This is a genomic window from Arthrobacter sp. C152, assembly GCF_054890965.1.
This window is the reverse complement of sequence record NZ_JBTZSU010000004.1, coordinates 115,343-169,891: the sequence shown is the minus strand read 5'-3', so window position 1 is coordinate 169,891 and position 54,549 is coordinate 115,343. Positions and strand designations below refer to the sequence as shown.

The following is a 54,549-nucleotide window of genomic DNA, read 5'->3' as shown; positions in this document are numbered from 1 at the left end:
GCCATGAAGCGGGCCGACAAATCACCATCCACCACGCGGTGGTCGAACGATCCGCCGAGGGTGGTGATCCAGCGCGGAATGACTTCCCCGTCAAGGACCCAGGGCTTCTGCTTGATGGTTCCGAACGCCACGATGGCCACCTCGCCCGGGTTGATGATGGGCGTCCCCGTGTCGATGCCCAGGGCACCGATGTTGGTGATGGTGAGCGTTCCGTCCTGCATCTCGGCGGGCTGGGTCTTCCCGGCCCTTGCCGTGGTGGCGAGGTTGTTCAGGGCCAGGGCGAGCTCTTTCAGGGACAGGTCCTGGGCGTTCTTGATGTTGGGGACCATCAGGCCGCGCGGTGTCGCCGCCGCGATGCCGAGGTTCATGAAGTGCTTGACGTGGATTTCCGCGGTCCCGGACTCCGTGTCGTCCACCCAGGCGGCGTTGACGCTGGGATTGCGGGCGGCGGCCCAGATGACGGCCTTGGCAAGGATGAGCAGTGGGGAGACCCTGATGCCTTCAAAATCGCGGGAGGCCTTGAGCCGCTTGACGAACTCCATGGTGCGGCTGGCGTCGACATCCACGAAGATGCTGACGTGCGGGGCCGAGAAAGCCGATTCCACCATCGCCTTCGCCGTGGCTTTGCGGACGCCCTTGACCGGGATCCGCTCCACCCTCTGGTCCTGGGGCTTCCCTGCCTTGCCCCAGAAGCCGTCCGCCTTGTCCAGTTCCGCGTCGCGTTGGGCCTGGTAGCTGACCAGGTCCTCCCGCGTCACCTCGCCGCGCGACCCGGTGGCCACCACATCGGCAAGGTCGATGCCAAGATCCCGCGCGATCTTGCGGACCGGCGGCTTGGCCAGGACGCGGTTGACCAGGCCGGTGATGGTGCCGCCCAGGGTGGGCCGGTTGTCGACGACGGCGGATGCCGGTGGGGCGGCCGCTGCGGCCTGGGCGGGGGCCTGGGTGACTTCGGCCGGCGAATGGGGCTGCACCGGTTCCACTTCGGGGGCGTTCACGGACACGGCGGCGGCCGGCGCGGCCTTCCGCGGGCGCCGTTTGACGGCGTCGGCCTTGGGGCCGGAACCCACCAGCGGACCGCCGGCCGGGGCACTGCCGCGCGCGTCGTCGCCGGGCAGCTTGCCATACAGCGGCTGGACGGGCTGCGCCTGCTCAACGACGGCCTCGGGGGCGCGCACGTCGGCCGGCGTGGGGTCGCCGGAGACGTCGTCGCTGACGCTGATGATGGCGGTGCCGACGTCGATGGTCACCCCTTCCTGCACCAGCAGTTCGCTGACGGTCCCGGCGAAGGGGGACGGCAGTTCCACGATCGACTTGGCGGTTTCGATCTCGCAGAGGACGTCGTTGATGGCGACGGCGTCACCCGGCTTGACCTTCCAGGAGACGATTTCCGCCTCCGTGAGGCCTTCGCCGACGTCGGGCAGGTTGAACTTGTTCAGGGTCATGGTGTCCTCAGTAGGAGAGGGCGCGGTCCAGCGCCTCCAGGATGCGGTCGATGTCCGGAAGGTAGTCTTCCTCCACCTTGGCAACGGGATAGGGCATGTGGAACCCGCCCACGCGGATCACCGGCGATTCGAGCGAGTGGAAGGCGCGTTCGCTGATGCGCGCCGCGATCTCGCCGCCGATTCCGCCGAACGTGGGGGCCTCGTGCGCCACGATGAGCCGGCCGGTCTTCTGCACCGACGCCGTGACCGTGTCAAAGTCCAGGGGTGAGATCGAGCGCAGGTCGATGACCTCAACGCTCCTCCCGTCCTCCTCCGCGGCGTTCGCAGCCGCGAGGGCCACCGGGACCAGCGGGCCATAGGCCACGATGGTCGCGTCGGTACCTTCGCGCAGGACGTGGGCCTTGAAGGGATCGGCCGAGGGGCCCGGTCCGTCGACGTCGACCTCGCCCTTGAGCCAGTACCGCCGTTTGGGTTCGAAGACGATGACCGGATCCTGGCATTCCACGGCCTGCTGGATCATCCAGTAGGCGTCGTGCGGGTTGGACGGCGTGATGATGCGCAGGCCCGCTGTGTGGGCGAACAGCGCCTCAGGTGACTCGGAGTGGTGCTCCACGGAGCCGATGCCGCCGCCGTAGGGGATGCGGATGACGACGGGAACGGTCAGGTTGCCGTTGCTGCGCGCATGCATCTTGGCCAGCTGGGTAGTGATCTGGTTGAAGCCGGGGAAGACGAAACCGTCGAACTGGATCTCGCAGACCGGGCTGTACCCGCGCAGGGCCAGGCCGATGGCGGTGCCGACAATGCCGGATTCGGCAAGCGGGGTGTCCACCACGCGGTCCGGTCCGAATTCGCCGATCAGCCCGTCGGTGACGCGGTAGACACCGCCCAGGGGGCCGATGTCCTCGCCCATGAGGAGCGTCTTGGGGTTCGCGGCCAGGGTGGCGCGCAGGCCCTCGTTGATGGCCTTCGCAATGGTCATCGTCGTCATCAGTGGCCTGCCTTTGCTGCTGCGTCGTGCTGCGCGGCCGGCTCTTCGGCGCCGGCAAATCCCGCGGTGTACTCCTCGAACCATGCCAGTTCCTCGGCCACGAGCGGGTGGGCTTCGGCGTAGACGTTGGCGAAGGCGGACCGGATGTCCGGGTTTTCCAGGTCATGGGCAGTGCGCCGGACGTACGCGGCGAGCTCGTCGCCGTCGGCCTTGACCTTGGCGAAGTAGGCGTCGTCCGCCAGGCCCTCCGCGCGCAGGTACTTCTCAAGCCGCGAGAGCGGATCCTTGGCCCGCCAGGCGTCCTCCTCGTCGGCGTGCCGGTACTTGGTGGGATCATCGGCGGTGGTGTGGGCGCCCACCCGGTAGGTGAACGCCTCGATCAGCACGGGGCCCTTGCCCTGGCGGGCGTGCTCGAGCGCCCATTCGGTGACCGCGTGCACGGCGATGACGTCGTTGCCGTCCACGCGGATGCCCGGGAAGCCGTAGCCCTTGGCGCGGTTGGACAGCGGAACGCGGGTCTGAACGTTGGTGGGGACCGAGATGGCCCAGTGGTTGTTCTGGCAAAAGAAGACCACGGGCGCGTTGTAGGAGGAGGCGAAGACCATGGATTCGTGGACGTCCCCTTCCGAGCTGGCGCCGTCGCCGAAATATGCGATGACGGCCGCGTCGGGTCCCTTGCCCGCCGCAGTGGCCGCGGCCAGCTTCTGGTCACGCTGGATTCCCATGGCGTAGCCGACGGCGTGCAGCGTCTGGGCGGCCAGGACCAGTGTGTAGAGGTGGAAGTTCGTTTCCTTCGGGTTCCACCCGCCGTTGGACACGCCGCGGAACTGGCGGAGCAGTTCCGCCAGGTCCACGTTGCGCGTCAGGGCCACGCCGTGCTCGCGGTAGGTGGGGAAGATGTAGTCCTGGGGTTGGCTGGCCCGGCCGGAGCCGATCTGCGCGGCTTCCTGGCCGGTCAGGGGCACCCAGAGTGCCAGCTGGCCCTGCCGCTGGAGGGCGGTGGCTTCAATGTCGAAGCGCCGGATGGCGGCCATGTCGGCGTAGAGGCCCCGCAGGTCCTCGGGGGTGAGTTTGTCCGCATACCCGCTGAAGACGGGGTCGGTGCCGAGTGTTCCGTCAGGCCCGAGCAGCTGCACCATCTGGGCCGAGGGATCACCCATCACGGCTTCAGCATCAGCTTCCCGCTGGTCGTCTACCGCTGTTCCGTCGAACTCGGTGGAAGGCAGATGAGTGCCCATACCGTCTCCTTGCTTGCCGCATCCGGATGCAATGCAATGTCGCTGGGATATATGCCTTAGAGGGAATACATTCCCGGCAGGGCATATACAATGGCTTACTGATCCTAACTTTATCTTCGGTAGGTAGCGGAAGGGCTACTTGTTAAGCGCTAGGAAGTGGCCGGAGCCTTTGTATAGTCGGCACACAACCGAAGGAAGCGGCTGTTGGCCTCCGGCTCGCCGATGCTCACCCTGACACCCTCCCCCGGGAAAGCCCGCACGGAGAGGGCGCGCTCCCCCGCCAGCTCTGCAAACCTTGCACTTTCAGCCCCCAGGGCGAGCCAGACGAAGTTGCCCTGGGCCTCCGGAACATCCCATCGCAGCGACCGCAGGCCGGCGGTGACGCGCTCCCGCTCATCGACGAGTTTTTGTACCCTCTCCACAACCTGGGCGTAGTTCTGCAACGACACGACCGCAGCTTTTTCTGCGATTTGGGACACGGCGAACGGCGTCGCGGCCACCCGGAGGTATTGGGTCAGGTCCGGATGGGAGACGCTGTAGCCCACGCGCAGTCCTGCCAGGCCGTGCGCCTTGGAGAAGGTCCGGAGCACAATCACGTTCGGGTAATTGCGGTAGAGCGCAATCCCGTCCACGGCGTCGCTGTCCCGGACAAACTCCTGGTAAGCCTCGTCAAGCACCACCACCACGTCGGAGGGGACGGACCTGATGAAGGCCTCGGTCTCTGCCGCCTTCAGGGCCGGCCCGGTGGGGTTGTTGGGAGTGCACAGGAGAATCACCTTGGTGCGGGCACCGACAGCCGCCGCCATGGCGTCGAGGTCGTGCCGTCCGTCAGCCGTCACCGGGATCCTGACGCTTTCCGCCCCGGCGAGGCCCACACTGATGGGGTAGGCCTCGAATGAGCGCCACGCGTAAATGACCTCGTCCGCCTTGCCGTCCCCGTTCTGTCCGGCGAACGCGGCGAGGATCTGGTTGAGGGCGCCCAGGCTTCCCGCGCCGGTGACGATGTCCTCCGCCGGAACGTCGAGGAATTCGGCGAGCGCGGCACGCAGCTTGCTGCTGAGCGGGTCCGGGTAGCGGTTGAAGTCCGTTTGCCGGGCGATGGCCTCCACTACGGCAGGAATCGGCGGCAAAGGGTTCTCATTGGAGGACAGCTTGTAGCTGGCCAGCCCCTCGACGGCGGCGGGCGGCTTTCCTGCAGCGTAGCGGGGCAGCCGGTCCAGCACCGGGCGCGGCGCAATTCCGCCCGCCCTGGTCTCAGATGGGGTCATGGCCACTAGCCTAGTGCCATGGGTTCGTTTATCCTCCGGGTCATCATCAACGCCGCGGCCCTTTGGGTGGCCAGCTGGATTCTGCCGGGAATGGACATTTCCAGCACCGCAACATCCGATGCTGTGGCCAGGTCCGGCATCTCGCAGGATGCGGACACCATCGGCATCGTCCTCGCCTACCTCTTCATCGGGCTGATCTTCGGGGTGGTCAATGCGTTTGTCCGGCCTCTGGTCAGGCTCCTTGCACTGCCGATCACCATACTGACGCTGGGGCTGTTCGCCATAGTGATCAACGCGGCCATGCTGTACCTGACCGCGTGGCTCAGCAGCTACACGCCCGTCCACCTCACCATTGACTCCTTCTTCTGGACCGCGGTGTTGGCGGCGATCATCATCTCGCTGGTCTCGCTGGTGGCCGGCATCCTTCCCGGCGGACGCCGCTAGGACAGCACCCGGGTTCCGGCCGGCCCAAGTAGCAGGGTACGAAGAAACAGGTACAGCGCAGCCGCGGCTGCCCGGCCAACCGCCGAAATTGCAGTACCGACCACCCATGACCCCCCACGGCCGCGTTTCCTAGTCTGCCCATGGGCCGCCGAAAGGCCCGCTGATGGCAGTGACGGAAGCTGGGGGTCCACCAATGAAACCGCTAACAATCCTGGCCGCCGCCTGCCTGCTGCTGGCAGGCCAGGCGAGCCCGGCGCACGCCGGCGCCGCAAGAGCGGCCGCTCCCGAGGATGCAGTCCTGGGCAACGACATCTCCTGGCCGCAGTGCGGCACCGACCTGCCTGCACCGCCGGCCTTCGCGATCGTGGGAGTCAACGGCGGGCGGCCCGGCACGGTCAACCCATGCCTGGCCGGCCAGTTGGCGTGGGCGAACCTCACCCCGGCAGCGGCGGGGGGAACGCCGGCGGCCGTGTATGTGAACACCGCGGCGACGGGGCCTCTGGAGTCCCTGTGGTGGCCTGCCTCCAACGCCTACCAGGGTCGCGACATCAGCAACCCCTATGGAACGTGCGACGGGAGCGCGTCCCCGGCCTGCACGTACATTCACGGATACGCGACGGCCTACGAAGACGTCACGATGCTGCAGGAAGCGGGCGGCAGCGAAATACGCCGCACGTGGTGGCTGGACGTTGAAACGGGCAACAGCTGGCTGCCCGACACGGCCGCCAATGCTGCGGAACTGGAGGGTATGACCGCGTACCTGGTGGGCGCCGGCGCGGAGGTGGGCATCTATTCCACCGGCTACCAGTTCGGCGAAATCGCCGGGCGTATCGGTCCTGGCAGCAACCTTTACAGGCTGAAGAACTGGCTGGCGGGCGCGGAGTCCACATCCTCGGCGCAGGAGTACTGCGCGGCCGATCCCCTGACGCCGGAGGCGACCGTCACCACCACCCAGTTCACCGACGGGATCCTTGACTACAACTACCCCCTGCCCCGCCGCAGCAGCACCGGAGCCGGCTCCGCAGGCCGCCCCGCAACCCGCACCGCAACCGGAACAGAGCCGTTCCGATGCGTACGCCGAGATGCACGCGGCCCAGATCTCGTGAGCCCGGCCTGCCCGGACGCACACAGGCTCACTTGGCACCTGGCTGCGGCCGGCCGGAGAACGGGTCCCGCCGGTCCATGGGAGGAGGTGGCGGTGGCGTCTTCGACAAGGAGAAGCGCGTGGCGGTGGCCGCGCCCCCGGCACCCAGCACGGCGCCCAGCACAGCCGTGGACTGCACCAATGAGGGGTCGTTACTCAGTGCCACAAGCCGGCCGGCCTCCTCGTATCCGTCGAGCCGGTGCCCTGGGCCGAGCCCGGCGTCCTCCCCTCCCCGAACATAGAGGTCGTTGGTCATGGTGACCGTGACCTGGTTCCTGGTGTCCGGGTTCGGCATGCCGTCGCTGCCCGGCACCCAGTCGGTGCGGTGCTCCAGGTGCAGGGTATTGACCCCGGGCGGAGGCGTAATGCGTGAAATTGGCGACCCGGCGGTCAGCACGTACTTCATGCCGTAGTCATCTTGGACGCGTTGGTCGGCAGCGAGATTCATGGCGTGGATTCCGCCCTGGCTGTAGCCGACGGCGACCACGTCTGCGCCGCGCTCCGCGCCGGCATCCCGGAGCGCGGAGAGGACAGCGGCGTTGACCTGCTCCGAATTGCTGCCCAGCCCGTCCACTATGCCACCGAGGTCGAACGGATTCGTGCCGCCGTCGGCATCATTGAGCTGCGTTCCGGGGATGAGGACGATGTAGGCCTTCCTTCCGTCGTGATGGACCTCGATCACCTCGATGAAGCCGCTGCCACGTTCCTCGAGGAGCCTGACCCGTTCCAGCAGCCCTGCCGGAGACGCGTCGAGGTCGATGGCGAGGCTTTCTTCCTGTTTGACCGCGACCGGACCGGTGCGGAGTTCCGGGTCGAGGGCTTCCAGCAGTGGCCGGACTACGGGAAGATTGGCGACGGCATCCCCCGCCAATGCTTCTGCGGCCTTGCCGTTGAGGAATCCCGTGCGCCAGAAATCGATGTGTTTTTGGAGTTCCACAAGCGGAGGCGACATCCCGTGGGTCCGCTGCAGGTGGCGGATTCCTTCTTCGGCGACCTCATACTCGAACCGGCAGCTGCGGACCTGGCTGCTGATCCGTTGCAGCTCCAGCCTGACACGCTGGACCGCGTCCCGGGCCTCGCCCACGGCGGTAACCGCGGCGGTCCTGGTGCTCCGCGGGCCCTGGTGGTGGGCGCCCAGCTCCTGCCACGCCGTGAAGACCTCGTTCTCCACGGAAATTAGCCTTTCGGCGAGGTGGTCCAGCTTCGCCGCGCCAATGTCCAGCTCGTCCAGTTGGGCGGTAATTCCACCCACGCCTCCCATGATCAACAGGTTGCCGTCCGGCGCCGGCGGTGAAACGTGGACCGGGCCGCCCGAGCCTGACGGGGTTGCGTCCGCCATCAGGACCGGCCGCGATAGGAGCAATCGGAGGTCAGCACCGCATTGGCATGGGCGGCAACTGCCGCGGAGGCCTCGTGCAGCCGGTCCAGTGCGCGGCGGACCGCAACTGCCTGCAGGCTGACCGAATCCCGGTAGGCCCGTCCTGCGGGTGACTGCCATTCAAGTATCTGGATGCCATGGAAACCGGCAAGGACTTCCTCCGTACTGTCCGCGCAACGCGCCACCCTGGCCGCCAGCTCCCGCACTTCGAGGCTGGCGCGCAGCCCTGCGCCCCAGATGCCGTCCCCCAGATCGTCCGCCATGCCGGCCTCCCGCCCGCAGCCCGGGCTGCTGCTCCCTGCGGTTGAAACCCGCGCCTCAACCCTCGTGGATTCCACGCTAGGCAGGGCAAGGTCCCCAGGTAAGCGCCGCCGTCGGCTATGTGGACAAGTAACGTGCAACCCGCCGCTTAAGGCCGTGCGGGACTTCGTGAAAGAATCAGCACATGCCTGAAACTGCCGCCACAGCTGACACCCGTACGCCCTCAGGACGCCTGGCCCTCGCCGCGTCGCCTGAAAAAATCGCCCTGGGGCCGCTGGATGGCCGGTACCAGGCCGACGTCGCGCCGCTCGTCGACTACCTGTCCGAAGCCGCGCTGAACCGCGACCGCGTGGCCGTCGAAGTGGAATGGCTGATCCACCTGACCAGCAACAGCGTCCTTCCCGGCGCCGGTCCCCTGACCGGTGAACAGCAGGACCAGCTGCGCGCCATCGTCACCGGGTTCGACGCCGCCTCCGTGGCCGAGCTTGCCGAGATCGAGGCCGTCACCGTCCACGACGTGAAGGCCGTGGAGTACTACATTGGCCGCCGCCTGCCCGCCATCGGCATCGAAAACCTGACCGCCATGGTCCACTTCGGCTGCACGTCCGAGGACATCAACAACCTCTCCTACGCCCTGGGCATCAAGGGCGCCGTGGAGGACGTCTGGCTTCCCGCGGCGCGCTCCCTCGTGGCCCAGATCAGCAGGATGGCCGAGGAGAACCGCGCGGTTCCCATGCTGTCCCGCACCCACGGCCAGCCCGCTACCCCCACCACCCTGGGCAAGGAACTGGCCGTCATCGCGCACCGCCTGACCCGCCAGCTGGACCGGATCGCCAAAACGGAATACCTGGGCAAGATCAACGGTGCCACCGGCACCTACGCCGCCCACGTGGCCTCCGTCCCGGGTGCCGACTGGCAGCAGGTGTCCAGGTCGTTCGTCGAAGGACTCGGCCTCACCTGGAACCCCCTGACCACCCAGATCGAAAGCCACGACTGGCAGGCCGAGCTGTACGCCGACGTGGCCCGCTTCAACCGCATCCTGCACAACGTCTGCACGGATATCTGGAGCTACATCTCCATCGGCTACTTCGCACAGATCCCCGTCGCCGGAGCCACCGGGTCCTCGACCATGCCGCACAAGGTCAACCCGATCCGCTTCGAAAACGCCGAAGCCAACCTGGAAATCTCCTCCGGCCTGCTGGACGTCCTGGGCTCCACCCTGGTCACCTCCCGCTGGCAGCGCGACCTCACCGACTCCTCCAGCCAGCGCAACATCGGCGTGGCATTCGGCCACTCCCTCCTGGCCATCTCCAACGTCGCCAAGGGGCTGGAACGCCTCGACGTTGCCGAGGACGTGCTCGCCGGGGACCTGGACACCAACTGGGAGGTCCTGGGCGAGGCAATCCAGATGGTCATGCGCGCCGAGGCGATTGCCGGCGTCGAGGGCATGGAGAACCCGTATGAGCGGCTGAAGGACCTGACCCGCGGCCAGCGCGTGGACGCCGCGCGCATGCAGGAATTCGTGCAGAGCCTGGGCCTGTCCACGGAAGCCGAGGCCCGCCTGCTGGCCCTGACCCCGGGCAAGTACACAGGCATCGCCGACCAGTTGGTGGACCACCTGAAGTAGGGCCTGCAGCCCTGGAGGACAGTACGACGGCGGCGCCGGGCTCTTCGGGGTCCGGCGCCGTTTCCGTTGGGGCCGGCAGGAGCGGCGGCCCCAACGTCATTGCCCTCCAGCCAAAGGTGGGAAACTGGGAGCATGAAGTTGCTGCTCATCCGCCACGGCGAAACCCCCGGAAATGTGCTGGGCCAACTGGACACCGCCCACCCCGGCCCTGGCCTGACCGAACTGGGCGGGCGCCAGGCCGAGGCCATGGCACGCTCACTGGCGAACGAGCCCATCGGCGCGCTCTACGCCTCCACACTGATCAGGACGCAGATCACCGCCGAACCGCTGGCCCGCCTGCACACCCTAGATGTCACCGTCCTGGACGGCCTCCACGAAATCGAAGCAGGCTCGCTGGAGAAGCTGACGGACCACGAAGCCCACAAGCGCTACATGGGCACCGTCATCGCCTGGGCCGCCGGTGACCTGGACCGGCGCATGCCCGCCGGACCGGACGGCCACACCTTCTTCGAACGCTTCGATGCGGCCATTGCCCACGTGGCAGAGCAGGCCGCCCGCCACCGCCACGGTACAGCCGCCGTCGTCAGCCATGGCGCGGCGATCCGCACCTGGGCCGGGCTGCGGGCCGATGGCGCGGACCATGACTTTGCCGCGCGCCATGTCCTGGCCAACACGGGAATTGTGGCGTTGGAAGGCAGCCCGGATGGGGGCTGGACCCTGATCCACTGGGACGGGAGCCCGGTGGGCGGTCTCGCCCTGGCCGACCCCACCGCCGAGGATCCCACCGGCCGGGCAATGACCGGCCCCTAAACCCGCTGCCGGCGCCCCTGGAACACAGGCATGCTCCGGCAGGCCCGCGGCTCCGGTATGTCCGGCACCGGAGGCATCAGCCGCGCCGCCATGGCTGCGGCTTCCGCCGCCGTCGGCCGCTGGCTGCCATCCATGGCGGTGAGCGCACGCAGGAATCCGCTCCAGTCCCCCAGCTTGTCCGGCACGTCCGGGGACCGCAGGGTCCGGGCCACCAGGGATTCGATGGCGGTGCCCGGAAACGCCCTGGAGCCGGTAAGGAGTTCCAGCAGGACCAGGCCCGTGGCATACACATCCCACGAAGGCTCCGCCACGCCGCCGGAAGCCTGCTCGGGGCTCATGTAGTGCACGGTTCCGGACGAGATGCCCGGCTCGGGCTTGGTGCCCACCGCCGCGGCGATGCCAAAGTCGATGATCCGGACCGGGCTCCGGCGCAGGCCGCTGAGCATGAGGTTGGCCGGCTTGACGTCCCGGTGCACCAGCCCCATGGAATGCAGGTGCGCAAGCCCGGCAAACAAGGCCCGGGCCCAGCCCGCCACCTCGCCCGGACCGGGCCTGCGCAGGCGCGCTGTTTCAGCAAGGCTTGCCCCCAGGGCCAGCTCCTGCACCAGGAACGGCCGCTCCGGCAACGCCCCGGAACCGGGCATGCTGCCGGCGGCGATGAACCGCACAATGGACGGATGGGCGAGCCCACCCAGGACAGCGGCCTCATTCCGGATCCTTGCATGCCGGTTACGCCCCTCCGCTGACACCTTGACAGCGGCGTCAGGTCCTCCGGCCAGGTCCACGGCGCGGAAGACCTCGGCCGCGGATCCCCAGCCCAGGCGTTCCCGCAGCTCGTACCGCCCTGCCACGACTGTATGGCCTGCGCGGCCCTCGTGCGCCGCCAGCGCCGCGGTGCTCATGCGTGCACGTTCTCCGTTATCCCCTGCGGCGCAGTGGTGCCGTCCAGGGCGGAAGAACTCACGGGCACGGTCCCGCGGGCGCGGCAGACATGGGCGTGGTGGCGGCCACGTGGCAAAACTTCACTGAAGGTAACCAAGGCACTCACGATTCCGTCGGACTGCTTTTCGGGATAATCGTAAGCTTACATATAAGTAGACAAACTAGCTAGCTGGACTAGTTACTTTCTTTTCCTCATGCTCAGCGACTTCCAGCGCACGGGTCATCCTTTGCAGGAACTCCACCACAGTCCTGGCTTCCTCGGCGCTCAGCGACTCCGCGACGGACATCATGCGCCGGTGCATGGCCCCCAGTGTCTCGCGCACCTCATTGTCCGACTCGACGGTGGGGATCACTACCACGGAGCGGCGGTCGGACGGGTGCGCCTCCCGGCGGACATGGCCGCTGGCGACGAGCCTGTCGATCAGGGACGTGGTGGAGGCGCTGGTGATGTTGAGGAAGCTGCTGAGATCCTTGGGCACCACCTGCCTGCCGGACGCCTGGGCGCGCAAAAGGTAGCGCAGCGCCAGGATGTCCGTCTCGCCCATGCCCATCGAATCGCGGGTGGAGCGCCGGATCGCCGTTTCGGCACTCCGGTAGTCGCGCAGCGCCTTCAGGACCGCGGCGCTGTAGTCCAACTGCCCGTCGGGTCCATACCAGTAACCGGAACCCTCGTTGCCTGTGAAAACCATGCAATCATTCTAGTCCACCTTATAACTAGACCGGCGAGCAACTTGAACTTGGCGCTCCGCCTACCCGTCGCCGAGTGCTTACCCGAAGGAAACACCCGCGTAACCGCGTGCTTCTAGCCTTGGATGGCATATCCCTCCGGAGAATCGAGGCAGGCATGCAGACCAACCCGCGGCTCAACATCAGGCAGGTCCCCTGGTCCAACCCTGTGGGCGCCGACCTCCGCCGCGCGCAGCAGGCCGAACTTGATGCCCGCTTTGGCGGCCCGGACCACGAGCCCGGGCCGCCGCCGTCGGGCGCCGACTGCGCCGTCTTCCTGGTTGCTTACGACAAGGGCTCCGGGCAGCCGGTGGGCTGCGGAGGCCTGCGTCTGCTGGACGCGACAACCGCGGAAATCAAGCGCCTGTACGTCCTGCCGTACACCCGCGGGTCAGGGGTCGCCAGCTCCATCCTGGCAGCCCTGGAGGCGGAGGCCTTCAGGCAGGGCATCACCCGCATCAAGGCGGAGGCGGGGTCCGCCCAGCCGGACGGACGGAACTTTTACGGGAACTCGGGCTTCGAAGCGATCCCCAACTTCGGGCCGTACGTCGGCCTGGAGCACTCCTACTGCTACGCGAAAAGCATCAATGCCCGCAGCGCGGCCCATACCGCCATGGCATGACGGGACAGCCGCAGGCCCGTCACACTGGGAGGGGCTGCGGCGCCTTCGGCTAACCTCAGCCTATGGAAACAGCAGACATCACCTTCCGGACCCGAAAGTGGGTCCGGCCCGAAGACCTCAATGCCAACGGGACCCTCTTCGGCGGAAGCCTGCTGAAGTGGATTGACGAAGAAGCCGCGATCTACGCCATCCTGCAGCTGGGCAATGGACGTGCGGTCACCAAGTACATCTCGGAAATCAACTTCGTCAGCTCCGCCGTCCAGGGCGACCTCGTGGAAATGGGCCTGACGGCCACGCGCTTCGGCCGGACCTCGCTGACTATGCGCGCCGAGGTCCGCAACATGATCACGCGGCAGAGCATCCTCACCATCGAGGAGATCGTGTTCGTCAACCTGAATGCCGAGGGAAAGCCGGAGCCGCACGGCTACACGGAGATCACCTACGACCGGGACCGGATCCCCACGCACCACCTCACGGAGACCGCCGTCAAGGACTGAACGGCCGAGCCGCGGAGGCAGGACGACGGCGGAAGCCGGCTGCCGCCGTCGTCCCGCCGATTGCCGGCCACCAGGATTTACCTGGCGTTTACGCGCAGGGCGCCGCCCATTTCCGCCGCTGGGCCAGAGTGGACAGCCGGGCTGTTTATCGAATCGATAGCTATAACAGCCCGTTTTTTGCCATGCCCAGCTATAGGCTGTGCGGACATGCTCCGGTTCCAGTCCAGAAATGAGTCCTGATCGTGCGTAGATTGCAGAATGTGGCCGCCGCCGTTGCCGCCGTCGTCCTCCTTGCCGGCTGCGGCAGCGGCCCGGTATCCCCCGCTCAGTCCAGCGGCGCCCCCTCGGCGGCAGGCGGCTCCGGCGAAACCCTGGTGGTGTACACGAACTCCAACGGTGAAGGCCGCGGGGACTGGCTGACCGCCAAGGCGGCCGAGGCCGGATTCAAGATCGAGATCGTGGGGGCGGGCGGCGCCGATGCCACCAACAAACTGATCGCCGAGAAGAACAACCCCATCGCGGACGTCGCGTTTGGGTTGAACAACATGTACTTCTCGCAAATCAAGAACGAGGGCGCTCTGGAGGCATACAAGCCCTCGTGGGCCGGCGACGTGGACCAGGACCTCGGTGACGGGGAAACCTACTGGCCGCTGGTGAAACAGGCCATCCTGCTCGGCTACAACTCGGACAAGATCTCCAAGGATGCCGCCCCCAAGGACTGGACCGACCTGTGGACCAGGGATGAGTTCAAGAGCCGCTACGAACGCGTCACCGGCCTGGGCACCGCCACTGCGCAGCTGGTCTTCGCCGGGATCCTTACCCGCTACCGTGACGACGCCGGCGACCTGGGCATTTCCGATGAGGGCTGGAAGCAGGTGGAGCAGTACTTCCAGAACGGCAGCCCCGCGGTGGCCAAGACCGACCTCTTCGCGCGCATCGCATCCGGCGAGGTGGACATGGGCCAGATGCCGTCCTCGATCATCGCCGACCGGGAAAAGTCCTTCAAGGTGAACGTCGACACCGTGATCCCGTCCGTTGGCGTCCCCCTCGCCGTCGAGCAGGTGGCCCTGGTGAAGGGCTCCAAGAAGAAGGACCAGGCCCGGAAATTCATCGACTGGTTCGGCAGCGCCGAGACCCAGGGCCAGTTCGCCAAGCAGTTCAACTCCATGCCAGTCAACAAGGGCGCCCAGGCCCAGGCCAACCCCGAGGTGGTGGACTTCTTCGCAGACCTGAAGCAGCAGGACATCGACTGGGATTTCGTGCAGGAGAACATGGGCGCATGGGTGGAGAAGATCGAGCTCGAATACATGACGTAACCCGGCCCCGGCCAGACTCCTACCGCGAAGACAGGTAAGGCATGATCCGCTTGGACAACATCGAAGTCACCTTCGGCGACTTCACTGCGATCCCGCAGCTGGACCTCCACGTCCGGCCCGGCGAGTTCTTCACGCTGCTGGGGCCTTCCGGCTGCGGAAAGACGACGGCGTTGCGCACCCTGGCGGGCTTCATCCAGCCTGCCAAGGGCACCGTCCAGGTGGACGGCAAGGACGTCACCCGGCTCCCCAGCGACAAGAGGCAGGTGGGCATGGTGTTCCAGAACTATGCCCTCTTTCCCAGCATGAGCGTCTGGGAGAACATCGCGTTCGGGCTGCGGGTACGGAAGGAAAAACCCGCGGACAGCGACCGCCTGGTCAGGGATATCGCCCGGCGGGTGGAACTGAGCGACGAACAGCTGTCCAAGAACGTGGCAGAACTCTCCGGCGGCCAGCAGCAGCGCGTGGCCGTTGCCCGGGCCCTCGTGCTGCGGCCCAAGATCCTGCTGCTGGACGAGCCGCTGTCCAACCTCGATGCGAAGCTGCGCCACCAGCTCCGGCAGCAGCTCAAGGACCTGCAAAGCGAGTTCGGGATCACTACCGTGTACGTCACCCATGACCAGGACGAGGCGCTTGCCATGAGTGACCGCGTTGCCGTCTTCAACAAGGGTGTCGTGGAGCAGGTGGGGACGCCGCAGGAGATCTACGACCATGCGGCCACGGAGTTCGTCTGCAATTTCATCGGGGACAGCTCCACCCTCACCCCCGACTTCGTCGCAGAAGTAAACAGGCTTTCCGGTGCCCGGCTGGGCACGGGCGCCAACTCCTACCTCCGGGTGGAAAAGGCGTCACTGGCCGCGCCTCCGGAAGGCGGCTCCGCCGTCGGACTGGCCGGGACGGTAGTGTCCCGAACCTACCACGGCCTGCACAGCCGCTACGTTGTGCGCAGCCATGGCGCGGACGTCCGCCTCCTGGTCAGGGAGGACGGCGGCGCCCACCCGGAACCGGGCACGGAAACCACCGTCTACGTGCGGCCCGAACACGTGCTGCAGTACCATCCGCAGACAGGCGCCGCCCTTCGGAACGGGGACCCGGCGGTGGCCCTGCCATGAGCGGGTCTCCGGTCCGCGCGATGGTCCGCTCCCCGTTTGTCCTGGTGGTGGGAGCGGTCCTCACCTGGTTCATTGCCGCCTTCCTGGTCTGGCCCAACATCAACGTCCTCATCGCCACGTTCTTCCCGGACGGCAGCTTCTCGGGGCGGGCGGCGGAAAAGCTGTTCTCCTCGCAGCGCGCCATGAAGGCGCTGGGGAACAGCTTCCTGCTGGCGGTGGCGCTGTCCGTCACGGTCAACCTGGTGGGAATCTTCATCGTCCTGGTGACGCACTACTTCCGGATCCGCGGTTCAAGGATCCTGTTCCTGGGCTACGCCTCCACCTTCATCTACGGCGGCATCGTGCTGGCGGCGGGGTACAAGTTCATTTACGGGGACAAGGGAATCGTCACCTCGCTGCTGGCCAGGGCGTTTCCCGGAATGGACCCGGGCTGGTTTTCCGGGTTCTTCGCCGTCCTGGCCGTCATGACGTTTGCCACCACCACCAACCACATGCTGTTCGTGGCCAACGCCTTGAAGGGCATCGACTACCAGACCATCGAGGCGGCCCGGAACCTCGGCGCCTCCACGTGGACCATCCTGCGGCGCATCGTCCTGCCCATGCTCAAACCGACGCTGTTCGCCGTCACCATCCTGTCCTTCCTCACCGGGCTGGGAGCCCTGAGCGCCCCGCAGGTGCTGGGCGGCCGCGATTTCCAGACCATCACCCCCATGATCCTGACCTTCACCAACAGCCCCACGTCCCGCGACCTCGCGGCGCTGCTGGCCGTGATCCTGGGCCTGGCCACCATGATGATGCTGGCCGTGATGTCCCGGCTGGAGAAGGGGGGCACCTACTTCTCGGTATCCAAGGTGTCCTCTGAACTGCAGAAGCAGCAGATCACCAACCCCGTGGCCAACGCTGTGGTCCACGCCGTGGCGTACCTGCTGTTTGCCGTGTACACGTTGCCGGTGGTGCTCATCGTCCTGTATTCGTTCGCGGACGGGGCCGCCATCCAGACGGGCCAGCTTGCCCCGGGCAGCCTGACCTTCGACAACTACGTCCGCGTCCTCACCCAGCAGTCCGGGCTGCGCCCCTTCATTGTCAGCGTGGTGTACAGTGCGCTGGCAGCGCTGATCGCCGTCGGCGGCCTGCTCTTCGTGGCCCGCCTGCTGCAGAAATACCGCAACTGGGTGGCTTCACTCTTCGAGTATTTGCTGCACATCCCGTGGATCCTGCCCTCGGCCCTGCTGGCTCTGGGCCTGATCATCAGCTACGACCATCCGAATCCGCTGGTGGGCGGCGCGGTCCTGACGGGCACCACGGTGATCCTGCTGATCGCCTTCGTCACCGTGAAGATCCCCTTTACGCTGCGCATGCTCAAGGCGTCTTTTGCCTCCCTGAATTCCTCCCTCGAGGAGGCGGCCGCCATCATGGGCGCGCGGACGCTGTATGTCTTCCGGCGGATCCTGCTGCCGCTGGTACTGCCGGCGGCAGCAGCCATCACGGCCCTGAACTTCAACAGCCTGCTCGACGACTACGACACCGCCATCTTCCTGGCCCATCCCCTGGTCCAGCCGCTGGGCCTGGTGATCAAGGCCAACACGGACGGCGCGGAAGGCACCGAGGGGATCGCCAACACGTTCGTGTACACGGTCCTGCTCATGGTCATTACCGGCCTGACCATGTATATCGTTTACGGCAGGTCCGGGCGCCGTTCGGGCAGGAAACGCCTGCCCGGGCCGTCCGTGCCGCAGTCCCCCGGCCAGGCGCTTCCGGGCAGCCCGGCTCCCGGGGAGGATGACGCCGCCCGGCCGGCCGCCGCCGTGCGGTGAGTGCCGCCATGGTCAGTGCCGCTAAGGCCAGGGCGCGGTTCAGGAGCTGGAACTGCGGGCGACGGCGGCGCCCGGCTTCCGCCCCCGGGCAAGGCTGAGCAGCCGGTCGCGGAAGGGTTGGGCGCGTTCCGCGAGCGCGATGCGCCCCATCGCCGTCGACGCCACGCTCAGGGCCTGCGTCCTCAGCCGCCGCTGCCGGTCGTAGGCACGGAGGGCCTCGGCTTCCGGCAATGTGTTGAGGAGATCCCCGAGGGTGACAGCGTCCACGAGGGATTCGCAGGCGCCGCGGCCCAGCGTAGGCATCATGGCGTGCGCGGCGTCCCCAATGAGCACGGTCCGTCCATGGATGTAGGAGCCCAGGCGCGGGACAGTCCACAGCCGCTGGACCAGGCATTCGTCAGCCGTGGCTGCGGCCAGCGTGCGGCGTATGGCTGGCGCGTGGCCGGCATACCGTGCCCGGGCCTGCTGCAGGACCGCCGCCGGATCAATCCCGTAGGGGCCGCCTCCGGACCGGTAGCTGGCGTACCAGAACGAGCCGCCGCGGGCCGCCGCCATGCCGAAGAGGTCACCGCGGCCCCAGTATTCGCCCACCTCGTCCGGACCGACCGGGGTGGAAAGGGTGCCCCGGAGCGCAAGGTACGGCGTGAGCCGTGCAGCGGTGCCCGGGCCCCAGACCTCTCGGCGGACCACGCTGTGGACGCCGTCGGCACCCACCACCAGGCTGCCGTCGGCGGGCAGGGCCTGCACGTTCATGGTGGTGCGAAGGACGGTTCCGGGCACCGCACCGTCGAGCAGCCGCAGCAGGTCCACTCGGGAGATGCCGAACATGTCCCCTGCGTTGACCGTGATCCAGGGCGCGCCCTGGGCGTCCCGGACCGATCCGCTGCCAAGCACCGGGCTGACGGCCCCCGCCTCGTCGAGTATCCCCAGCCGGTCCAGTGCACGCTGGGCGTTGGGCCACATGCCCAGCGCGTTGCCGACGTCCGGAAGCTCCGGCCGTTTCTCATATACCGTGACGTGGAACCTGTCCGGGTCCAGGCACGCCGCCAGTGCCAGCCCTGCGATTCCGCCGCCGATGATCGAAATCCCGTTCATGGTGCAAAGCTACTACTTTTGTAGTAATTCGGGAAGGGGTGACGGCCCCCTGTCATTAGACTGGGGCCATGCCTGACCGCCGGACCCACCTCCTTGATGCCGCACTGAAGGTAGTGGCGGACAGGGGACTGAAGGGCCTCACCCACCGGGCAGTGGATGCTGCGGCCGGCCTGGCCGAAGGGACCACGTCGAACTACTACCGCAACCGCACGGCCCTGGTGGAAGCGGTGCTGGAGCGCCTGCTCGAGTTGGACGGGGCACTCCTGCAGGACACCGGGCCGGCCGGTCCGCCGCGCAGCGTCTCGGAACTGGCGGACCAGCTGGCCGGCTTGGTGCTGGCGCTGGCCGGACAGCACGCGGGCCTCACCCGGGCGCGGCTGGCTTTTTCGCTGGACCACCCCGAGGCCGTGACCGCCGGCCATCTGCTGCTGGTGCGCAACCTGGAGCAGGCGCTCACCAACCTGGGGGTGGCGGACGCAGCAGCCCGGGCCCGCGATGTGGCGGATTATGGCGACGGCCTGCTGCTGCACCTGCTCACCGTCCGGCGGGATGACAGGCCGGATCCCGCCGCCATCGCCGCGGCCGTCCGGCGGCTGCTCGCGCCCTGAAGCGGAAGCAGCCGCCCGCCGTCGTCATGTCCCTCAGGACGCGCCCGGCCAGCCGGTGTAGGCCTCTGCAAGGTAGGCCATGCCGTGCCGGGATGAGACCACGGAGTTCAGTTCGCCCAGCTGGCGGGCGCGGGAAAAGTCGTCAGCGTCCGCCGGGGTGTGCAGCATGGTGGTCATCCAATAGGAGAACTGCTGCGCCTTCCAGACTCTGGCCAGGGCGCGGTCGCTGTAGCCCTCGAGGAGCGCGCCGGAACCGGAGTTGTAGTGGCTGTCCAGGCCCTCGAAAAGGACCTTGACGTCGTTGATGGCCAGGTTCAGGCCCTTGGCCCCGGTGGGAGGCACCGTGTGCGCGGCGTCGCCGGCCAGGAACAGGTTGCCGTAGCGCATGGGAGCGTGGACGAAGCTGCGGAAGGGCAGCACCATCTTTTCCAGGACCGGGCCTTCCTTGAGCTCGAAGCCGTTGCCGTTGACGCGGCTGCGGAATTCGGCCCAGATCCGGTCATCGTCCCATTTGGCAACGTTCTCTTTGGGGTCGCACTGGAAGTACATCCGCTGCACGGTTTCGGTGCGCTGGCTGATCAGGGCGAAGCCGTTGGCGGAGTTGGCGTAGATCAGTTCGTCGGAGCTGCGCGGGGCCTCGGCCAGGATGCCGAACCAGGCGAAGGGGTACTCGTGGAAGTACCACTTGCGGTGGGCCTCGGGGATCTGGAACCGGCAGTGGCTGCGGGAACCGTCCGCGCCCACCAGGAAGTCGGCCTGGATCTCGAATTCGGTTCCGTCCGCGTCCGTGAACCAGACCTTCGGCTTACCCTCGAGGTCGTGGACGGAGGTTTCCGTGACGCTGTAGCGGACGTCCCCGCCGTCGTCCTTCCTGCGTGCGGCAAGGTCCAGGAACACGTCGGTCTGGGGGTAGAGCCACACCGACTCCCCCACCAGGTCCTTGAAGTCGACACGGTGGCTTTCGCCGTTGAACCGCAGTTCGATGCCGTCGTGCCGGTCGCCGTCGCGCAGCACCCGGTCCGAGACGCCGCTGTCCACCAGCAGGTTGACGGTCCCGTGTTCCAGGATGCCGGCGCGCACGGTGTGGGCAATCTCTTCATGGCTGCGGATTTCAATGACCGTGGAGTCGATGCCGGCCTTGGCCAGAAGATGGGAGAGCATCAGCCCGGCGGGGCCGCCGCCCATGATGGCCACCTGCGTGGAAATGGTCTTGCGTGCCATGGTTCTTCTCGCTTCGTTGCGTGGCCCCGGGTGGGGCGGAGATTGGGTGCTTCTGGCATCCAGTGTGCGCGGGGAGCCGTGACTGCTGTTACACCAATTCCGTTGAACGGATCAGGAATCTGCCATGTTCCGGGCGATTCCCCGGGCGGCCGTCTGCAGGGCGGGCACCAGTGCCTGCAGCCGCATCTCGCGCAGCGGAACCACGACGCCGAGCGAGGCCACGGCGCGCTTCCTGCGGTCCAGGACGGGGACGGCGATGCCCCAAGTGTCGGGGTCCACCACGCCCTTGAGCTGGGCAAAGCCCTGGCGCGCCGCGTCGCCCAGGAGCGCGCGGAGGGCGTCCGCAGTGAGCTTTCCCCCGGGATCGGCGAACTGGCCCAGGTAGTCGTTCTGGACCGCCTTGTCCTGGTGTGCCATCAGGGCCAGTCCCGCGGACGAAACGTGGATCGGCATCCGGCCGGCCACCTGCGCACGGTTGGCCACCGAGCCGCGCCGCGACAGCCGCTCGACGAAGAGCACTTCCCAGCCGTCCAGTACGGCCAGGTTCACATTCTGGTTCAGGACCTGCTGGATGTCCTCCATGAACGGCATGGCAGCCTGGCGAAGGGCGAGCGTGGGGGACGTGCGGTTCACCAGTTCCCACAGCCTCAGCCCGGGCCGCACCATGCCGCCGGGGGACGCCTCGAGCAGCCCGTGCGCGGCAAGCTGGCCCACCAGCCGGTGGGTGGTGGTGAGCGGCAGGTCCGCCCGCCGGGCCAGTTCGCTGAGCTGCAGGGCGGTGACGTCCTGGGGGAAGGCGGAGATCAGCCGGACGATCCGGTCCACCACCGAGTCGCCGGATGGGGAATTTGCCACTGCCGCACTCCCTTCCGGCCCGCGCGCCTTCCATTCAACGGGAAGTCCAGCGTACCGCGGGCCTGGCGCAGGGGCACCACTGGCGGTCAGGCCGTCGTCGCCGGTTGTTTCCTGCGGCGCTGTACCCGGCGCCAGACGCCGGGTGCCAGCACCACGGCGATGCCGACGGCGGCACCAATGACCGTTTCGATGATCCGGTCACGGAGCAGGACGGCGGGGGACGCCGGAACCACCAGGAGGGTGGAGACCAGGGCGAGCGGCGTCACGAAGACCTGGGCCAGCAGGTACTGGCGGATGATGAACATTTCAGCGCCGAACTGGCAAAGTGCCATGACCAGCACCGTCTGCCAGGGCTGCAGGCCCACCAGCAGCACCGCCGCCAGGACCAGCAGGCCCAGGACGGTGCCGATGATCCTTTGGAGTCCGCGGCGCACCCGGTGCCGCGTGCTGTGCCCGACGAGCGGCACCACGGCCGCCACCATGGCCCAGTAATTATGGCCAAAGCCCAGGGTTTCCCCGGCCCAGGTGGCCAGGGAGCCGGCAAGTCCTGCGGCCACCAGGTAACCGAAGCCCTCGAGCCACGCTGCCCGCTTCTCGGCGGCGGTCCGGCGGATGCGCGGCGGCCTGGTCCAGGGCGTCCGGTGGCTGGGCAGGATCCGGGAGGAGAAACCGACCAGCAGGCAGAACGCTGTGGTGAGGACGGACACCAGCATGCCCTGCCAGAGGGGCGGCTGGTTGGGGATGGACGCGATGGCCGCGAACGCGAAGATATGGAACAGTGATCCGGCAGGACGCAGGCGCAGCCAGGAAATAGCCACCGAGCAGCCGCCGGCCACGAGGGTGGTGGCCAGGACCAGCAGCCAGGTGTTCGCGCCGGCGTCCAGGTTCCAGGCCGGGCCCATCCTGGCCGCGAGCGCCGCCAGCAGGATGACCAGCAGCATCAGCAGCCCTGCCCGCAGCTGCAGCACGAACCGCGCGCCGTGCGGCTCCCCGCGGCCGTAGATACCGGCGAAAGCGCCAAACGACGCGAAGATCGCAAGGTCCAGCCGGCCCAGGAGCAGCAGGGTGATCAGCGGGACGAACACACCCACTGCGCACCTCAGCGCCGGATGATGGTCCTTGTTGCCGGGGGCAATGCTGAACATCTCGGCCATGATCTTCAAGGGGTAACAGCGCCTTCCTGCAGGGTGGATTCCGGTGGGCGGCCGCGCTGACGTTCCTGCCCTAAATCCTACGGGGCGGGCGGCCCATGCCGGGCCCGGCGTTCCCATGAATGGAATGCGGAAGCAACGCGGCCGAAACAGCAGGGGCCGATGCTTGGATCATGAAGCCCCGCCCCTGGAACAGCCCGGCAGCGGACCTGCGCTGCGAAGTCTGCGGCCTGATGCCCGAGCCCCCAAGGACGCGCCAGACCATGGCCAGCATCGCAGCGATGCTTCCGGTCGAGCTGCTGGTCCACGCTCTGGTGGTGGAGGCGCACCTTCCCTACCTGGCCAAGGTCATGGTGCTGACCCTTACCGCGACGGCACTGGCCATCTGGGTGGCAGAACCTTCTGCCGCACGGCTGCTGCGCGGCTGGCTCCACGCACCGGCGCTGCGGCACCGCAACCGGCTGGCTGCGGCGCCTGCCCTGTGGCGGGCGCGGACCGTGCTCGGCGACAATCCCGGCGCGCTGCAGCGCATCACCAAGGCAATTGCCCGGCTGGATACCAACATTTTGGGCATCCACGTCCACCCGGTATCCGGGGGAGTGCTGGACGAATTCGTTCTCTCGGCCCCCGGCTGGGTGGGCGAGCGGGAACTGCTGCTGGCATTGCACGACGGCGGGGGAACCAGCGCGCAGGTATGGCCAACCACCGCCCTGGCCATGGCAGACGGGCAGACCCGGGCGCTGAGCCTCGCGGCGCGGATCGCTGCCGCCCCGGACGAACTGCCCCTGGCGGTGGCCGAGCTGTTGCACGCAAGGATCGTGCCGCCGTCGGACGAGGGCAGCAAAGGGCCCGACGACGGGACGCGCCTTAAGATCCCGACGGCATGGGAGGGACCCATCACCTTTTCCCGGCCGGGCGAGCCGTTCACTCCGGCGGAGTCGGCCCGGGCCCACCGGTTGGCTGAGCTGGCTGAAACTATGGCTTATCGGCCGGCCGGGTCCCCAGCAGCACGTTGAGACCCCATCCCACTACGGTGATCAGGATGATGGCCCCGGCCATGGAGGCGAGCTGGACCGGCGTGGACAGGATCCCGAGGCTGATGATCAGCGTGGTGGCACCGGCGGGTGGGTGGGGCAATCCGAGCCAGGTCAGGACGAGGGTTGTCAGGCCCACCGACAGGACCCCGCTGAGGACATGCAGCGCAGTCAGTCCGCCCACCGGAGCGGAGGGCTGGTCCTGCAGGCCGAAAGCGTAGAGGCAGAGCGCCCCCGCCACGAGCCCCACGCCGTGGCCCACCACCGTGTTGACCGGCCTTGACGCCTTCTGTTCAGGGGATTCGAAAAACAGCATCACCGTTGGGCCGAGGCTTGGGAAGAGCCAGGGGAGGTGAAGGAGGAGCCCCACCAACCCACTCGCAGCAAGCACCACAACGCTGAGGACGGCCGCATAGAACCCGCTCCCCGGCTTGCCCCAGCGGTCCTTTGCGCGTTGCAGCAGTGGCGTCTCCATGGCGGTTCCTCCTTGCAGTCGGCGTGCCGGTCCCTGAGTTTTGGGGGACCTTTCACCGGCTACGTACCCCGGGCCGCCAGTCACAATCCGTTTCTTCGCAAGCCCTGCGCCATCTGAAGGCAAACCCCTTGACAGTAACGTGGCTCACTCCTACCTTTGTTTTGGGATCCCAAATTGGGATCCCAAAACTGAAGCCCCGCCCGACGCTCCGGATCATCCCGGCGACTTCCCAGCCAAGGGCGGACCTGCCCCGCGCACCGCCTTCCACATTGCCATTCGCAACCATTCCCCGTAACTTCCCCGTGAAGGAGAAGCTGTGTCCATCCCAAACACTGAAACAACGGCCACGCCCGACGAAGCCACCGCCGGAACACCCGGAAAGGACGGCACGCAACGGCGCAGCGCCGTCCGCTGGCGCCTGTTCCTGCTGCTCCTGGTCCTCGTGTCCGTCAACTACATCGACCGCGGATCCATCTCGGTCGCACTGCCCATCATCCAGAAGGAATTCAACCTCCCCCCAGAACTCGTGGGCCTCCTGCTGTCCGCCTTCTTCTGGACCTACGCCCTGATGCAGGTTCCGGTGGGATGGCTGATCGACAAGTTCGGCCCACGCAAGGTGATGACCGCGTCCTGCATCGGCTGGGGTGCCGCCACCGCGGCGTCCGGCATGGCCGGCGGCTTCCTGAGCATGTTCATCGCCCGGCTCGGCATCGGCGTCACCGAGGCAGGGGTGATGCCCGCCGGCGGCAAGCTCAATGCCATCTGGATGCACAGGTCCGAACGCGGCCGCGGCGCCACCATCCTGGACGCTGGAGCACCCCTGGGCGCCGGGCTGGGCGGCATCATCATCGCCGGGCTCATCGCCTCCACCGGCAGCTGGCGCTGGGCCTTCGTCATCGCCGGCGCCGCCACCGTCCTGATGGGCATCGCCGTCTGGTGGTACGTGCGGGACAACCCCCGCGAACACCGCGGGGTCAACGACGCTGAAGCCTCCTACATTGAAGCCTCGCACGCCGCCGAGGATGCCGAGGCGGCGCGGGACGGCAGCAAGGGCAAACGCGCACTGCTCCCCTACCTCAAGTTCCGCTCCTTCTGGGCCATGTGCCTGGGCTGGCTCGGCTTCAACGGAGTCTTCTACGGCCTGCTGACCTGGGGACCCCTGTACCTGGCCCAGGCCAAGGGCTTCGACCTGAAGACCATCGGCTGGTCCACCCTGGTGATCTTCGGCGCAGGCTTCGTGGGGGAAATCATCGGCGGCACCATCGCCGACAAATGGCGGGCCTCCGGCGCCTCGGCCAACCTGGTCATGCGGACCCTGCTGGGCATCTCCAGCGCCATCGTGGTGGGCGGCCTGGTGGGCGTGACCGTGGTACCGGACGCCACCACCGCCGTGGTCCTGCTCTCGCTGGTCCTGTTCTTCCTCCGCTGGGTGGGCCTGTTCTGGAGCATCCCGTCCATCCTCGGCGGACGCACCAACGCCGGCGTCCTGGGCGGTGCCATGAACCTCAGCGGCAACATCTCCGGCTTCGTCACCCCCATCGTCGTCGGCCTGATCGTGGGGGCCACGGGCTCCTACACCTGGGCGCTGCTGTACTTCGTCGGCTCCGCCATCATCATGGGCGCATCGGTGCTGACCCTGAACTACAACAAGCGGCTTCCTGTCTAAGCTAGCCCTCGCAGGCAACCCGCAAACAACGCCCCCGCCGCCGGGAGCAGTGCACTACAAGAATCCGAAATGGAGCGTCATGCTGACCGCAGAAGAGACCCAGGACAAGGACCGCCCCCTCCGCGAGACCGTCCGGGACACCCTCCGCACCCGGATATTCGAAGGACACTACGCTCCCGGCACGCGGCTCGTGGAACGCGACCTCGCCGCCGAATTCTCCGTGTCCCGGCTGCCCGTCCGCGAGGCCCTGCGCATGCTGCGCCAGGAGGGGCTCATCAGCGACCGCGGCGCACGCGGGGCGGAAGTGAGCAGCCTCAGCGCCAAGGACGTGGAGGACCTCTTCGACGTCCGGCAGTCCCTGGAGGTCCTGGCCTGCCGGCTCGCCGCCCGGCGGGCCACAAAGGATGACCTTGCCTACCTCAAGGGGCTGCTGGACGACGCGGAAGGCTACCTGGCCAAAGGCGCCGTGATGGAGGCACACCGCTCCAACAGCGAATTCCACGACGCCATCACCGGCATCGCGGACAACAACTTCCTCAAGTCCGCCCTCGAACCCCTCCAGGGCCGCATGCACTGGCTGTTCCGCCACGTCAGCGACCTGCCCGAACTCATCAGCGAACACCGCGAACTCTACGCCGCCATCGCCAGCGGCGACCCGGACCGGGCAGCCGCCCAGTCCGCATCCCACATCGGCAAGTACCGGGAGCAATTCCCCGAGGACTTCCAGAAGACCGAACCAGATTTCCACCGGAAGAGAAAATGAAACTCCTGGTCATCAACCCCAACATCAGCGACGATGTCACCGCCCTGATCGAAGCCGAGGCGCTCCGGTCCGCCGGCCCCGGCACGGACCTGGTGCTCCGGACCGCCGGCCACGGCGTGGAGTACATCGAAACCCGCTTCGAGTCCCTCATCGCCGCGGGAGCAGTGGCCGAGATCATCGCCGAACAAACCCGCCCCGGAGCGGATCCGGTGGACGCCATCGTGGTGGCAGCCTTCGGCGATCCCGGCATGCCGGCCCTGAAGGAACTGGCAGAGGTGCCCGTCATCGGCATCACCGAGGCCGCGCTGTGCGCAGCGGCGCTGCAGGGGCACCGGTTCTCCATCATCGCGATCTCCGACCGGATCAAACCCTGGTATCGCGAATGCGTGGAGGGATTCGGCCTCGCCGGCCGGCTCGCCTCCATCCGCTCCATCAACGAGTCCCTCAACGGCATCGGCGCCGTCCAGCAGGACTTCAAGGAAACCCTGCTGGCACTGAGCCTGCAGGCCGTCACGGAGGACGGCGCCGACGTCGTCATCCTGGCGGGCGCCCCGCTCGCCGGGCTGGCCCGGGACCTCCGCGGCCGCATCCCCGTCCCCGTGGTGGATGGAATCTCCGCCGGCATCCGCATGGCGGAGGCCGTGGCCGGCCTGCAGTCCGGCCCGCACCGCGCCGGGGCCTTCGCCCCTCCCCCCGCCAAGGACCGCAAGGGCCTGTCCGCGAACCTGGACGCGGCCTTGTCCGCCCGCCAGGAAACCGCCGGCACGCCCCAGCCCGCGGCCTAACCAGACTTCAGACACCCAAGGAGGACACCGATGTCCAACCAGCCAGACCTTGTCATCGCCCACGCCACGGTGGTCAACAGCTTCGGCCGCCAGGCAGCCCACATCGTCGTGCAGGACGGGCGCGTCGCCGCCCTCCTGGACGCCTCGCAGCCCGTTCCCCCGGCGGACCGCACGATCGATGCCACGGGCAAGCTGGCCATCCCCGGCGGCGTGGACGGGCACTGCCACGTGGCCCAGGTGACCGGGCGCTTCCGCACCCTGGACGACTACCGCACCACGTCCACGGCCGCGCTCTGGGGCGGCACCACCACCATCATCGACTTCGGCATCCCCCGGGACGCCCAGGAGACCCCGCTGGCCGCCGTCCTGCACAAGAAGGAACTGGCAACCCAGTCGCGCTGCGACGTCGCCCTCCACGGCGCAGTGATCAGCTGGGACGAAACAGTTCCGTGGCAGCTTGAGCAGCTTGCCGCCGAGGGCGTGCGCTCCGTGAAGATGTACACCACCAACCGCGGCACCACCATGGCCGACGGCGACACCATCCTGAAGGTCATGCGCGAAATGGCACGCCTGGACGGCCTCACCTACATCCACGCCGAACACGACCCCATCATCGCGGACTGCACCGAACAGCACGCCCAGGACGGCCGGATCGGGATCGAACACCTGCACCGGACGCGGCCCGAGCTGGCCGAGGAAACCTCGGTCAAGGAAACCCTCGCCCTGGCCGAATACACGGGTGCACCCGTCTACTTCGTCCACCAGTCCACGCCCGGCGCCGTGGACCTGGTGACCGGGGCCCGGGCACGTGGCCTTGAGGCCTTCTCCGAAACCTGCCCGCACTACGTGACCCTGGACGACTCCGTTTACTCCTCCGCGTTTCCGGAGTGGTTCGCCTGCTGCCCGCCCATGCGCAACCCGGACACGGTGGCCGCGCTCAAGGAGCGGCTGGCGGCCGGCGCCATCCACATCATGTCCTCGGACCACTCCTGCTACGACCTTTCGCAGAAGCGCGAGCGCACCGACGACGTGCGCTTCATGCCGCACGGGCTGCCCGGCGTGGAAACCCGGATGCCCGTCACCTTCACGGCCATGATGTCCGCCGGCGCCACGGTGGAGCAGTTCGTCAGCGCCTTCGCCGCCGAACCTGCGCGGATCAACGCGCTGCCGGGGAAGGGCCGCATCGCCGAAGGGTTCGACGCCGACCTGGTGGTCTTCGACCCGGCCGAGGAACGCCGCGTTGACGGTGCTGCGCTGCACATGGGAACCGACTTCTCACCGTTCGACGGGAAGGCGCTCACGGGCTGGCCCGCCGTCGTGGTTTCCAACGGACGCGTGGTCCTGGACTCGGAGGGCTTCCACGATCCCGGCGCCGCCGGCCGCTTCATCCACCGCAACGGTTTCCGGCAACACCAGTCCGCACCAGACGCCGCCCAGCTGTCCGCCGCCATCTCTTAGGAGCCCCGATGCCCGCAACAACCCGCCCCCGCCGGATCGGCATGATCGTGCCGTCCTCCAACACCTGCCTGGAACCGCAGACGTACCGCATCCTGGGCGCCCGCACCGACGTCACCGTCCATTTCACCCGGATCCCGGTCACCCGGATCGCCCTGGATGACTCCTCCAACCGCCAGTTCGACCCCGCCGTCATGCGGGAGGCGGCACAGCTGCTGGCGACGGCGGACGTGGACGTGATTGCCTGGAACGGCACGTCAGGCTCGTGGCTGGGTTCGGCGCACGACCAGGAACTGGCCGCGGAGATCACCGGCGCCACCGGCATCCCGGCCACCACCTCCACACTGGCCTACCTTGAAGCGTTCCGGACGTTCGGCACGGAGCGGATCGGCCTGTTCACGCCCTACACGGAGGACGTGAACCGCCAGGTCATCGCCTCGTATGAACGTGAGGGCATCAAGACCGTGGACCACCGGGCGCTCGGCCTGAGCGACAACGAGTCCTTCGCCCGGGTCTCCGATGACGAGATGCGCCCCGGCTCCCTGGAACTCGCGGCCGCCGCCCCCGATGCCCTGGTGTACCTGTGCACCAACCTCTACGGCGCCAACATCACCGCGGAGATCGAGGAACGCACCGGGGTGCCCGTCCTGGATTCCGTGGCCGTCACGCTCTGGCACGCCCTGAAGCTGGCGGGCGCGCCGCTGCTGGACCCCCGCTGGGGCCGGTTGCTGGGCTGACGGCCCCGCGCCTCAAGAGTCCCTACATCCGCAGGGTCAGGGCACCGGGCTCCATGGTCATGAGCACGTGCTTGCCCTGGCCCTCGTGGTCGCCGTCCAGCTGGTAGTCGTCGTTGTGCTCCAGGGTGATCTCCACCGTCTTGCCCTGGAAGTACTCCACCGCGGTGTCCCTGGTCCGCCCCTTGCCGATGATGCCGGCCAGCACTGACAGCCAGCCCAGCTTGCCGTGGTGGGGGGCCAGCACGGCGATGTCCAGCAGACCGTCGTCCACCTTGGCGTCCGGGAAAATCTCCAGGCCGCCCTGGACTTTCCCGCAGTTGCCCACCATCACGCTGCGGACGCCGCGGTGCACCACGGTCTTTCCGTCAATCTCCACCGTGGCCTTCACGGGCTTGCCGGGCAGGTTCCGGATCCCGGCGTCCACGTACGCCAGCCAGCCAACCTTGTCCTTCAGGTCCTCGTTGGTGTCGGCCATGATGGTGGCGTCGTAGCCCACGCCGGCCATCACCAGGAACAGCTGGTCCTTGTCGGGGTCGTTGCGCCGCGCACGGACGACGTCGATCTTCCGTTCGGTCCCGATCAGGGCCCCGGCCATGGCACCGTCGTAGTCGGTGACGTCCATGCCCAGGTTGCGGGCCAGCAGGTTCCCGGTGCCCAGCGGCAGCAGGCCCATGGGGGTGTCACCGCCGGAGAGCACCTCGGCGACGCAGCGCACGGTGCCGTCCCCGCCGGCGGCGATGACGATGTCCGCGCCCTGCGCCAGGGCCTCCTTCGCCTGGCCCACGCCGGGATCCTCCTTGGTGGTCTCCAGCCAGATGGCCTCGCCCCACCCGTTCTCCACGCAGTGCTTGGCCACCAGTCCGCGCACGTCAATGTCCACCGGCTTGGCGGGGTTGACGATGATGGCGGCGCGTTTGGGGGAGGTGGAGCTGTTGGCAGTCATGGCGTCCTTCGGTGGCGGATGGAAAGCAAGCTTCTGGAAGAAGGGTAACCCGCCGCAGCGGCGGTTCCGCGCTACAGCGCCTTGACTGCCCCCAGCACCTGGGCCAGCGAGTCCTTGGCGTCCCCGAACAGTAGCGAGGTCTGCGGTTCGTACAGCAGGTCGTTCTCGATGCCGGCGAAGCCAGGGCGCATGGAGCGTTTGAGGAACACCACCTGCCGGGCCTGCGCCACCTCCAGGATGGGCATCCCGTAGATGGGCGAGCCGGCGGACGTCTTGGCGGCAGGGTTCACCACGTCGTTGGCCCCCACCACCAGGGCCACGTCCGTCGTCTTGAACTCCGGATTGATGTCACCCATCTCCTTGAGCGACTCGTAGGGCACGTTGGCCTCGGCCAGCAGCACGTTCATGTGCCCCGGCATGCGTCCGGCCACGGGATGGATGGCAAAATCCACGTCGATCCCGCGGGCCTGCAGGGCTTGGGCCAGTTCCGCGGCGGTGTGCTGGCCCTGGGCCACGGCCAGCCCGTAGCCGGGTACGATGATCACCCGCTGGGCGTACCCGAGCAGGACCGCCACGTCCTCAGGCGAGGACGAACGGACCGGACGTTCGCTCACGGCGGTGGAGCCCGCCGTCGACCCTCCCCGGAACGCGCCGAACAGGATGCCCGCGACGCTCCGGCCCATGGCGGCGGCCATGGCCCGGGTGAGGATGGTACCGGACGCGCCCACCAGCGTGCCGGCCACCACCAGGAGCACGTTGCCCAGCACCACGCCGGACGCCGCGACGGCGAGGCCCGTGAAGGCGTTCAGCAGCGAAATGACGATCGGCACGTCGGCGCCGCCCACCGGCAGCACCAGCAGGGCACCGGCCACCAGGCCCAGGCCCAGCAGCAGGCCCGCGAGCGCCGGCGAACCGGCCAGCACCACGGCAACGCCGCAGGCCACAGCGGCGAGCAGCACCGCGCCCATCACCACCGGCAGCCCCGGGAACACCACAGGGCGGGTGGTCATCAGTTCCTGCAGCTTGGCGAACGTCACCGCGGAGCCGGCGAAGGACACGGCGCCGACGAGCAGCGTGAACACGATGGCAAGCCGGACCCAGGGGTTGTCCGTATGGCCCAGTTCCAGCAGTGCCACCAGGGCCGCGGCGCCGCCGCCCACGCCGTTGAACAGTGCCACCAGCTGCGGCATCTGGGTCATCTTGACGCGCCGGGCCACGGGTGCGGCAACGGCGCTGCCCACGGCGATGGCACCCAGGATCCACGGAATGTTGTCCAGCCGGGCCGACAGGAAGACCGCGACGACGGCGATCAGGGCGCCGAGGGCCCCCACCAGGTTTCCGCGGCGGGCAGTCCGGGGGGAGCTGAGCCCGCGCAGCGCCAGGATGAAGCAGACCGCCGCGGCCAGGTACAGGAGGGAGGTCCAGACGGGATCGAGAAGGCTCATTTGCCCTCCGCCTTCTGTGCGGTGCCGGACTGTGCGGCACCCGTTCGGGCGGTGTCCTTCCTGGCGTGGAACATGTGCAGCATCCGGTCCGTCACCACGAAGCCGCCCACGAGGTTGGCGGTGGCAAGGACGACGGCGAGCAGCGCCACGGCCAGGACCAGCGGCTCAGTTGCCTGGCCGGCCACGATGATGGCCCCCACCAGGATGATGCCGTGGATGGCGTTGGCACCTGACATCAGCGGCGTATGCAGCGTGCTGGAGACCTTGGACACCACCTCGAAGCCGACGAACACCGCCAGCACCGTCACCGTCAGCAGGGCCATGCCGTCCATCAGAGCGCTCCTTCCCGTGCAGCGGGCGCGGCACGTTCGGCCAGCAGGGCCGCCGTGGGCTGGTGCCGCACGGCCCCGTCATGGGTCAGGCAGGCACCGGCCACCACTTCGTCGTCGAAGTCCAGGGCGGATGCGCCGTCCCGGACCAGCAGGGCCAGCAGGTTGGCCACATTCTTGGCGTAGAGGCGGGAGGCATCCGACGCCATCGCCGAGGCCGGGTCCTTCAGGCCCACCAGGGTGACAACGCCGGTGCCTTCGGCCGTGGGGATGGGAATGTCCTGGCCGGGCACCGATCCCTCCACGTTGCCGCCGGACTCCGCGGCGAGGTCGACGACGACCGATCCCGTGCGCATCCCCTGCACCATCTCGCGGGTCACCAGGAGGGGCGCGGGACGGCCGGGGACTGCCGCCGTCGTAATCAGCACGTCCGCCTGGGCCACGTGCGGGGCCAGCAGCTGCCGCTGGCGGGTGCCGGCATCGGAACTCAACTGCCGGGCGTAGCCGCCGGCCGCCTCCGCCGTCTCCACGTCCAGCCGGATGAAGGTGCCGCCCATCGACGCCACCTCATCGGCCGAGGCGGGCCGGATGTCGTTGGCGAAGACCCTGGCACCCAGCCGCTTGGCGGTGCCGATGGCCTGCAGCCCCGCCACGCCCGCCCCGAGGACCAGCACCCGGGCCGGCGGAACAGTGCCGGCCGCCGTCATGAACAGCGGAAAGAACCGGGGCAGCCGGATGGCCGCCTCAAGGACGCAGCGGTAGCCGGCCACCAGCGCCTGGGAACTCAGCGCGTCCATGGACTGGGCGCGGGAGATGCGGGGCACCAGCTCCATCGCGAAGGACGTGATGCCGGCATCGGCGAGCGCCTGAACAGTGGGCAGCTCGGACGACGGCGACGCCAGGCCCACCGTGACGGCGCCCCGGGGCAGGGCCGCGGCGGTGTTCGGGTCCAGCGGCCGGACGTGGGCCAGGACGTTAAGGCTGCCGTAGTCCAGCCGGGGAACGATGGCCGCGCCGGCCTGCCGGTAGTCCTGGTCGGGGTACCCGGCGGCCTCCCCGGCGCCGGCTTCCACCAGCACGTCCAGGCCCAGGCCTCTTAGCTGCTTCACAGTGTCCGGGGTGGCGGCAACGCGCCGTTCGCCCTCCCGCAGTTCCCGCGGAACGCCCAGTTTCACCCGCCGACTCCCCTTCCTGACGAGCGCGGCGGCGGCTCTGCTGCACGCGCTGCCCTGAGTCTAGATCGCCGCGGTCTGCTGCGGGAGTAGGGTGGCGGGCTTGGTGGCAAACAGTTATCTGCTGCCCCTGTACGGAACTGCGCACCGAGACCCGGCGTGGGTGCGCAGGGGCAGTCCGTGCGCAGTGAAAGCCCCAGGCAGGGCGCAGCCCGGGCCGGCGTAGAGGGTCAGCCGCCGGCGGTGTGGACCGGGCCGCCGTAATCGAGGGCGATCCGGCGGGCTGCTTCCAACAGATAGGGAAGCACTGAGGCTTCGATGTCCTGGGCCGCGGCGCGGTGGGTCTGCAGCGAAACGTTGGCCGCGGCCACCACTTCGTTCCCGCGCCGCACCGGAACGGCGACGCCGCGCAGGCCTTCCTCGAGCTCCTGGGAAACCATGGACCATCCCCTGGTCCGGGCCGCCTCCACCTCGGCGCGCAGGTCCTCAACGCTGCCGACGGAGCGGTCGGTGAAGCGGTGCAGCTGGACCGTCCGGAGATACTCCTCGAACTGCGCCGGGGGCAGCCCGGCCAGGAGCACCCGGCCCATGGATGTGGCCCAGGCGGGGAACCGGGTGCCGACCGTGATGGAAACGCTCAGCAGCCGCGGGGACGGCACGCAGGCCACATAAACCACGTCGCCGCCGTCGAGGATGCACAGGGCGGTGGTTTCGTTCAGGTCCTCCGCGAGTTGCCTCAGGTGCGGCTCCGCCACGCCGGGCAGGGTGAGGCCGGCCAGGTAGGAGCGGCCAACATCCAGGGAACGGGCCGTCAGCTCGAAGGCCTGGCCGCCGGCGCGGAGGTAGCCAAGGTCAGCCAGGGTCAGCAGGAACCGGCGCGCGGACGCCCGGGTCATGTCGGTCCGGGCGGCAACCTGGGACACGGTGAGCCGCGGCTGGTCCGGGGTGAAGGCGAGCAGCACGTCGAAGGCCTTCTCAACCGACTTCACAAAGTAGGCGGCCTGCTCCTCCACGTTGCGGTTCCTCTCCCGACGGCTTGGCGCACCCGCACAGGTCCGCCGGGCTTCAGCGCCTGTCCGATCATATCGGGGACGGGCAGGCGGCTGCGCGGATGACGGCTGCCCGTCAGGACGCTGCCCGGAGCCCCTCCAGCGTTTGCTGCAGGAGCAGGGTGGCCTGCCCGTCGAGGCCCAGGAGGGGCACCATGGCCACGGCCTGCTCGCGGAGGTGCTCCCAGCCGTCCACGCACCGGATGCCCTGCGCGCGTGCCCGCGCAATGCCGGCAGTGGTGTGACCGGCGTAGACGAAGTCGTACAGGACGGCATCAGGGGCCAGGGGCGTGCCGCCCCACGCCGGTCCGTCGGAGGCGGATTTGCCGATGGGGGTGGCGTTGACCACCAGGGACGCATTGCCAGCCAGGTCCTGCGCCTGTTGCCAGTCGACGTTCCGGGCGTCGATGCCAAGGGCCCCGGCGAGGTCCAGCAGTTCCTCCGCGGCGCGGGGATCGCGGTCGGTGACGGTAACTGTCCCCACATGTCCCCTGAGTGCCACCAGGACTGCCCTGGCCGCTCCCCCCGCACCGAGCAGCAGGGCGTGGCGCTGGAACTGCCCGCCCAGCAGCACACCCACCGCCGTGATGTCCGTGTTGTGCCCCACCAGCTCCTCCCCCTGCCGGACCAGCAGGTTGCAGGCTCCACTCAACAGGACGGGGTCCGCAGCCCTGTCCGCCGTTTCCGCGGCCCAGTGTTTGTGCGGCATGGTCACGTTGGCGGCCACGATGCCGGGCTCCAGGAGCCGCCGGCGGACTGCCTCCAGGTCTGCGTCGGGCGCAACGTCCCAGGCCTCATACGCCCAGCCGTTGCCGAGCTTCTGCAGCACGGGATTCCACAGGCCCGGGGACATGGCCTTGGAGGCGGCGGAACCGATCAGGACCAGTCGGGAGGCTTCTCGGGAGGGTTCCATCGTGATGCACCTTTCCGTAGACGGCATTGTGATTGGTGTCACGGGCTAGTATCCTCTTTCCAGACGCATTTCGCACACCTGTTCGGTATGCGTACAAAATAGGAAACAGATCCCCACCTTCAGCGTGGAAGGAAACCCCAACAATGACCGAAATCGCAGCAGGAGCCCAGGCGCAGTCCACCCCGGAGTCCCAGCGCCGGCTCAGGCGCGCCAAGAAGGCGGCGCTGGCAGCATTCCTCGGCGGCGCCCTGGAGTATTACGACTTCTTCATCTACGCCACGGCCGCCTCGCTGGTCTTCTCGAAGATCTTCTTCCCGGCCGGGGACGCCACGGTGGCGCTGATCGCGTCCTTCGCCACGTTCGGCGTCGCCTACGTGGCACGCCCCTTCGGCGCCGTGGTGTTCGGCCACCTCGGCGACAAGATCGGGCGCAAGAACACGCTCGTGCTCACCCTGGTGCTGATGGGCAGCGCCACGTTCCTGATCGGCGCACTCCCCGACTTCAACGCCGCCGGCTACTGGGCCCCCGCCCTGCTGGTGGTGCTGCGCCTCATGCAGGGCCTGTCCGCCGGCGCGGAAACCGCCGGCGCCTCCGCCCTCTCCACCGAGGAAGCACCGGAGGGCCGCCGTGGCTTCTTCGCCAGCTTCGCCATGAGCGGCATCTCGGCCGGCATCGTGCTGGCGTCCCTGGCGTTCCTGCCCGTGGCGGCCATGAGCGAGGCTGACCGCCTCGCCTGGGGCTGGCGGATCCCGTTCTGGCTCTCCCTCGTCGTGCTCATCGTCGCCTACATGGTGCGCCGTTCGCTGGAGGAGCCGGAGGTCTTCGAGGAGAAGCACGACCACGGCGAACTGGTGAAGCTGCCCTTCGCCAAGATGTTCCAGACCCACCCGGCGCAGTTCTTCCAGGTGGCGCTGATGTCCTTCGAGACCGTCACCAACACGTTCATGCAGTCCTTCGGCCTGGCCTACGCCGTTTCGGTAGGCGTTCCCGCCTCCACCATGCTGTGGGTCAGCATCCTGGGCAACGTCCTGGCCATCGCCAGCCAGCCGCTCATGGCACGGTGGTCCGACAGCCTTGGCCGGCGGCCGATCTTCATCGGCGGCGTGCTCGGTTCGGGCGCCATGATCTTTGTCTACTTCTGGGTGATCTCCACCGGGAACATCCCGATGATCTTCCTGACCAGCACCCTGATCACCGCCGGTACGTACGCCATGTCCAATGCGATCTACCCGGCATGGTTCTCCGAGCTGTTCAACGTCAAGGTGCGCTACTCCGGCATGGCCATCGGGCTGCAGATCGGCATCCTCTGCGCCGGCTTCACCCCGCTGCTGGGCACCGCACTGGTCGGCGCCGACAAGGCCAACTGGGGCCCCGCAGCCTGGATCGTGGCAGGCTCATCGATCCTGGCCGTTGCCGGCGCCTGGTGGGCCCGCGAAACCGCCAAGACGCCCCTGCGGGAGCTCGGCAACCCCGTCCGGTAACTGTGCCGGGACGGAATTAAACGGCAAGGGAACGACGGCGGGTGCCTCCCGCCGTCGTTCCCTTGCGTTAAGCGTGTACCGGGCTGCGCACCGGGGCCGGGTCTCAGTGCGCAGGGGCAGTCCCTGCGCACTGAGAGTGGACGTGGCCGCGCAGCGCTTGTCAGCCGCGGGCGGTGAGGTCCGCGGAAATGAGCTTTGCGGTGGCCACGATTTCCTGGGCCACCGATGCCAGGTAGGCCTCCGGGTCCGGCTTGGCCTCCACTGACTGGGCCTGCAGCGACACGTTCACCGCAGCCACCATCTTGGGGCCGTCGTACACCGGCGCCGCGACGGACATCAGGCCCAGTTCCAGTTCCTGGTTCAGCAGGCACCACCCCTGGGCCCGCACGGTGTCCAGCACTGCCAGCAGCTCCGGAACGCTTCCCAGGGCGCGGGGCGTCAGCGGTTTGATGTCGGCAGCGGCCAGGTACGCCTTGAGCTCCGCCGGCGGGAGCGCCGCGAGCAGCACCCTGCCCATGGACGTCGCGTAGGCGGGGAAACGGGTGCCCACGGTGATGCCGATCGTCATGATCCGGCGTGTGGTCACCCGGGCGATGTAGGCGATGTCGGTGCCGTCCAGCACTGCGGCGGAAGTGGACTCGCCAAGCTTCAGGGAGAGCTCCTCCAGGTGCGGCTGGGCGAGCTGCGGCAGCGACAGCCCGGACAGGTAGGCGTACCCCAGCTGGAGGACCTTGGCCGTGAGCGCGAACGTTTTGCCGTCGGTCCGGACGTAGCCCAGCTCCACCAGGGTGTGCAGGAACCGGCGCGCCGTGGCCCGGGTCAGCCCGGTGCGGGCCGCCACCTCGGAGAGCGTCATGACCGGTCGTTCGGCATCGAAGGCGCGGATCACCGCCAGGCCCCGGGCCAGCGACTGGACATACTGGTCGCCGGCCTGCGGGGCGGGCTGGGTGTCGGTACCTGCGGCGTCGGTCATGGTTATCAATCCTAGGGCCGGCCTCAGCCTGCCGTGGCGGCCTTGAGCGGGACGGGGATGAGTTCCTGCAGTTCTTCGAGGGTGCAGCCGAAGGTTTCGCGGACGGTGACGCCGTCGGGGCCGGTGAGGAAGACGCCTTTGTCGGTGTAGACGCGGGTGACGCAGCCGACGCCGGTGACGGGGTAGGTGCAGGCGTCCACGATCTTGGACGCGCCTTCGCGGGTGAGGAGGGTCATCATGACGAAGACGTCCTTGGCGCCGGTGGCCAGGTCCATGGCGCCGCCGACGGCGGGAATCGCCCCGGGTGCGCCGGTGTGCCAGTTCGCCAGGTCACCGGTGGCGGAGACCTGGAAGGCACCCAGCACGCAGATGTCCAGGTGCCCGCCGCGCATGATCGCGAAGGAGTCCGCGTGGTGGAAATAGGAGGCGCCGGGGAGCTCGGTGACGGGGATCTTGCCGGCGTTGATGAGGTCTCCGTCGATCTGGTCCCCGACCGCTTCCGGGCCCATGCCGAGCATGCCGTTCTCGGTGTGGAGGGTGATGTTCTGTTCCTCGGTGAGGTAGTTGGACACCAGGGTGGGCTGGCCGATGCCGAGGTTCACGAAGGACCCGGGCGCGATGTCCCGGGCGACGAGCCGGGCGAGGTCATCACGGCCCAGGGGCGTGGCCGAGGTCTGGAGGGAGGTTTCGGTCAGGCTCATTTCAGGCCACCTTCGGGTTGGTGCTTGAAGCAGGGCTGCCGCTGCCGGCAACTTTGACGATGCTGTTGACGTAGATTCCCGGGGTCACGATGTTTTCCGGGTCCAGGCCGCCCGTGGGGACGATCTCGGAGACCTGCACGATGGTGTGCTTCGCGGCGGCGGCCATGATGGGACCAAAGTTCCGGGCGGTCTTGCGGTAGACGAGGTTGCCCTTGCCGTCGGCCTTGAGGGCCTTGATCAGGGCGACGTCGGCGTGGATGGGGGTTTCGAAGACCTGCCACTTGCCGTCCAGGAAGCGGGTCTCCTTGCCCTCGGCGAGCATGGTGCCGTACCCGGTGGGGGTGAAGAACCCGCCGATCCCGGCGCCCGCGGCGCGGATCCGCTCGGCGAGGTTGCCCTGCGGGACCAGTTCCAGTTCGATCTCGCCGGCCTTGTATTTGGCGTCGAAGTGCCAGGAATCGGACTGCCGCGGGAAGGAGCAGATCATCTTCTTCACCCGGCCTTCCTTGATCAGCAGGGCCAGGCCCTGGTCGCCCTGGCCGGCGTTGTTGTTCACCACGGTCAGGTCCGTGGCGCCGCAGTCGAGCAGCGCGTCGATCAGTTCGAACGGCTGGCCGGCGTTGCCGAACCCGCCGATCATCACGGTGGAACCGTCCTTGATCCCGGCAACGGCCTCCTGGACCGAATCAACAAAGTTCAGCATGGCTTATGCCTTTCCATTTGAAGCAGTCACGTTTTCCAGCACCACAGCCAGGCCCTGGCCCACGCCGATGCAGATGGCGGCCACGCCCCAGCGTTCGCCGGAGGCCTGCAGGGACCGGGCCAGGGTGCCCAGGATCCGGGTCCCGGAGGCGCCGAGCGGGTGGCCCATGGCGATCGCGCCGCCGTGCCGGTTCACGATGGAGGGGTCGATGCCCCAGGCGTTGACGCAGGCCAGGGACTGCGCGGCGAACGCTTCGTTAAGTTCGACGGCGCCCACCTGGTCCCAGCCGATCCCGGCTTTCGCGAGGGCCTTGTTCGCCGCCTCGACGGGGGCGTAGCCGAAGTACTGCGGATCGTTGGCGTGCGCCCCGCGGCCGGCGATGCGTGCCAGCGGGTCCAGCCCGAGCAGCCCGGCGGCCGCCTCGCTGCCCACCCAGGCCGCGGAGGCGCCGTCGGACAATGGCGAGGCGTTGCCCGCGGTGACCGTGCCGTTCTCTGCCCGGAACACGGTCTTCAGCCCGGCGAGCTTCTCCGCCGAGGAGCCGGGACGGATGCCTTCGTCGCGGACCAGGTCGGTGCCCGGGACAGGGGTAACGAGGGTGTCGTAGAAGCCCTCGTCCCACGCGGCGGCGGACAGGTTGTGCGAGTTCGCGGCGAACTCATCCTGCGCCTCCCGGGTCACCCCGTACTTCTCGCGGAGCCGCTCGGTGGCCTCGCCCAGGGAGATGGTCCACTCCTTCGGCATCGCCTTGTTCACCAGGCGCCAGCCCAGCGTGGTGGACGCCAAGGTCATGTCACCGGCCGGGTACGGCTTCTCCGTCTTGGGCAGCACCCACGGCGCGCGGGACATCGACTCCGCACCGCCCACCAGGACCAGGTCGGCGTCGCCGGCGTTGATCTGGCGGGAGGCGATGATCGCGGCGTCCAGGGAGGAGCCGCAGAGCCGGTTGACGGTGGTGCCGGGGATCGAGACCGGCAGGCCGGCCAGCAGCGTGCCCATGCGGGCAATGTTGCGGTTCTCCTCACCGGCGCCGTTTGCGTTGCCGAACACCACCTCATCAATCCGCTCCACGTCAAGGGACGGCGCCCGCTTCACGGACTCCCTGATCACGTGCGCGGCAAGGTCATCCGGACGGACCCCGGCGAGGCCGGAGCCGAACTTGCCGAACGGGGTGCGCACAGCGTCGTACACAAAAGCCTGGTTCATGGTTCCTCTGATTCTCTGGGACCCAACTGACTGGCAGTTAACGTCGTTTTGGGGGCTCAAAACGACAACAACTGCGACCTAGTTGGGAGGGGTGGGGTTGGTGCCGGTGCCCGCGGGGTCCTCGTGGGTGGAGTCGAGGTCGCGGAACACCTCCTGGGCGGTCTTGAAGGCGGTGTTCGCGGAGGGGACTCCACAGTAGATGGCGGTCTGCAGCAGGATTTCCTTGATCTCGTCCCTGCTGAGGCCGTTCCGGAGGGCGGCGCGGATGTGCATGGCCAGTTCCTCCCAGTGCCCGTGCGCCACCATGGCGGTGATGGTGACCGCGGAGCGCATCTGGCGGGTCAGTCCGGGCCGGGTCCAGATTCCGCCCCACGCGATGCGGGTGATCATGTCCTGGAAGTCGTCGGTGAACTCGTCCTTGTTGGCGTTGGCCCGGTCCACGTGCGCGTCGCCGAGCACTTCGCGCCGGACCACCATGCCGCCGTCGTAAATTTCCTTGCTGGTGGCGCCGGGCTGGACTACGCCGTGGCGCTCAGCTCCGTCGTGTGCAGCGCCGCTCATTTGGCCGCCTCCCGTGATTCGGCCCAGGCCATCAGGCTGCGCATCAGGTCCGCGGTGTGCGCGGGTGCCTCTGCAGGGGCCAGGTGTGAGATCCCCTCGACGGTGACCGCGGTGGCGGTGCCGCCCCCGGCGGTGATGCCGGACGCCACTTCGTCCGCCATGGCGGGCGTTGACACGGCGTCCAGTGAGCCGGCGATGACCTGGGTGGGGACCCGGATGCTGCCCAGTTCAGCGCGGACATCGAAGGCGGCCAGCGCCTCGCAGCAGAAGGCGTAGCTGAAGCGGTCCGCGTCCCGCAGGGAGTGCAGGAGCCGGCTGCTGAACTCGGGTTCGCGGTCCATGAAGCCGGGGGCGAACCAGCGCTGGGCCGAGCCCTGGATCATGACGGGAGTGCCCTGGGTGCGGACGGTTTCGGCGCGCTCCAGCCAGCCTTCGGGGGTGCCGATCTTGGCGCCGCTGTTCTGCACCGACAGGCTCTTCAGCCGTTCCCCGTGCGTGATGCCCAGCTGCAGGCCCACGGTGCCGCCGAGCGAGACGCCGGCGTAGTGGAAGGCTTCGCCCGGGGCGATGGAATCGACCAGGTCCACCACGGCGTCCGCGAGCGCTGCGACGTCGAAGGTTTCGGTGGCAGCCGGCGAGACCCCGTGGCCGGGCAGGTCCCAGGCCACCACGTCGTAGTCATTGCCGAGCAGTGATGCCACGCGGTTCCACAGGATGGAGGAGGTACCCAGGGAGGGTCCCACCACCAGCAGGGGGTGGTCGCCCAGGACTCGCTGGGGTGACAGCAGCGCTGCCTTCAGGGCCGGTTTAGCCACGGGAAGCTCCGTTCGCGTCGGTAGGTGTAACAAAGTCGGGGAAGGCGGCCAGAATGCGGTGGGAAATTTCCGCCGCCTGGCCGAGGTAGCTGGCCGGGTCCAGGAGTTCCTCCAGCCGGGCATCGGGGACGACGGCGGCGGGGACGGCCTCACGCAGGAGCTTCCGGTAGGTGGCGGCCTGCTCCGCGGCGGGCGCCTGGAGGGTCCGGTCCACCACGTCCTGCAGTTGCTGCTTTCCGGTGCGGCCGTCCTGCTCCGCCAGAAGCGGAGCGACAGCGGCGCCCACGCCCTCGGCCAGCAGCAGCGGGCCGGCGAGGTCCAGGTTGCGGCGCATGGCGTCCGGGAACACCCGCAGCCCTTCGGCCAGTTCGCGGACGAAGCCGGCTGCGCCGAGGGTGAGTGCCAGCAGCTGGCGCAGGGCCGGCCACTCGGTGTGCCAGGCCCCGTCCGGGCGTTCGTCGTTGAAGTTTGCGGCGGAGAGGTGCAGCTGCGCGGCGAGGTGCGGCGCCTGCAGCGCTGCGCTCCGGACCAGCACGGACAGCACGGGGTTCTGCTTCTGCGGCATGGCGGAGGAAACCCCGCGGCCCGCGGCCCGGGGCTCAGCCAGCTCTGCCACCTCGGGCCGGCTCAGGAACAGGACATCGGCGGCGATCTTGCCGAAGGCGTCCAGCACGGCTGCCAGCCCGTTGCCGAGGGACGTGACGGCCAGGCGGCTGGTGTGCCAGGGAGCCGGTGCCGGGGCCAGGCCCAGCTGGGCGGCCAGGGCATCGGCGAGGCTGAACGGTGAGGCGTGTGAGCCGTCGGTCAGCATGGTCCCGGCGGCGAGCGTTCCCGCGGCGCCGCCGAACTGCACCGGGAAATCCAGGCCGGCCAGCTGCCGCCCGGCCGCGGCCACGCCCTGGAACCACTGCGCGCTCCGCAGCCCGAAAGTGAAGGGGAGCGAATGCTGCGTCAGGCTCCTGCCCACGCACAGCGTCTCCGCATGCCGCCCTTCCAGGTCGGCGAGCGCTGTCGTGGTCGCTTTCAGGTCCGCCAGCACGGCGTGGACGGTGTTGCGGGCCAGCAGCATCAGGGCGGTGTCCAGCACGTCCTGGCTCGTGAGCGAGGTGTGCACCGCCTTGGCGGCACCCACTCCGGCGGTGTCCAGCGCCGCCACGTTCTTCCGCAGGTCCGCCAGCAGCGGGATCACGGGGTTGCCGCCGCCCTGGGCGCGCAGCGCGATATCGGCCAGGTCGTAGCGCCCGGCCTCGGCGGCCGAGGCGACGACGGCGGCGGAACCGGCAGGTGCCAGGCCGGCGCGTTCCAGCACGGCGGCCCAGCCGGATTCGACGGCGAGGATCGCCGCCAGCACTGCCCGGTCCCCTGTCAGCGCCGCCACCAGGGGTGACGCTGAGACGGGACTGAGCAGGCCGGCGTCGGCCTCCTCCGCGAAGGCGCGCAGATCTCCCAGGGCGGCGTGGGTCACTGGAAGTCCAGGAAGACCGTCTCGTCCGCACCCTGGAGCCGGATGTCCCAGGTGAGGCCGCCGTCGGGATCGCGGCGGGCGATCAGGGTCTTGCGCCGTTCGGGCTCGAGCGAGCTGAGCAGCGGGTCGTTGGCCAGGGCCTCGGTGTCCTCGGGCAGGTAGATGCGGGTGAACAGGCGGTTGGTGAGGCCGCGGGCGAACAGCGCCACGGAGATGAACGGTGCCGCGCCCGGCTTGGTGGGGCCGGGGTTGACGGTGGTGAAGGTGAACACGCCGGAGTTCCCGACGGCGCCGCGGCCCCAGCCGGTGAAGGTGTAGCCGTCGCGGACCAGGGAGCCGGTGCGCTGGACGATGTTGCCTTCCGCGTCCGGCTGCCAGATTTCCAGGATGGCGTCCGGGATGGTGTGCCCTGCGCCGTCATAGACGGTGCCCTGGAGGCGGATGGAACCGGCCGTGCCCGGGGCCAGGAGTTCGTTGTCCTTCTCGAACGGCAGGGCGTAGCCGTAGAACGGGCCGACCGTCTGTCCGGGGGTGGGTACCAGTTTGGTGCTCATCTCTACTCCTCGTCCCCGGCGTCGCCGTATGCTTCGTTTTCGGTCCAGGTCCGCTTGGGCCCGGTCAGGACGATGTCCCAGTTGTAGCCCAGTGCCCACTCGGGCTCGGTGAGGCTGTGGTCATAGGTGGCCACCAGCCGGTCGCGGGCGTCCTGGTCCACGATGGTCTGGTAGATCGGGTCCAGCGGGAAGAGCTGGTCGCCGGGGAAGTACATCTGGGTGATGATGCGCTGGGTGAACTCGGTGCCGAACAGCGAGAAGTGGATGTGCGCGGGGCGCCAGGCGTTCAGGTGGTTCTTCCATGGGTAGGCGCCGGGCTTGATGGTGATGAAGCGGTAGGAGCCGTCCGGGCCGGTGATGCAGCGGCCGATGCCCGTAAAGTTGGGGTCGATCGGGGCCGGGTGCTGGTCGCGCTTGTGGATGTAGCGGCCGGACGAGTTGGCCTGCCAGATCTCCACGAGCTGGCCCGCCACGGGGCGGCCGTCTCCGTCCAGGACCTTGCCGGAGACGATGATGCGCTCACCGAGCGGTTCACCGTTGTGCTGGATGGTCAGGTCCGACTCCAGGGCGTGGACGTCCTGGTGACCGAAGGCCGGCGAGTACAGTTCGATGGTTTCCGGGTCCGCGTGCGTCAGGCTTTTGGTGGGGTGGCGCAGGATGCTGCTGCGGTACGGCGGGTAGTCCAGCCGCGGCTGGGTTTCCTGGGCGGCGCCGTCCTTGAGGGCACGCCGGTAGGCCTCGCCCAGCGCGTTGATTTCGGCGCTGAGGTCCGCCTGGGATTCGGCGGCGGCGTCCAGGGGCGCGTGCGCTGCCTTGGGCTCGGCGGGCGGCACGAGCTCCTCCGATTCAAGCTCTGCGGTGACGTCTTTTGGCACGGCTGGCTCCTTTTCTTGGTGGGCTTGGTTGGTTCGGTCAGGACGAAGGCCGGCTGCGGTGCAGGGAGTCATACTGGACGGCGTGCCGGACCGGCGCGTTGGGGGCGCCGTAGCCGTCGTAGTTGCCGCGCCGCTCCACCATTTCGAAGAACACACTGCCCACGGTGGCGGTGTAGAAATGGAGGAATTCGCCGTCGGCGTCCCGGTCGTACAGGAGGTTGAGCTCCTGGAGGGTGGCCAGGAAGCCCGGTTCGAGGTCGAAGCGGGCGTCCAGGTCTTCGTAGTAGTTGGCCGGGATCTGCAGGAACTCCAGGCCGCGGTCGCGGGCGGAGCGTGCCGTGGCCACGAGGTCCGCCACCGCGAAGGCGATGTGTTCCTGGTACGTCTGCCGGGCCGGCGCCTGCTGCACCGGGGCGAGGTTGAGCACCAGCCGCACCGCGCCGTCGGAGGTCTGCATGACCTGCGAGCGCACCAGGCCGCTGGGGCTGGGCACCTCGGCGAACGGCTGCGGTTCCAGGGCCAGGGCGCTGTTGTAGAAGAGGACGGCCTCGTCGAAGTGCTGCCACGGCTGGGCGAGGTTGACGTGGTCGATCACTGCGTTGGTTCCCGCGGAGGGGTGCTCCAGGCCTTCGCCGAACTCGTGCGTCCAGGCCGCGGTGCCGTCCGGGCTGCCCTGGCACAGGAAGATCTCGGTGGAGTCCGGGGCGCTGATGCCCTGGAACACTTCCTCGTCCGCCTGGACCTTGCGGGCCACCACCGGTGCCTTGAGCTGCTGGGCCCGGGCGGAGGCAATCACGGGGGAATCGACGTCGAACCCAAGGGCGGCGATGGCCGGCTCTGCGTGCTGCGCGGCCTGTTCGTTGATGATGACGCGCGCCTGGCCCATGGTCCAGAGCTGGACGTCCTTGGTGCGGTGCCGGCCTTCGAAGGCGAAGCCGAGCTGGCCCAGGAGCTTCTCCAGCTGGGCGGTGTCGTCCGCCTTGACCTCGGCGAAGTTGAAGCCTGCGGGCTCGTTCACCGTGGGCAGCGTGGCCAGTTCCATGGGATAACGACGGCGGGGTGCGGCACCGGTGGCGGGCGCGGCTTCGGTGCCGGCGAGCCACTTGGCGCTTTGTTCCTCCAGCCAGATCAGCGAGCGCATGGCGTCGACGGCGGTGCGTTCGACGTCGGACTGGCGGAAGACGTCGTTGAAGACCTCCAGGGACACCGGGCCGGCGTAGCCGGCGCGGACCACATGGCCCATGAACTTGTCCAGCTCGAACTGGCCCTCGCCCGGGAAGACCCGGTAGTGCCGGCTCCAGGACAGCACGTCCATGGTGAGCTTGGGGGCGTCCGCCACCTGGACGAAGAAGATCTTCTCCGGGTTGAAGGCCTCGATGTGGGAGGTTTCCCAGTCGCGGGACAGGATGTGGAAGGAGTCCAGGCAGGTGCCCAGGTTGGGGTGGTCCACCATCTCCACCAGGCGGTAGGCGTGCTCGTAGTCATTGACATACTTGCCCCAGGCCAGCGCCTCGTAGGCAACCTTGATGCCATGGTCGCCGGCCAGGTTGGCGAGCTGGGCCAGCTGTTCGGCGCGGAGGCCGTCGTCGTCGATCGTGGCCGTGGCGACGTTGGAGCAGACCAGGATGGTGTCCATGCCCAGGCGGGACATCAGCTTGAACTTGGCCTCCGCCCGGCGCAGGTTGGCCTTGAGCAGGTCCGGGGTGACGCCGTCGAAATCGCGGAACGGCTGGTAGAGGTCCAGGCCCAGGCCCAGGTCCGCGGCCAGGGTCCGCACCTGCTCCGGGCTGAGCGGTGAGGTGACCAGGTCCTGTTCGAAGATCTCAATGCCGTCGAAGCCCGCGATGGCGCAGGCCTGCATCTTCTCCTTCAGCGTGCCGGACAGGCAGACGGTGGCAATTCCTGTGCGCATCAGGCAGCCACCTCCTCGGCGGCCACCAGTTCCAGGAAGTGGCTGCGCATGCGCTCGGGGTCAGCGTCCAGGCCGGTGAAGATCCGGAACGCATCGGCGGCCTGGCCCACGGCCATCCGCCCGCCATCCAGGACGTCGCAGCCCTTGGCGCGGGCTCCGCGGACCAGTTCGGTCTCGATGGGACGGTAGACGATGTCCGCCACCCAGTGCCGGGAGTCCAGCAGGGCCAGGTCGAGGGGGACGCCGGGGTGCGCAGCCATGCCCACCGGCGTGCAGTGCACCAGTCCGTCCGCCTGCGGCATCAGCCGCGGCAGCTCCGTCGTCGTGCCGGCCGCCACAGTGCGGTCCGGGAACAGGTCCGCCAGTTCGGCGGCGCGGGCGGCGGCGCGGGAAGCGTCCATGTCCACGAGGTCCAGGTGCCGGACGCCGGCGGTGAGGAGGGCGTAGGCGACGGCGGACCCGGCGCCGCCGGCGCCCAGCTGCACCACGCGGTCCAGTTTCGCCCCCGGCAGGCCCGAGGCCAGGGCGGCGGCGAAGCCGGAGAAGTCGGTGTTGTGGCCGATGAAGCGGCCGTCGCGGATGACGACGGTGTTGACGGCACCCAGGCGGCGGGCGTCCGGGGAGATTTCGTCCAGGTGTTCCAGGACCAGCTGCTTGCAGGGGTGGGTGATGTTCAGGCCGTTGAAGCCCAGGGTCCGGGCGCTCTGCAGGATGCTGCCGACGGCATCGCCGCCGAGTCCCAGCTCCAGCAGGTCGATGGGCCGGTACAGGTAGCGCAGGCCCTGCACGTCACCTTCCCGTTCGTGCATGGGCGGCGTGAGCGACGGCCTGACGCCGTCTCCGACCAGTCCCACCAGGTAGGACTCAGTTCGACTACTCATCCGTGCAGCTCCTTTGGTAACGGCACCGGGATCCACAGGAGGCCTGCCCGGTGATAGGGATTACAGTACAGCAATTGTTCACTTATCGCACTACTGTTCGGGATACGAACGTGATACTGCGGTTTAGCCTCGCTGCGGGAGGCGCGCGGCAAGTTCCGTGGCGGCATCCCGCAGGACCGGCACATAGGCCTCCAGCTCTTCGAGGCTGAGGCGGAACACCGGAACGGCGGTGGCCAGGGAGGCGAAGGCGTGGCCCTGGCTGTTGAGCACGGGTACGGCCACCGCACGCATGCCTGCCTCGTTCTCCTCATCCATGACGGCATAGCCGCGCCGGCGCACCTCCTCGATTTCGGCGCGGAAGGCGTCGCGGTCCGTGATGGAACGGGCGGTCAGCGCTTCAAGGGGCGCCTCCGCCAGCAGGCGTTCCCGCTCTGCATCTTCGGCGAATGCCACCAGGGCCTTGCCGACGGCGGTGGTGGACAGCGAGCCCAGGTGGCCGGGGTCGCTGGTCACCCGGAAGATCTGGGGGCCATCCACCTTGCTGACGGTCAGGTGGTGGAGGCCGTCCCGGACGCTGAGAATGGTGGCCTCGCCAGTTTGCTCGGTGACCCGGCGCAGGATGGGCATGGCGGTTCCGGCGAAACCGTGATGGTTGGAGACGCGCTGCCCGAGCTGGAAGATCCGCAGGCCCAGGTGGTACCGGCGGCCGTCCGGCTCGTAGTCGACGAACCCGTCGCGGGTGAGGGAACCGAGGAGCCGGTAGGTGGTGCTGAACGGCAGTTCGGCGCGGCGGGAAATCTCCGCGGCGCTGGCACCGCGGGGTTCATCACCCAGCAGGACCAGCAGGCCCAGGGCCTTGCCCACCATGTCCGTGCGGTCCGCGGGGCGGGCACGCACCGTGGCTTCCGGGGGCATGGCGTTGACGGGTTCTGCGGCGGCGGGGGCGGCAAGAGCGGATTCACCGTTGACCGCTGTGGTTTGATTCACACTCATGCCTCGATATTGCCACAATGTGAGAGCTATTTCTAGATCGTGATTATTTTCTTGACAGGTGACTGTCCTCACAGTCATAGTTTTTGTATCGCGCAAGTAGCTCCCACCATGTGGCTACTGACGTCGGGTCTTCTTTCGGACTCCAGCCGCATCGTGCCCCGCCCGCACCAAGGCAGCGGCGGCTGCGACCCCCAGATCCATCCGCGACAATGTCGTCACACCAAAGGAACACCATGAGCAAGACACTTCCGTCCGCCGAGGCGGGTGCCCCCACCTCTGCCGGGACGCCCAAGAAGGCCGCCCTCGCCAGCTTCCTCGGCAGCGCCGTCGAGTACTACGACTTCTTCATCTTCGGCTCCGCCGCGGCGCTGATCTTCCCCACGGTCTTCTTCCCCAATGCCGACGCCAACGCATCCATCATGTCGCTGGCCACCTTCGGGTTCGCCTACGTTGCCCGGCCCATCGGCGCGATCATCCTGGGCCACTTCGGCGACCGGGTGGGCCGCCGGAAGGTCCTCATGTTCACGCTGGTGCTCATGGGCGCGTCCACCTTCCTGATCGGCTGCCTGCCGGACTTCCACACCGTTGGCTGGTGGGCTCCGGCCCTGCTGGTGCTGGCCCGTCTCTGCCAGGGCCTCTCCGCCGCGGGCGAGCAGGCCGGTGCGTCCTCGATGACCCTGGAACACGCCCCGGACAACCGCCGCTCCTTCTTCACGTCCTGGACCCTCACCGGCACCCAGGGCGGCCAGATCCTCGCCGCCCTGGTGTTCATTCCCGTCCTGGCCCTGCCGGATGAGATCAAGTTCGGCATCGGCTGGCGCATCCCGTTCTGGCTCAGCGCCGCCGTCGTGGTGGTGGCATTCCTCATCCGCCGCACCCTGCACGAACCGCCCGCCTTCGAGGAAGCCCAAAAGACCGCCCAGATCGCCAAGCTGCCCGTGGCCGACCTGCTCAAGGGCCACTGGCGCGACGTCCTCCGCGTCATCTGCTGCGCTTTCATCGCCGCCGTCTCCACCGTGTTCGGCACCCTGGCCATCAGCTACGCCAAGACAGTTGCCGGCGTGGACGGCACCACCACCCTCTGGCTCGTGGTCGGCGCCAACCTCGTGGCCCTGGGCACCCAGCCGCTCTTCGGGATGCTCGCCGACAGGATCGGCCGCAAGCCCGTCTTCATCTACGGCGCCCTGGCCAGTGCCGTGCTGACCCCGGTGTTCCTGCTCAGCCTCGAATCCCACAGCGTGCCGCTGATGTTCCTCGCCGCCATCGGCTACTTCTCCTGCGGCTACGCAGCAGCCAACGCCGTCTGGCCGTCCTTCTACGCCGAAATGTTCAGCACCAAGGTCCGCTTCTCCGGCCTGGCCATCGGTACCCAGCTCGGCTTCCTGATGGCAGGGTTCGCCCCGGCCATCGTCGCGGCCATGGGCGGCATCAAGCCCGGCGGCTGGGTGCAGATCAGCATCTTCACGGCCATCATCTGCGCCGTCGCCGCGGTTTCGGCGCTGACCGCCAAGGAGTCCTTCCGGACCCCCACCAAGGAGCTCGGCCTCAAGTAGCGGGCCCGCCGCATACAGACTGGCCCAGTTTTCAGGCCGGAGAGCCCGCCGTTCCCCCAAATGGCGGGCTCTCCACTGTTAAAACTGGGTCAGTCTGGCAGTCAGCGCCTTAAGGCCGGCCGGTTTCCAGGACGGAGGCGAGGTCGAAATTAACCGGCTCCTCCAGCTGGGCGTAGGTGCACGATTCCGGGTCCCGGTCCGGGCGCCACCGGTTGAACTGCGCGGTGTGGCGGAACCTCTCGCCCTCCATGTGGTCGTAGCGGACTTCCACCACCAGTTCCGGGCGCAGCGGCACGAAGGAGAGGTCCTTGCCCGCGCTCCAGCGGCTGCCCTCGGCGTTCCGGGGCGTCCGCCCGCCCTCCTCCTGCTTCGCCCAGGCCCAGGGGTGGTTGTCGAAGTCCGTCACCAGCGGCTGCAGCTCCTGGAACAGTTCCTGGCGCTTCTTCATCGGGAAGGCGCCGATGACGCCCACGCTGGCCAGGCCGCCGTCGTCCTTGTACAGCCCCAGCAGCAGGGACCCGATGGCGTCGGGCCCGCTCTTGTGCAGCCGGTACCCTGCCACCACGCAGTCGGCCGTGCGCTCGTGCTTGACCTTGAACATCACGCGCTTGTCCGGCTCGTACCGGCCGTCCAGGCGTTTGGCGACGATGCCGTCCAGCCCGGCCCCCTCAAACTGCTCGAACCACTGGGCGGCGGTGTCCTTGTCCGTGGTCGCCGCCGTCAGGTGGACCGGTGCCTTGCTCGCCGCGAGCGCCTCCTCGAGGGCCGCCCGCCGCTCGGAAAACGGCCGGCCGGTGTAGTCCTCATCTCCCAGCGCCAGCAGGTCGAAGGCCACGAAGGACGCCGGGGTCTGCTCGGAAAGCAGCTTCACGCGGCTCGCGGCGGGATGGATGCGCTGCTGCAGGGTGTCAAAGTCCAGCCGGTCCCCGGAAGCGCCCACCAGGATAATTTCGCCGTCCACCACGCATCGTGGTGGCAGGCTTTCCTTGAGCGCGGTGACGAGTTCCGGGAAGTACCGGGTCATGGGCTTTTCGTTGCGGCTGCCGATCTCCAGGTCGTCGCCGTCGCGGAAGATGATGGACCGGAAGCCGTCCCACTTGGGCTCGTAGCTGAGGTCGCCGCCCTGGGGAATGCCGTCGATGCCGCTGACGGCCTTGGCGAGCATGGGCGGGACGGGCGGCATCACGGGAAGTTCCATGAGCCCATTCTTGCCCGGCCCGTGCCCGGGCGGTAGGGCGGCGCGCCCGGGGTCAGGCGGCCAGCAGCCAGACGATCAGCACCAGCGCCGGGGCCGCCGCGGCGGTGGAGAGCAGAATCGTTTCGCGCGCCACGGCCACGCCCCGTCCGTACTGGCTGGCGAACAGGAAGACGTTCTGCGCCGATGGGAGCGCCGCCATGAGCACCACGCCCAGGAGCATGCGGTGGTCCAGGTTGAACAGGAAACGTCCGACGACGAACGCCACCGCCGGCATCACCGCGGACTTGAGTGCGGTGGCAGTGAGGATTTCCGCTGTGTGGCCGCCGCTTCGCAGCATCCTGGTGCCGTGCAGCGACATGCCGAAGGCCAGCAGCACCACGGGGACCGCGGCGCCGCCCAGGAGCGACAGGGGCGCCATCACCGGGGCCGGGGGCTGCGCATGGAAGGCCGCGAGGACCACGCCGAGCAGCGAAGCGATGATCATCGGGTTGCGGAAGGGCTGGGTCAGCATGAGCCGGGGTGCGAACCGGCCGGCCGCCGAGAAGTCCAGCAGGGTCAGGACCAGCGGGGCGAACAGCAGGAGCTGGACCAGCAGCACCGGGGCTACCGGGGTGGCATCGCCGAGCGCGTACAGCGTGATGGGGATGCCGATGTTGTTGGCATTGACGTAGGAACCAGCCATGGCCCCCACCGCGGTTTCGGCCAGCGGCCTGGGGAACCAGATGCGGCTGGCCGCCACGTACAGCAGCGCGGTGACCGCGGCGGTGAGGATGGCCAGCGGAACGTACGCGGAGAACACCACGGACAGGTCCGATTTCAGCACCACCGTAAAGAGCAGCACGGGATTGGTGATGAAGAAGGCGGTCCTGGTCAGCGCCGCGATGGTGGACTCGCCGCCCAGCCCGCAGCGGGCGGCAACATAGCCCACCGCGATGACGACGCCGATCACTGCCAGGCCGATGAGCACACCGCCCACGTGGGGTACTTCCTTCCGGTTCCGCTGCCACCCTGCACGGGCGCAGGGCGAAGTACTACAAGTCTTAAACTTATCGAACAAGTGGACCGCATTCCGCCACCTGCCGGCCACGTGCCGGCCCGGCCGTGCTGCTGGACCTGTTCGACGGCGGCAATGTTCCACTGAAGCTCGACGGCGGCTTCCGGGTGGAGCTGGGACGCTACGGCTACCGCTGGTTCCGCGTGCACAGGAAAGGGGACCGGCTGGCGCCGTAACTGGCCGCCCGCCGTCGCGCTTTGTGAAAAAATCAACCATGCACGCCATGCAGCACTCCAGCAAACTCCAGAACGTCCGGTACGAACTCCGCGGGCCGATCCTCCAGGCAGCCAAGAACATGGAAGCCGAAGGGCATCGGATCCTCAAGATGAACCTCGGGGACACGGCGCCGTTCGGCCTGGAAGCGCCGGAATCCGTGGTGGTGGACATGATCCACCACCTTCGCGGCGCCCAGGGCTACAGCGACTCGAAGGGCATCTTCACCGCGCGGACAGCCATTTCGCAGTACTACCAGACCCGCGGCCTGATGAATATCGGGGTCGAGGACATCGTGATCGGCAACGGCGTCAGCGAACTGATCTCCATGTGCCTGCAGGCGTTCATGGAGAACGGCGACGAAATCCTGGTCCCCGCGCCGGACTACCCCCTGTGGACGGCCGCCGTGACCCTCACCGGCGGCAAGCCCGTGCACTACCTCTGCGACGAGGCGGAGAACTGGTGGCCGGACATGGCCGACGTCGAGGCGAAGATCACCAGGCGCACCAAGGGCATCGTGATCATCAACCCGAACAACCCCACCGGTGCCGTGTACCCGAGGCACATCCTGGAGCAGTTCGCAGCCCTGGCAAGGAAGCACAACCTGGTCCTGTTCTCCGACGAGATCTACGAGAAGGTGCTGTACGGGGGCGCCACCCATATCCATACGGCGTCCGTGGCCGAAGACGTGTGCTGCCTGACGTTCAGCGGCCTGTCCAAGGCCTACCGCATGCCCGGCTACCGGGCAGGCTGGGTGGCCGTCACCGGACCGCTGGCCGCCACCGCCGCGTACCGCGAGAGCCTGGAACTGCTGGCATCCCTGCGCCTGTGCGCCAACGTTCCCGCCCAGCACGCCATCCAGACCTGCCTGGGCGGGTATCAAAGCATCGAGGCGCTGGTGAAGCCGGGCGGCCGGCTCCGCGAACAGCGCGACCTCGCCCACAAGCTGCTCACCGCCATTCCCGGCGTCACGTGCGTCCCGGCGGCGGGGGCCATGTACCTGTTCCCGCGGCTGGACCCGGAGCTCTATCCGATCGCCAGCGACGAGCAGTTCGTCCTTGACCTGCTGAGGGACCAGAAGATCCTGGTCTCCCACGGCTCGGCCTTCAACTGGCCCGCGCCCGACCACTTCCGGTTCGTCATCCTGCCGTCCGTGCGCGACATCGAGGAAGCGGTGCGCCGGATCTCCGCGTTCCTGGCCGCGTACCGCAACCGGGAAGCGGCTTAGGCGGCTGAAACAGCTGCGGATCACAGAACTAACCGGTCCCTAACAGCGGGGAAACCGGTACGCAACATTGCGCGGCCACACTGGTAGTGCAGGCAAGAGCCGGCACCAGCCCCAGCCAGGAGGCCCCGCCATGTTGAAGAAAGCGACCACGCATGTAACCAGAGTCCGCGCCCTGGACCAGCTCCGCCGCGGTGACGAAATCGAAGCCCGCCTCTCGGTCGGACCCATGTACGACGACGTTGTCATCCGCCGCGGCAGCGTCCAGGAAACAGCCCCCGGCATCGGCGTCGTCTGGATCCTGGACCGCCTCACCGGCCTGCGCAAAGCGATCAATACGGACGAGTGCAGCGTGTGGCGGGTCGCCTGAAACCAGCATCCCCCCAGCTTGTGCAGCCCGGCCTGCGCGGCTTGGACCTGCGCAGCGATGGGCCCGGCGGCGGGCGTAGTCAGTAAGGACTGCCCGCCGCCCCGGCCCTCCCAGGTCCGTCAGCCGCCGGCCACCGACTGGATGACCAGGACTTCCTGGCCCGGCTCCACCTCAGTCTCCAGGCCCTTCAGCCGACGCACCTCCTCGCCGCCCACGTAAATGTTGACGAACCGCCGCAAGGCGCCGGTCTCATCGCGCAGGCGCCGGCCCAGGACCGCATACTCCGCGGCCACCGCATCGAGCAGCTCCCGCACCGTCACGGGTCCGCCGGCGGGCGCAGTCAGTACGGACTGCCCGCCGGCCAGGGGCTGCAGCACGCTGGGAAGAACCACCGAGATCTCAGGCACCGGCGACCACTGCCGCCCTCACGCACAGGACGTCCGGCAGGTGGGAGGCCACCTCGGCGAACGTCTCCCCCTCATCCGCACTGG

Annotated in this window: 55 protein-coding genes (2 of these 55 only partly in view); 20 read left to right on the top strand and 35 right to left on the bottom strand. The window is 68.2% G+C overall.

Annotation, left to right across the window (positions count from 1 at the left end):
- From ACYSM9_RS04570 to ACYSM9_RS04555, 4 genes are all read right to left on the bottom strand, one after another.
- Positions 1-1,445 carry the 5' portion of a dihydrolipoamide acetyltransferase family protein gene (locus ACYSM9_RS04570; protein WP_461855814.1) on the bottom strand. Its footprint begins 46 nt before the window's first position, so 1,445 of the gene's 1,491 nt are visible here — the first part of the coding sequence; it begins with the start codon at positions 1,443-1,445; the stop codon falls past the left edge of the window.
- Between the two features lie 7 nt (positions 1,446-1,452).
- On the bottom strand, positions 1,453-2,433 hold the full coding sequence (locus tag ACYSM9_RS04565; RefSeq protein ID WP_461855813.1) for an alpha-ketoacid dehydrogenase subunit beta: 981 nt from the start codon (positions 2,431-2,433) through the stop codon (positions 1,453-1,455).
- On the bottom strand, positions 2,433-3,671 hold the full coding sequence (gene pdhA / locus ACYSM9_RS04560) for a pyruvate dehydrogenase (acetyl-transferring) E1 component subunit alpha (RefSeq protein WP_461855812.1): 1,239 nt from the start codon (positions 3,669-3,671) through the stop codon (positions 2,433-2,435). The genes ACYSM9_RS04565 and pdhA overlap by 1 nt, the downstream gene beginning before the upstream one ends.
- 149 nt (positions 3,672-3,820) lie before the next feature.
- Entirely contained in the window at positions 3,821-4,939 is a 1,119-nt protein-coding gene (locus ACYSM9_RS04555; RefSeq protein WP_461855811.1) for a histidinol-phosphate transaminase, read from the bottom strand.
- 18 nt (positions 4,940-4,957) lie between these two features.
- Between ACYSM9_RS04555 and ACYSM9_RS04550 the strand changes: the two genes are divergently transcribed.
- A complete protein-coding gene (locus tag ACYSM9_RS04550; protein WP_461855810.1) occupies positions 4,958-5,383 on the top strand; it encodes a phage holin family protein in 426 nt (141 codons plus the stop codon).
- A 1,133-nt stretch (positions 5,384-6,516) separates the two neighbouring features.
- Here ACYSM9_RS04550 and ACYSM9_RS04545 read toward each other — a convergent pair.
- Together ACYSM9_RS04545 and ACYSM9_RS04540 are read right to left on the bottom strand one after the other, a co-directional pair.
- A complete protein-coding gene (locus ACYSM9_RS04545; RefSeq protein WP_461855809.1) occupies positions 6,517-7,866 on the bottom strand; it encodes a hypothetical protein in 1,350 nt (449 codons plus the stop codon).
- Positions 7,866-8,168, bottom strand: a complete 303-nt coding sequence (locus ACYSM9_RS04540; RefSeq protein ID WP_461855808.1) for a hypothetical protein — start codon at positions 8,166-8,168, stop codon at positions 7,866-7,868. The genes ACYSM9_RS04545 and ACYSM9_RS04540 overlap by 1 nt, the downstream gene beginning before the upstream one ends.
- A gap of 182 nt (positions 8,169-8,350) precedes the next feature.
- On the opposite strand from ACYSM9_RS04540, the gene purB reads away from it, so the two are divergent.
- On the top strand, positions 8,351-9,793 hold the full coding sequence (gene purB / locus ACYSM9_RS04535; RefSeq protein WP_461855807.1) for an adenylosuccinate lyase: 1,443 nt from the start codon (positions 8,351-8,353) through the stop codon (positions 9,791-9,793).
- Between the two features lie 132 nt (positions 9,794-9,925).
- Positions 9,926-10,603: a histidine phosphatase family protein gene (locus ACYSM9_RS04530; protein ID WP_461855806.1), complete on the top strand. Its 678-nt coding sequence runs from the start codon at positions 9,926-9,928 to the stop codon at positions 10,601-10,603.
- Here ACYSM9_RS04530 and ACYSM9_RS04525 read toward each other — a convergent pair.
- Together ACYSM9_RS04525 and ACYSM9_RS04520 are read right to left on the bottom strand one after the other, a co-directional pair.
- Positions 10,600-11,505 carry a serine/threonine-protein kinase gene (locus tag ACYSM9_RS04525; RefSeq protein ID WP_461855805.1) on the bottom strand — a complete coding sequence of 302 codons (906 nt, stop codon included), beginning with the start codon at positions 11,503-11,505 and terminating at the stop codon, positions 10,600-10,602. The genes ACYSM9_RS04530 and ACYSM9_RS04525 overlap by 4 nt on opposite strands.
- Positions 11,506-11,706: 201 nt before the next feature.
- Positions 11,707-12,234, bottom strand: coding sequence for a MarR family winged helix-turn-helix transcriptional regulator (locus tag ACYSM9_RS04520; protein ID WP_461855804.1), 528 nt, complete (start codon positions 12,232-12,234; stop codon positions 11,707-11,709).
- Positions 12,235-12,389: 155 nt separating this feature from the next.
- Here ACYSM9_RS04520 and ACYSM9_RS04515 point away from each other — a divergent pair, with 155 nt between their 5' ends.
- The 5 genes from ACYSM9_RS04515 to ACYSM9_RS04495 all read left to right on the top strand — a co-directional run bounded on the left by ACYSM9_RS04515 (position 12,390) and on the right by ACYSM9_RS04495 (position 17,629).
- Positions 12,390-12,893 (top strand): GNAT family N-acetyltransferase, encoded by a 504-nt coding sequence (locus ACYSM9_RS04515; RefSeq protein WP_461855803.1) that lies wholly within the window; start codon positions 12,390-12,392, stop codon positions 12,891-12,893.
- Between the two features lie 62 nt (positions 12,894-12,955).
- Positions 12,956-13,390 (top strand): acyl-CoA thioesterase, encoded by a 435-nt coding sequence (locus tag ACYSM9_RS04510; RefSeq protein WP_461855802.1) that lies wholly within the window; start codon positions 12,956-12,958, stop codon positions 13,388-13,390.
- Positions 13,391-13,632: 242 nt separating this feature from the next.
- Positions 13,633-14,706 carry an extracellular solute-binding protein gene (locus tag ACYSM9_RS04505; protein ID WP_461855801.1) on the top strand — a complete coding sequence of 358 codons (1,074 nt, stop codon included), beginning with the start codon at positions 13,633-13,635 and terminating at the stop codon, positions 14,704-14,706.
- Positions 14,707-14,747: 41 nt separating this feature from the next.
- Positions 14,748-15,815 carry an ABC transporter ATP-binding protein gene (locus ACYSM9_RS04500; RefSeq protein WP_461855800.1) on the top strand — a complete coding sequence of 356 codons (1,068 nt, stop codon included), beginning with the start codon at positions 14,748-14,750 and terminating at the stop codon, positions 15,813-15,815.
- Complete coding sequence (locus ACYSM9_RS04495) at positions 15,812-17,629, top strand: ABC transporter permease (RefSeq protein ID WP_461855799.1); 1,818 nt, start codon at positions 15,812-15,814, stop codon at positions 17,627-17,629. The genes ACYSM9_RS04500 and ACYSM9_RS04495 overlap by 4 nt, the downstream gene beginning before the upstream one ends.
- Before the next feature lie 39 nt (positions 17,630-17,668).
- On the opposite strand, the gene ACYSM9_RS04490 is transcribed toward ACYSM9_RS04495, so the two are convergent.
- Positions 17,669-18,724, bottom strand: coding sequence for an FAD-dependent monooxygenase (locus ACYSM9_RS04490; protein ID WP_461855798.1), 1,056 nt, complete (start codon positions 18,722-18,724; stop codon positions 17,669-17,671).
- Between the two features lie 68 nt (positions 18,725-18,792).
- Here ACYSM9_RS04490 and ACYSM9_RS04485 point away from each other — a divergent pair, with 68 nt between their 5' ends.
- Positions 18,793-19,332 carry a TetR/AcrR family transcriptional regulator gene (locus tag ACYSM9_RS04485; RefSeq protein WP_461855797.1) on the top strand — a complete coding sequence of 180 codons (540 nt, stop codon included), beginning with the start codon at positions 18,793-18,795 and terminating at the stop codon, positions 19,330-19,332.
- A 33-nt stretch (positions 19,333-19,365) separates the two neighbouring features.
- Here the strand turns inward: ACYSM9_RS04485 and ACYSM9_RS04480 are convergent, their stop codons facing one another.
- From ACYSM9_RS04480 to ACYSM9_RS04470, 3 genes are all read right to left on the bottom strand, one after another.
- Positions 19,366-20,553, bottom strand: coding sequence for a 4-hydroxybenzoate 3-monooxygenase (locus ACYSM9_RS04480; RefSeq protein WP_461855796.1), 1,188 nt, complete (start codon positions 20,551-20,553; stop codon positions 19,366-19,368).
- A 111-nt stretch (positions 20,554-20,664) separates the two neighbouring features.
- Positions 20,665-21,408: an IclR family transcriptional regulator gene (locus ACYSM9_RS04475; RefSeq protein ID WP_461855795.1), complete on the bottom strand. Its 744-nt coding sequence runs from the start codon at positions 21,406-21,408 to the stop codon at positions 20,665-20,667.
- 86 nt (positions 21,409-21,494) lie between these two features.
- On the bottom strand, positions 21,495-22,571 hold the full coding sequence (locus ACYSM9_RS04470) for an FUSC family protein (protein ID WP_461855794.1): 1,077 nt from the start codon (positions 22,569-22,571) through the stop codon (positions 21,495-21,497).
- A gap of 161 nt (positions 22,572-22,732) precedes the next feature.
- On the opposite strand from ACYSM9_RS04470, the gene ACYSM9_RS04465 reads away from it, so the two are divergent.
- The gene (locus tag ACYSM9_RS04465) at positions 22,733-23,575 is read left to right on the top strand and encodes an amino acid-binding protein (protein WP_461855793.1); all 843 of its coding nucleotides are present in this window, start codon (positions 22,733-22,735) and stop codon (positions 23,573-23,575) included.
- Here ACYSM9_RS04465 and ACYSM9_RS04460 read toward each other — a convergent pair.
- Positions 23,535-24,068 carry an HPP family protein gene (locus ACYSM9_RS04460; protein WP_461855792.1) on the bottom strand — a complete coding sequence of 178 codons (534 nt, stop codon included), beginning with the start codon at positions 24,066-24,068 and terminating at the stop codon, positions 23,535-23,537. The two genes, ACYSM9_RS04465 and ACYSM9_RS04460, sit on opposite strands and share 41 nt — an antisense overlap.
- 316 nt (positions 24,069-24,384) lie before the next feature.
- Here ACYSM9_RS04460 and ACYSM9_RS04455 point away from each other — a divergent pair, with 316 nt between their 5' ends.
- The 5 genes from ACYSM9_RS04455 to ACYSM9_RS04435 all read left to right on the top strand — a co-directional run bounded on the left by ACYSM9_RS04455 (position 24,385) and on the right by ACYSM9_RS04435 (position 29,474).
- Positions 24,385-25,734 (top strand): MFS transporter, encoded by a 1,350-nt coding sequence (locus ACYSM9_RS04455; protein WP_461855791.1) that lies wholly within the window; start codon positions 24,385-24,387, stop codon positions 25,732-25,734.
- Between the two features lie 79 nt (positions 25,735-25,813).
- Positions 25,814-26,497: a GntR family transcriptional regulator gene (locus ACYSM9_RS04450; RefSeq protein ID WP_461855790.1), complete on the top strand. Its 684-nt coding sequence runs from the start codon at positions 25,814-25,816 to the stop codon at positions 26,495-26,497.
- Positions 26,494-27,282 (top strand): aspartate/glutamate racemase family protein, encoded by a 789-nt coding sequence (locus ACYSM9_RS04445; protein ID WP_461855789.1) that lies wholly within the window; start codon positions 26,494-26,496, stop codon positions 27,280-27,282. The genes ACYSM9_RS04450 and ACYSM9_RS04445 overlap by 4 nt, the downstream gene beginning before the upstream one ends.
- Positions 27,283-27,312: 30 nt before the next feature.
- Positions 27,313-28,740, top strand: a complete 1,428-nt coding sequence (locus ACYSM9_RS04440) for an amidohydrolase family protein (protein WP_461855788.1) — start codon at positions 27,313-27,315, stop codon at positions 28,738-28,740.
- A gap of 8 nt (positions 28,741-28,748) precedes the next feature.
- On the top strand, positions 28,749-29,474 hold the full coding sequence (locus ACYSM9_RS04435; RefSeq protein WP_461855787.1) for a maleate cis-trans isomerase family protein: 726 nt from the start codon (positions 28,749-28,751) through the stop codon (positions 29,472-29,474).
- A gap of 22 nt (positions 29,475-29,496) precedes the next feature.
- Here ACYSM9_RS04435 and ACYSM9_RS04430 read toward each other — a convergent pair whose 3' ends face one another.
- The 6 genes from ACYSM9_RS04430 to ACYSM9_RS04405 form a co-directional block, all read right to left on the bottom strand.
- Positions 29,497-30,417 carry a diacylglycerol/lipid kinase family protein gene (locus ACYSM9_RS04430; RefSeq protein ID WP_461855786.1) on the bottom strand — a complete coding sequence of 307 codons (921 nt, stop codon included), beginning with the start codon at positions 30,415-30,417 and terminating at the stop codon, positions 29,497-29,499.
- A 71-nt stretch (positions 30,418-30,488) separates the two neighbouring features.
- Positions 30,489-31,862, bottom strand: coding sequence for an NAD(P)(+) transhydrogenase (Re/Si-specific) subunit beta (locus ACYSM9_RS04425; protein WP_461855785.1), 1,374 nt, complete (start codon positions 31,860-31,862; stop codon positions 30,489-30,491).
- Entirely contained in the window at positions 31,859-32,194 is a 336-nt protein-coding gene (locus tag ACYSM9_RS04420) for an NAD(P) transhydrogenase subunit alpha part 2 (RefSeq protein WP_461855784.1), read from the bottom strand. The genes ACYSM9_RS04425 and ACYSM9_RS04420 overlap by 4 nt, the downstream gene beginning before the upstream one ends.
- Positions 32,194-33,366 (bottom strand): Re/Si-specific NAD(P)(+) transhydrogenase subunit alpha, encoded by a 1,173-nt coding sequence (locus tag ACYSM9_RS04415; protein WP_461855783.1) that lies wholly within the window; start codon positions 33,364-33,366, stop codon positions 32,194-32,196. The genes ACYSM9_RS04420 and ACYSM9_RS04415 overlap by 1 nt, the downstream gene beginning before the upstream one ends.
- Before the next feature lie 227 nt (positions 33,367-33,593).
- On the bottom strand, positions 33,594-34,376 hold the full coding sequence (locus ACYSM9_RS04410) for an IclR family transcriptional regulator domain-containing protein (protein ID WP_461855782.1): 783 nt from the start codon (positions 34,374-34,376) through the stop codon (positions 33,594-33,596).
- Positions 34,377-34,488: 112 nt separating this feature from the next.
- Positions 34,489-35,325, bottom strand: a complete 837-nt coding sequence (locus tag ACYSM9_RS04405) for a shikimate dehydrogenase family protein (protein WP_461855781.1) — start codon at positions 35,323-35,325, stop codon at positions 34,489-34,491.
- Positions 35,326-35,468: 143 nt separating this feature from the next.
- Here ACYSM9_RS04405 and ACYSM9_RS04400 point away from each other — a divergent pair, with 143 nt between their 5' ends.
- On the top strand, positions 35,469-36,806 hold the full coding sequence (locus ACYSM9_RS04400; protein ID WP_461855780.1) for an MFS transporter: 1,338 nt from the start codon (positions 35,469-35,471) through the stop codon (positions 36,804-36,806).
- Between the two features lie 160 nt (positions 36,807-36,966).
- Here ACYSM9_RS04400 and ACYSM9_RS04395 read toward each other — a convergent pair whose 3' ends face one another.
- The 12 genes from ACYSM9_RS04395 to ACYSM9_RS04340 all read right to left on the bottom strand — a co-directional run bounded on the left by ACYSM9_RS04395 (position 36,967) and on the right by ACYSM9_RS04340 (position 48,445).
- On the bottom strand, positions 36,967-37,779 hold the full coding sequence (locus tag ACYSM9_RS04395) for an IclR family transcriptional regulator domain-containing protein (RefSeq protein WP_461855779.1): 813 nt from the start codon (positions 37,777-37,779) through the stop codon (positions 36,967-36,969).
- A 23-nt stretch (positions 37,780-37,802) separates the two neighbouring features.
- Entirely contained in the window at positions 37,803-38,480 is a 678-nt protein-coding gene (locus ACYSM9_RS04390; protein ID WP_461855778.1) for a 3-oxoacid CoA-transferase subunit B, read from the bottom strand.
- Between the two features lies 1 nt (position 38,481).
- Positions 38,482-39,183, bottom strand: a complete 702-nt coding sequence (locus tag ACYSM9_RS04385) for a 3-oxoacid CoA-transferase subunit A (protein WP_461855777.1) — start codon at positions 39,181-39,183, stop codon at positions 38,482-38,484.
- Between the two features lie 3 nt (positions 39,184-39,186).
- Positions 39,187-40,389: a thiolase family protein gene (locus ACYSM9_RS04380; protein ID WP_461855776.1), complete on the bottom strand. Its 1,203-nt coding sequence runs from the start codon at positions 40,387-40,389 to the stop codon at positions 39,187-39,189.
- Between the two features lie 78 nt (positions 40,390-40,467).
- Positions 40,468-40,950: a 4-carboxymuconolactone decarboxylase gene (pcaC, locus tag ACYSM9_RS04375; RefSeq protein ID WP_461855775.1), complete on the bottom strand. Its 483-nt coding sequence runs from the start codon at positions 40,948-40,950 to the stop codon at positions 40,468-40,470.
- A complete protein-coding gene (locus tag ACYSM9_RS04370; protein WP_461855774.1) occupies positions 40,947-41,765 on the bottom strand; it encodes an alpha/beta fold hydrolase in 819 nt (272 codons plus the stop codon). The genes pcaC and ACYSM9_RS04370 overlap by 4 nt, the downstream gene beginning before the upstream one ends.
- A complete protein-coding gene (locus tag ACYSM9_RS04365) occupies positions 41,758-43,230 on the bottom strand; it encodes a lyase family protein (protein WP_461855773.1) in 1,473 nt (490 codons plus the stop codon). The genes ACYSM9_RS04370 and ACYSM9_RS04365 overlap by 8 nt, the downstream gene beginning before the upstream one ends.
- Entirely contained in the window at positions 43,227-43,784 is a 558-nt protein-coding gene (gene pcaG, locus ACYSM9_RS04360) for a protocatechuate 3,4-dioxygenase subunit alpha (RefSeq protein ID WP_461855772.1), read from the bottom strand. The genes ACYSM9_RS04365 and pcaG overlap by 4 nt, the downstream gene beginning before the upstream one ends.
- A 2-nt stretch (positions 43,785-43,786) precedes the next feature.
- Positions 43,787-44,659, bottom strand: a complete 873-nt coding sequence (pcaH, locus tag ACYSM9_RS04355) for a protocatechuate 3,4-dioxygenase subunit beta (protein WP_461855771.1) — start codon at positions 44,657-44,659, stop codon at positions 43,787-43,789.
- Between the two features lie 37 nt (positions 44,660-44,696).
- Positions 44,697-46,571, bottom strand: a complete 1,875-nt coding sequence (locus ACYSM9_RS04350) for a bifunctional sugar phosphate isomerase/epimerase/4-hydroxyphenylpyruvate dioxygenase family protein (RefSeq protein WP_461855770.1) — start codon at positions 46,569-46,571, stop codon at positions 44,697-44,699.
- Entirely contained in the window at positions 46,571-47,452 is an 882-nt protein-coding gene (locus tag ACYSM9_RS04345; protein WP_461855769.1) for a shikimate dehydrogenase, read from the bottom strand. Before ACYSM9_RS04345 ends, ACYSM9_RS04350 begins: the two co-directional genes overlap by 1 nt.
- Positions 47,453-47,575: 123 nt before the next feature.
- Positions 47,576-48,445: an IclR family transcriptional regulator gene (locus ACYSM9_RS04340; protein WP_461855768.1), complete on the bottom strand. Its 870-nt coding sequence runs from the start codon at positions 48,443-48,445 to the stop codon at positions 47,576-47,578.
- Positions 48,446-48,678: 233 nt separating this feature from the next.
- Here ACYSM9_RS04340 and ACYSM9_RS04335 point away from each other — a divergent pair, with 233 nt between their 5' ends.
- Positions 48,679-49,998, top strand: a complete 1,320-nt coding sequence (locus tag ACYSM9_RS04335; protein WP_461855767.1) for an MFS transporter — start codon at positions 48,679-48,681, stop codon at positions 49,996-49,998.
- A 109-nt stretch (positions 49,999-50,107) separates the two neighbouring features.
- Here the strand turns inward: ACYSM9_RS04335 and ACYSM9_RS04330 are convergent, their stop codons facing one another.
- A complete protein-coding gene (locus tag ACYSM9_RS04330) occupies positions 50,108-51,196 on the bottom strand; it encodes an ATP-dependent DNA ligase (protein WP_461855766.1) in 1,089 nt (362 codons plus the stop codon).
- 52 nt (positions 51,197-51,248) lie between these two features.
- Positions 51,249-52,172 carry an AEC family transporter gene (locus ACYSM9_RS04325; protein WP_461855765.1) on the bottom strand — a complete coding sequence of 308 codons (924 nt, stop codon included), beginning with the start codon at positions 52,170-52,172 and terminating at the stop codon, positions 51,249-51,251.
- 125 nt (positions 52,173-52,297) lie between these two features.
- Between ACYSM9_RS04325 and ACYSM9_RS04320 the strand changes: the two genes are divergently transcribed.
- The 3 genes from ACYSM9_RS04320 to ACYSM9_RS04310 all read left to right on the top strand — a co-directional run bounded on the left by ACYSM9_RS04320 (position 52,298) and on the right by ACYSM9_RS04310 (position 54,058).
- Entirely contained in the window at positions 52,298-52,426 is a 129-nt protein-coding gene (locus tag ACYSM9_RS04320; protein ID WP_461855764.1) for a hypothetical protein, read from the top strand.
- 38 nt (positions 52,427-52,464) lie between these two features.
- Positions 52,465-53,691, top strand: coding sequence for a pyridoxal phosphate-dependent aminotransferase (locus ACYSM9_RS04315; protein ID WP_461855763.1), 1,227 nt, complete (start codon positions 52,465-52,467; stop codon positions 53,689-53,691).
- Positions 53,692-53,821: 130 nt separating this feature from the next.
- Positions 53,822-54,058, top strand: coding sequence for a hypothetical protein (locus ACYSM9_RS04310; protein WP_461855762.1), 237 nt, complete (start codon positions 53,822-53,824; stop codon positions 54,056-54,058).
- 119 nt (positions 54,059-54,177) lie between these two features.
- Here ACYSM9_RS04310 and ACYSM9_RS04305 read toward each other — a convergent pair whose 3' ends face one another.
- Positions 54,178-54,465 carry a MoaD/ThiS family protein gene (locus tag ACYSM9_RS04305; RefSeq protein WP_461855761.1) on the bottom strand — a complete coding sequence of 96 codons (288 nt, stop codon included), beginning with the start codon at positions 54,463-54,465 and terminating at the stop codon, positions 54,178-54,180.
- Positions 54,458-54,549: the 3' portion of a WD40/YVTN/BNR-like repeat-containing protein gene (locus ACYSM9_RS04300; protein ID WP_461855760.1), read on the bottom strand. It continues 1,015 nt past the right edge of the window; the window shows 92 of its 1,107 coding nt (coding positions 1,016-1,107); the start codon falls outside the window, past its right edge; its stop codon occupies positions 54,458-54,460. The genes ACYSM9_RS04305 and ACYSM9_RS04300 overlap by 8 nt, the downstream gene beginning before the upstream one ends.

Bases quoted from the DNA above. Each gene is read 5' to 3' on its own strand.
- ACYSM9_RS04440 (WP_461855788.1), top strand. From the start codon at position 27,313: ATGTCCAACCAGCCAGACCTTGTCATCGCCCACGCCACGGTGGTCAAC.
- ACYSM9_RS04350 (WP_461855770.1), bottom strand. From the start codon at position 46,571: ATGCGCACAGGAATTGCCACCGTCTGCCTGTCCGGCACGCTGAAGGAG.
- ACYSM9_RS04550 (WP_461855810.1), top strand. From the start codon at position 4,958: ATGGGTTCGTTTATCCTCCGGGTCATCATCAACGCCGCGGCCCTTTGG.
- ACYSM9_RS04450 (WP_461855790.1), top strand. From the start codon at position 25,814: ATGCTGACCGCAGAAGAGACCCAGGACAAGGACCGCCCCCTCCGCGAG.
- ACYSM9_RS04330 (WP_461855766.1), bottom strand. From the start codon at position 51,196: ATGGAACTTCCCGTGATGCCGCCCGTCCCGCCCATGCTCGCCAAGGCC.
- ACYSM9_RS04335 (WP_461855767.1), top strand. From the start codon at position 48,679: ATGAGCAAGACACTTCCGTCCGCCGAGGCGGGTGCCCCCACCTCTGCC.
- ACYSM9_RS04400 (WP_461855780.1), top strand. From the start codon at position 35,469: ATGACCGAAATCGCAGCAGGAGCCCAGGCGCAGTCCACCCCGGAGTCC.
- ACYSM9_RS04500 (WP_461855800.1), top strand. From the start codon at position 14,748: ATGATCCGCTTGGACAACATCGAAGTCACCTTCGGCGACTTCACTGCG.
- purB (WP_461855807.1), top strand. From the start codon at position 8,351: ATGCCTGAAACTGCCGCCACAGCTGACACCCGTACGCCCTCAGGACGC.
- ACYSM9_RS04465 (WP_461855793.1), top strand. From the start codon at position 22,733: ATGAAGCCCCGCCCCTGGAACAGCCCGGCAGCGGACCTGCGCTGCGAA.
- pcaG (WP_461855772.1), bottom strand. From the start codon at position 43,784: ATGAGCACCAAACTGGTACCCACCCCCGGACAGACGGTCGGCCCGTTC.
- ACYSM9_RS04430 (WP_461855786.1), bottom strand. From the start codon at position 30,417: ATGACTGCCAACAGCTCCACCTCCCCCAAACGCGCCGCCATCATCGTC.
- ACYSM9_RS04345 (WP_461855769.1), bottom strand. From the start codon at position 47,452: ATGAGTAGTCGAACTGAGTCCTACCTGGTGGGACTGGTCGGAGACGGC.
- ACYSM9_RS04310 (WP_461855762.1), top strand. From the start codon at position 53,822: ATGTTGAAGAAAGCGACCACGCATGTAACCAGAGTCCGCGCCCTGGAC.
- ACYSM9_RS04435 (WP_461855787.1), top strand. From the start codon at position 28,749: ATGCCCGCAACAACCCGCCCCCGCCGGATCGGCATGATCGTGCCGTCC.
- pcaC (WP_461855775.1), bottom strand. From the start codon at position 40,950: ATGAGCGGCGCTGCACACGACGGAGCTGAGCGCCACGGCGTAGTCCAG.
- ACYSM9_RS04565 (WP_461855813.1), bottom strand. From the start codon at position 2,433: ATGACGACGATGACCATTGCGAAGGCCATCAACGAGGGCCTGCGCGCC.
- ACYSM9_RS04380 (WP_461855776.1), bottom strand. From the start codon at position 40,389: ATGAACCAGGCTTTTGTGTACGACGCTGTGCGCACCCCGTTCGGCAAG.
- ACYSM9_RS04540 (WP_461855808.1), bottom strand. From the start codon at position 8,168: ATGGCGGACGATCTGGGGGACGGCATCTGGGGCGCAGGGCTGCGCGCC.
- ACYSM9_RS04520 (WP_461855804.1), bottom strand. From the start codon at position 12,234: ATGGTTTTCACAGGCAACGAGGGTTCCGGTTACTGGTATGGACCCGAC.
- ACYSM9_RS04390 (WP_461855778.1), bottom strand. From the start codon at position 38,480: ATGAGCCTGACCGAAACCTCCCTCCAGACCTCGGCCACGCCCCTGGGC.
- ACYSM9_RS04530 (WP_461855806.1), top strand. From the start codon at position 9,926: ATGAAGTTGCTGCTCATCCGCCACGGCGAAACCCCCGGAAATGTGCTG.
- ACYSM9_RS04460 (WP_461855792.1), bottom strand. From the start codon at position 24,068: ATGGAGACGCCACTGCTGCAACGCGCAAAGGACCGCTGGGGCAAGCCG.
- ACYSM9_RS04515 (WP_461855803.1), top strand. From the start codon at position 12,390: ATGCAGACCAACCCGCGGCTCAACATCAGGCAGGTCCCCTGGTCCAAC.
- ACYSM9_RS04495 (WP_461855799.1), top strand. From the start codon at position 15,812: ATGAGCGGGTCTCCGGTCCGCGCGATGGTCCGCTCCCCGTTTGTCCTG.
- ACYSM9_RS04480 (WP_461855796.1), bottom strand. From the start codon at position 20,553: ATGGCACGCAAGACCATTTCCACGCAGGTGGCCATCATGGGCGGCGGC.
- ACYSM9_RS04385 (WP_461855777.1), bottom strand. From the start codon at position 39,183: ATGCTGAACTTTGTTGATTCGGTCCAGGAGGCCGTTGCCGGGATCAAG.
- ACYSM9_RS04545 (WP_461855809.1), bottom strand. From the start codon at position 7,866: ATGGCGGACGCAACCCCGTCAGGCTCGGGCGGCCCGGTCCACGTTTCA.
- ACYSM9_RS04420 (WP_461855784.1), bottom strand. From the start codon at position 32,194: ATGGACGGCATGGCCCTGCTGACGGTGACGGTGCTGGCGGTGTTCGTC.
- ACYSM9_RS04510 (WP_461855802.1), top strand. From the start codon at position 12,956: ATGGAAACAGCAGACATCACCTTCCGGACCCGAAAGTGGGTCCGGCCC.
- ACYSM9_RS04425 (WP_461855785.1), bottom strand. From the start codon at position 31,862: ATGAGCCTTCTCGATCCCGTCTGGACCTCCCTCCTGTACCTGGCCGCG.
- pdhA (WP_461855812.1), bottom strand. From the start codon at position 3,671: ATGGGCACTCATCTGCCTTCCACCGAGTTCGACGGAACAGCGGTAGAC.
- ACYSM9_RS04485 (WP_461855797.1), top strand. From the start codon at position 18,793: ATGCCTGACCGCCGGACCCACCTCCTTGATGCCGCACTGAAGGTAGTG.
- ACYSM9_RS04490 (WP_461855798.1), bottom strand. From the start codon at position 18,724: ATGAACGGGATTTCGATCATCGGCGGCGGAATCGCAGGGCTGGCACTG.
- ACYSM9_RS04555 (WP_461855811.1), bottom strand. From the start codon at position 4,939: ATGACCCCATCTGAGACCAGGGCGGGCGGAATTGCGCCGCGCCCGGTG.
- ACYSM9_RS04445 (WP_461855789.1), top strand. From the start codon at position 26,494: ATGAAACTCCTGGTCATCAACCCCAACATCAGCGACGATGTCACCGCC.
- ACYSM9_RS04395 (WP_461855779.1), bottom strand. From the start codon at position 37,779: ATGACCGACGCCGCAGGTACCGACACCCAGCCCGCCCCGCAGGCCGGC.
- ACYSM9_RS04315 (WP_461855763.1), top strand. From the start codon at position 52,465: ATGCACGCCATGCAGCACTCCAGCAAACTCCAGAACGTCCGGTACGAA.
- ACYSM9_RS04405 (WP_461855781.1), bottom strand. From the start codon at position 35,325: ATGGAACCCTCCCGAGAAGCCTCCCGACTGGTCCTGATCGGTTCCGCC.
- ACYSM9_RS04340 (WP_461855768.1), bottom strand. From the start codon at position 48,445: ATGAGTGTGAATCAAACCACAGCGGTCAACGGTGAATCCGCTCTTGCC.
- ACYSM9_RS04525 (WP_461855805.1), bottom strand. From the start codon at position 11,505: ATGAGCACCGCGGCGCTGGCGGCGCACGAGGGCCGCGCAGGCCATACA.